Source organism: Flavobacterium hiemivividum, from assembly GCF_004349145.1.
In the GTDB taxonomy this organism is placed as follows: domain Bacteria; phylum Bacteroidota; class Bacteroidia; order Flavobacteriales; family Flavobacteriaceae; genus Flavobacterium; species Flavobacterium hiemivividum.
In genome coordinates this window covers 807,401-865,071 of record NZ_SMFO01000001.1, presented here as the reverse complement: position 1 = coordinate 865,071, position 57,671 = coordinate 807,401, and the positions used below count along the sequence as shown (strand labels likewise).

Below are 57,671 nucleotides of genomic sequence, written 5' to 3'. Positions count from 1 at the left end.
GCTGTAAACGATAGCTGAGGCTTTCTTTGTATTGATATACATCCCTAAATGGCCTAGTGTCTCATCTGAAGTGTATATTTTATAAAGTGCTAAACAGACTGCTGCTCCCAATAATTCGAAAATAATAGAAACTGTAGTAGAAGTTGGTAAACCTAATGAGTTAAAAACATCCAATAACAAAATATCAGAAATCATAACCGCTAAGAAGATAATCATGACGTCATTAAAACTAAACATGCTCGGTACAAAAATACCACTTCTTGCAATTTCCATCATTCCACTGGAAAATAAGGCTCCAATTAATACCCCAAGACTCGCTACAATCATTGTGGTTTTGAATGAAACGGCTTTAGAACCTATGGCGGAATTTAAAAAATTCACGGCATCATTACTAACTCCAACCATTAAATCGATGACGGCTAGAACTCCTAAAACCAATAACATTATTACGTAAATCTGATCCATTTTAAATTAAGGTTATATTTTCTACAAAAGTCTATTAACATTTTTATTTGTATGTTAACTTAATGTTATCAAAAGCCATAAAATGCACTTTTTTTTAAAATAGAAGCACATAATTTAATTTAAGAGTTCTTTTTGGATGTAATTGAAATTTCAGAAAATAGATTTGTGTTATAAAATGAAGGCAGTAAACCATTCTTCCGAATCGCGTACTGCCTTGTATAATCTTTTTTTATAGTCTTAATTTTCTTTTTATTCAAAAGTAGATTCTGTCGATTTCATCATCCTTTCTGTAGTCCAGGTTCCGGAAACAATCATTCGTCTTATAGTATAAAGTGGATCAATAGAATCTCTCTTAGTAGATAAAATATAAGCCATTTTATAGCCACTCTTTTTCAATTCAGGAATTGCTGCAGTATTCCACAAACCAAAAGGATAAGCAAAGTCAGTTAAAGGTTTCCCGATTATTTCTTCTAGTTTTGCTTTTGGTTTAACCAATTGGGTATTCCAGTCTTCACCAGAATATTTAGTGACCATGTGGTGGTCCCAAGTATGTGCCGCAACAACATGTCCCTCATCAGCAAGGCTTTTTATCTCCTCTTTGCTCATATATCCAGGACGATTAATAGAAACGGTCATTACAAAAAACACGCCTTTAAAACCGTATTTTTTCATTTCGGCTGCGCCAATGCTGTATTGTTCGGCACGGGTATCGTCAAAAGTAATCATGATGGGTTTAGCAGGTAGTGGAGCGTTGTGAACTAAATACTCATACAGCTGCTCTGGCAAAATACTATTATAACCTGCCTCCGACAATGCTTTCATTTGCGCTACAAAATCAACTGGTTTTACGGTGTAAACTTTTGTCATTGCACCAGCACTTGCATTAAAATCCTTAATTTGATGATAGCAAAGTATAGGCACCTCTTTTTTTGCAAGAATGGCGGCCGCATCGTTAGTCACTTTTTGTGGCTCTGTTTTATTTTCGACTTTATTTACTAAGGTTACTTTCTCAGGGTTTTCATCCTTAGAAGTTTCCTCCGCCTTAGATTGGCAACCTTGTAAAATAATAAGTCCTAAAAATAGGCCGGCGAAATATTTTTTCATTGTACTAGATATTATTGAAATTGGATATAGCTGGGTCTTGGAGTTAATTTCAGTAATTCTTCTGGTTCATATATTTTCCAATCGTTCCAATTGTCATTTTTGTAAAATAATTTAAAACCGGTAAATTGAACTGGTTCTCTCTTTATGTAGGTCAAGTAAGTCGATTTTTTTAAAACTTTGCTACCAAAACCGTCCATATGCATCACTACTTGTACCTCAGGAAGAGTTTTAATATTTTTATAATTGGTTACCATTCCTTGAGTAAAACGGTGTATCACAAAAACTTTAGGAGGCAAGTTGTTTTCGCGAACTACTTTAGCCATAATATCGATAGCATCATTCAGGTCAGCTGCGTCAAAAGTTCCAATTTTTTTTCCTGGAATTTCTCCGTTTTTCATCGAAAACTCAGGGTCGATACCTAAATGAACGTTAGGCAATTTTAAATACTCAACTAATTCGCTCACTTCTTTTTTTACAGTACTATGTCCTACTTGAATATCTAAAAACACTAAAGCATCAATAGGTTTTGCCCATTTAATTACCGTATCGATCTGTTTAAACGGCATACGCATGCGGTGCATGTTATCTTTTCCTGGTGCACCTTGAGCCGTTACTGCAATATAATGGAAAGCAGGGATTGCCTTCACGGTAGGATCTGCAGCATTCCATTTAGCCACTTCGCCTTTTAATTTTTCGATCATTACCGCTCTAGGATATTCTCCTAAAACGCCCATTCTTGTAGAATATAAGTTTCCATAAAAAGCGATGATTCTATTGTACGGCAATATCGCGCCAGGTAAAGGATAAGGCGTTTTTACCGGCCATCTTCCCGTAGTGTCGTTGCTTAAAGCGATCATTCTTTTATTGTAGTCCACAGTATCGATGGTCGAAACTGCTTTTTTCTTAACTGTGTCAACAGACGCCGTTTTTACTTTTTCAATTTCTACTTTTTCATCCGCGGCTTTGCCTTGGTTGCAACTACTAAGAAGAGTTAAAACGGAAAGTGAAAGGACTACTACAATGTGCTTTTTCATAAAAAATATTTCTAAGAGATTCAAAACAAAGGTAAACCTAAATATAGGCTATTTATTATAATTTAGTCACAAGGTTTTCTAATATATTCACAATCGAATGCGCTGGCTATTCCTGTTTGATTCCATAATAGAAAAAACTAACTTTATCAAAGTTTTATTTACATCTAAAGAGAATCCGTTGTTCAAAATCAGCCCTAATTTCCCAGCCCTATTGTTATCGTTATTTTGCTGTGTTTCTAGCTACAGCCAAGTGCGAAAAGACACCACAGCCCTTTCTGAAATAGTGATTGCTTCGCCTATTGCTACCACTCTTCAAAAAACGGCTGCCGCCCTTGCTGTGATTCGGACCAAAGATCTGGAGCGAACTGACGGCGTGATTCTTACTTCTGTTTTAAATGCAGTTCCAGGAATTTATATGCAGCAAGGTGCCTTGAATACGAACCGAATCACAATTCGTGGCATTGGATCCCGAACTCAATATGGAACAAACAAAGTAAAAGCCTATTTTGAAGGCATTCCATTGACAACGGCCGAAGGCGAAACCAGCATTGAAGACATCGATTTAGAAACCATTAGCCGAATCGAAATTATCAAAGGACCTAATTCCACGAGTTTTGGATCTGGTTTAGGTGGAGTTATCCAATTATTTTCGAAAGATATTCTTAGTAATCAATCATTTGCGAAATCGAAAACTACCGTGGGTAGTTATGGATTATTGCAGCAATCTTTTTCTGGTGGATATGGTACTGAAAAATCTACACTTTTTTCTAATTATTCCCATTTGCAAAGCGACGGCTTTAGAGCTAACAGTGCCTACGATAGAAAAGCGTTTACTTTGCACGGAAAACAATCAATAAGCGACAATGGGAGTCTTTCTTTTATAGGGAACTATACCCGATTAAAAGCGTTTATCGCTAGTTCGATAAACGAAACTGATTTTAAAAACATGCCCGAAAAAGCGGCGGCTAACTGGGCTGCGGCCCAAGGTTATGAATCCTATGACAAAGTACTTTTAGGATTGGGTTACCAACATCAATTGTCGGAGAAATGGAGTTTTAAAACCAATGTATTTTCTAATTTTAAAGATGCTTATGAACCGCGACCTTTTGATATTTTGGACGATAAAATTACTTCTATTGGTTTGCGCTCCACCTTAAACTTTCGATCTAAATTATTCTCCATTCCCTTTGAAGCAAGCATAGGAACCGAAATGGCGACAGAGCGATATGCTTTTTCTCTTTTCGAAAATAAATACCAGTCGCAACCCAATCAAGGAAGTATCCAGGGCGTCGAGTTCAGTAGTATGAAGCAAAATAGAAATTATCGAAATTATTTCCTGCAAATGGATTTCGAGCTGACTCAAAAGCTTCATCTTGAAACGGGAGTAGCGTTGAACACAACTCAATATTCGATCGAAAATACTTTTGAAACAAACACTGCTATCGAAAAAAAATCATATACTTTTGGGAATGTATGGTCGCCGCGATTAGGGATTTCGTATGCCGTTGCAGCTTCCAAGAACATTTATGCCTCCGTAAGCAAAGGTTTTTCTGTTCCTTCGGTTGCTGAAACACTGACACCAGATGGCGAAATCAACACGAATCTAAAACCAGAAATGGGCTATAATTACGAATTGGGGTTTAAAGGAAACTGGTTGCAAAAACGATTGTACACTGATGTTGCTTTTTTCAGTACTCAAATCACTAATTTATTAGTCGCTCGCCGCACCGCCGAAGATCAGTTTGTAGGAATCAATGCAGGAGAAAGTTCGCATCGAGGAGTAGAACTGGGGCTAAATTATCAGCTGGTAAATACAGATCGCTTCCAACTTACACCTTATTTTTCGGGTACTTTTAATGATTTTAAATTCAAAGATTTTGTTGATGGTGATAAAGATTATTCCGGTAACGCACTTACGGGAGTTCCAAATAAGCAATGGAATGTAGGTGTCGATGCCAAAACGGCTTCGGGTTTTACAGCGAATGCGTCTTATTTACATGTAGGTGCTATTCCTATGAATGATTCAAGTACCAAGTATAGCCAGGCGTACGGTCTTGTAAATGTAAAATTCGGCTACAGCCTTACAATTTTAAAATTCTTAAAAACCGAGTTTACCACTGGAATCAACAACTTAGCAAATACTAAGTATGCCGCAAGTATTCTGCCAAATGCTGTTGGTTTTGGTAAAGCGTTACCGCGCTATTATTATCCCGGGAATCCAAGAAATTATTACGCAGGTTTTTCAGTTTCTTATATTTTCAGTGGCCTCAAATAAAGTTTAAAACTAAGTGCTTTCAGTGCAGCTCGCTTTAGCTACTAAAAACTATCAGACCGCAAATTCGCAAATTTAAAAATAATTATAATTTGCAAATTTGCGGTCAATATTTATAACACAATTATTTAGACTTTCAGTTCATTTTGGTTTATTTCATTCGATAAAAATTAAAACACATAGTTGTGTTAAAAGTTACAATCACTTTTTAATCGCTTCGACTTCGCCAATAGTAACCATTTTAGATTGCTTGTTGCTCCAGGAATTCATGATGTAATTCATCACATCAGCTACTTCTTGATTAGAAAGTCCCATTGCCGGCATATTGCCATTATATTTCTTTTTATTGACAAGAATTTCGCCTTTTTGACCAAATTTTACCGCATGAATACTCTCGGCTCTTTTGCTGGTAAGCCAGTCAGAGCCATCAAGAGGAGGAAAATTAGTCGCATCGCCTTTTCCGTTGCCTGCATGACATTGAATACAAAAATCAGCATAGACTTCTTTTCCATTTTCGATGCTTTTTTGCAATGGTGTTTTTTCTTGAACTACCGTTTTCAATGGCAGGTAATCATTTTGAGATTGTGTATTTAAAAGCGGACTTGGATTGAAAACACAAAATCCTCCCGAAACGAAAAGGGCAATCCCTAAAGTTATCTTTGTAATCATTTTATTTGTTGGGTATTATTTTTACAATTCCTTTTCCTTCCACTCCCATATAGATGTAACCGTCTGGGCCTTGAGCCACATTACGCAAACGCCCAATATCTGTTGCAATTTTTTGTCGGCCAATGACTGTATTGCCTTTTAGTTTTACCAATTCCAGATATTGGAATTTTAAAGAACCTACCAGCAAATGTCCTTTCCATGCAGGATAAAGGTCGCCCGTTACAAATGTCATTCCGCTTGGAGCGATAGAGGGAACCCAATAATAAATGGGATCTTCGATACCTGGTTTTTGATTTTCTTTACTGATGGTCGTGCCGTCATAACCGATGCCGTAGGTAACAACGGGCCAGCCATAATTAGCTCCTTTTTTTACAATATTGATTTCGTCGCCACCTTTTGGTCCGTGTTCGTGCAACCATATTTCGCCGGTAGCAGGATTTTTAACCATTCCTTGTGGATTTCTATTTCCGTAGGTATAAATAGCTTCTTTGGCACCAGCTTTTCCCACAAAGGGATTGTCTTTTGGGATACTGCCGTCGTCATTCAGGCGGTATATTTTTCCGTTGTCTTTCGTGATATCTTGTGGATTGACAAATTCTTCGCCACGTTCTCCTGCTGAGAAATACACATAGCCGTCGTTGTCAAAAGCAATACGGGAACCAAAATGCTGTCCCTTTGTCGTATTAGGCATGGCTTTGTACAAAGATTCAATTTGCACTAGGCTTTCATTCTCTAGCTTAGCTCGAATCAATTTCGTGTTTCCGCCTTCGCCGCCGCCTTCAGTGGAAGAAAAAGTGATGTAAATCCAGCCGTTTGTTGCATACTTGGGATGTACAGCAATATCGAGTAAACCTCCCTGACCACGATTATAGACTTCGGGAACGTTTTTAACTTCCGTTTTTTGGTTGTTTTTGATGTGGTATAGGATGCCGCTTTTTTCAGTAACTAGCATAGAACCGTCTGGTAGCCAAGTCATACCCCATGGATTTGCAATTTCGCCACCAACGTTTTCAAACGTATAGGTTTTTACCTCGTCCTGTAAGGTAACATCAGTAGGATTTTTTTGTGCCTGACAGCTGAGTATGAAAAGCGGGAAAATAAGCAGAATGATTTTGTTCATGTTTTCTAATTTTAAAAGCGATTTTAAAGGTAATAAAAAGAATTACAGCGGATTAGTTAATTATGGAAATTTTAGTTTTTGGCAGTGAAGGTTTCTGATTAAAGCGATTGATTTATACAATGCTGCCTATATTTTCCTGTCATTGCGAGGAACGAAGCAATCACAACTTGTTATGCGATTTCAAGTAGTGTTTTTCAAGAATGATATATATATTATAGTGATGTTTTAATAATTAAATAATTTTTAAGTGATTTGGAAAATATAACTTTATTAAGTTCTTTAAGTTCTGCTTTTACATTCCAATCTTTAATCATTTCTTCATCTTCTTCACAGACATGTTCACCATTTAGCTTTCTGTTTAGAATATCACTTAATAAAATGTCACTACAAGAATAATATTTCGGATAGTATTTTTCTATAAATGTCCAGTAAGAGTAGTCATTATTTTCCCAAATTACCATGAATATTTTTTATTTTAAATGTTGTACGTCTCAATGTTAAAATACTTTTCTGAAAAGAAAAATCGGATGAGTTTTATTATTGATATATCTCACAGACAATTGATAAGTTTAATAGTTCGAATTAATTTATCTAAATATATATTTATATCATAAATTAATTGGTCAGTAATGATGTCGTCTTTTTATTGCCTCAATAGCATTGTATTTAGCAACAAATTCGGAGTCGTTAATCATCTCTCCTAATTGCGACGCAATTATAAATTTTTTAATAGCATCAATTTCATCTTTTCCTTTTTCGTTTCCAAGGTGTGTCCCGTTTTTATAAATTGCAAATATTTTAATGGTGTGATTCATAATTTATTAAAAATAGTATCTAAATGAAATTCCAAAAATTCGATACTGGGTAAATACTTAATCGGTGATATAATTTTAAGATTTTCGACAGGAACGAAGTGACTTTGATAATAATCTGTATGTTTTTTCTTTTTTAGAGAATCTGAGAGTATTATTTGGTAATTTGTATTTATTCCAATTATTCCTTTATCGAATGCTTTGTCATATAAAGCGGATAGACAAATGCCGTTCTCTGGATTTAAACGATGTTCTTCATTTTGAGACCATGGCATAATATGACTTGCTAACAAAAGTTCAGGAATGTCAATTCCTGTAATGGCACATTTTGTTGAATAATTTGCTAAAACCATTTGTCTAAAAACTGATTGGTTCACTCTTGTTTTTACTTCACGAATAACAGTTTCTCCTTTTAAATCTTTTAGGTCAAAAAGTAAGTCTTGGTATTTATTTTCTATGGTTGAGTTTTCTTTCTCTGCTAAAATTTGCTCACTAAGGAAAATTAGTTCTTCTTGGTTGTCAAAGAATTCATCCCAAATTGGTCTTACTTGGTTCATTCCACCTTTTAAACCACCAACCCCTCTTTTTTGATGGAAAGGGTCAACGCTGGCAAAATTACCTAATCTCATACCAATAGAACTAGGTGTTCGTCCTATTAGATTTGCTAGCTCAATTACTTGTGGATTGCCTTTATGGGTTTTTCCAAACTCAATTTTTAAGTAGAGATTGAATGCTAGTATTAGTTCTTCGCGTGTCCAAAGATTTATTTTAGGCATTGTTATTATTGTATTTTAATATATGTGTCCAATTTTTAAAATGTCGAATAAGTAAAATGTCATTTAAATTGAAAACTTTCTTTTTATTTAGTAAATGAAACGAAAAAGTTGTCATAAAACATTGTCTAAAGTATAGATTATTTTTCAATTAAATTTATGAATTTGAATTCTGTTTTGAGAAGTGGATTTAATTCTTAAAATTTACTCCTTATAAACGCAAATCCTCCATCCCTAACAGAAGCAAAACTCCTTTTGCAAGGGCCTTGCGCGTTTTTCTTTGGGTAAAAGCGACCGTCCTAAGGTTTCGGGGGAAGCTCCTTTTTTGGCCATATAAAAAAAACAAGAACATTAATAATAATGGAATGTAGGGCATGCCCCGATAGCTGTCGGAAAGCTTACTAAGTATTAAAAATAGGAGAGAAAGTAGTGAAAACAACAAAGGCTATCGTTCCCGATAGCCTTTCCTTAGCTTTACATATCCACAAAACCTTCAAGAATAATGAATTGTGCAAAGCAATTTTGTATTTTATCTAAGACAAAGGTAAGTGGCTGCTTTGGGTTTTCTTTGCGGTTTCCCGTAACGGCGTGATTTTTTTTTGAAAACGGTGTGGGAGTTTTTATTTTCGATAAAAAAAGAGGATGTCACTTATGATTAATCCGCTATTGGTTCAAATAAAATTGACAATAGTAGTTTTAAAATTTAACCAGCCATTTATAGTTGATCATAGCCCAGCCTTCAAAATTTTCATTTTTATTTACCACTGGATATTCATGTTTCCAACCGTCAATAAGTAAGCTTCCGTCCTTTTCGATTACATAAGTTTGAATTGCTTTCTCCTCACTATTGCTTTTTATAAATTGAATATTTTCCTTTGTTAGACCGCGTTTTGGAAAAACAAAGACGCTTCCATCATTAAAATAGGCACGTAAACCTATACTAGAATAGTACAAGAATCTTAGTTTTCGGTTTCCCTGTTTTTCTTCTGTATTTGTGGATGGGCTTTCGGCTTCTTGATCATCTGTTTGTTGATCTACGGTAAATTGGGCTGTATCGACTTCCGCATTTGGAAATTCTTTTGCTCTTAATTCGAGTTCTTTTTCTTTCAGTAACAGTTCCTTAGCCTCAAGTGTTAATTCCTGTTGCTTTGCAGTATCATTCTTGCAGCTAAATATAGCTAACGAAAGCACCATTATGAGTATAAATCTGGTCATCTTACTTTTGTATTTAATCTAATAGTTCTTAAAAGTATTGCTATTTGTTTATATCGTTGTGGAAAAGGAGGATAAATTAGCTAACAATTGCTGTTTTTTGCACAAGCAAACTTAATTTAATATCTAGCAAGATATTTATTTAATCACGAATAGCAACAGGAAAACCGGCTTTGCCCTTGTTTTATTTTATTGATTGTTGGTTCTTTTTATAGATTGGATATTTGTTTGGATTGAAAATATATAGGTTTTTTTCTATTGCTCGATTAAGGTCTGTTTTGTTGTATATATAATTTCCTTTTTTAAATAAATCCTTAAATAGACTTTAAATAAATTTGTTTAACTTTACGGCCAAAACATTAAACAATTAAATAATTCTGGGTTTGATAGATCATTCGTTGAATTCAATAAAATATAAATAAAATGAAAAGTAAAAGACCGGATAACGTTGTGTATTCAGATGAAGAGGGATTTAATGCAAGTATATTGCCATATGCTACAAATGTGGGTGCACCAGCGATTAGAATGGATGATGTAGTGTCTTGGAAAAGTAGAGGGATTAGCAATGTTAACAAAGAGTTTGAAAGTAAGTTTAACGAACTCAAAAAGCAATATCAAAACTTAATGGAAGAATATGAGTGGAACGAATTAGTTTATAATTCTAAATTTTCATTTGAGCCTGTCGTGGGCGAAATTTATCATTTGTATCGCGATGCTGCAGGGGTAAACTTTCTTTCGTTGATAGGGCCGCAAGAATGGAATAAGGAGCACATTGGTACTTTTAAACTAAATAGTGATAAGAAATGGATAGTGCTGTAAGAAAAAAAAAATTTAACTTTTCTTGGTGCATGTTTCCAATTGATTTTGACTTAAACAATTGGCATTACAATTCGGAGATTTTAAAATGGGTACCGCAATGGGTACCTTTTTTTCCTAAAATAAGTTGGCAAGTTGTCAAATGACAAAACCCACTATTCTCAGTATAACATTGTGAAGTATTGGTTTAATTTCAGTTTTAAGCAAAAAAAAACCTGACATTGCTGTCAGGCTTTTAAAAAGCTCCCTCTCTTGGGCTCGAACCAAGGAGTGTGACTAGCAGTAAAACCAAGACTTTACGTTGTTTTACTTTTTTATGTTACCGAATTGTATGCCGATGATATTAATTTTTAATTTTTCTGTCCGTTGAATGTTACTTGGACAAATTTATTTTTGCAGTTTCAAAAATACAAATTATTTTAGAATTCCTTCTTTTGATACGGATATAAAATTAGGTTTAGGACTACTATTCTTGTCATTAAATATTGGGTATCTTCCATGTTTTTTAATGTAGTCAATCCAAAATATATATTCAGCCTTAGCTACTTCACCCATGGCAATTAAGTCATCTGTGTTGGACTTATTATTACCACATTCGAAAGGACAAATAGAAACATATAATTTATCTTTTACTTCTTCATAGTTCCAATATTTACCAATAAATCGATGTGCTCCACCATGATGAAGCCTTATTCTTTTAATAGTACTATCAAACTGACTCAAACGGCTTCTTAAACCACCATTTGAATTTGTCATTCCAATGTATTCAATTTCATTAATCATTTCAAATTGCCGACCTTCAATATTTTCATCTGTAACTGCTATTGAATAAATCCCAGGATATTTAATGTTTTCAATCTTACTTCTATTCTCCCATTTTACCCAATTTGTATTCCTGTAATTTTCCATTAATTCTACTTATTTCATTGCATTGTTTCTCATTCCATTGCTGATTAGTTCTTTTACTACACCAAACATCATTGCTGAAAAGTCTTCTTTAAACTCTTTATTGTCTGAGTAGAGTTTGTATAAGTCAAAGTTAGTAGTGATGTGTTTTAATAATTCTTCTCCAACCACTTTATCACTTGTAATCTTAGCATTTTGATCGTCTGAGTATTTTAATGAGTTTATGAGTTCATTATTTTTAGCGACACTATTTGCAATATTTTCAGCCATCTGTCGGACCTTGTCAGCGTCTTCAAATTGTGTTCCGTATCGATCATTAAAGGTTTGAAGGATGTTGGACAGTCTGTCTACTTCAGTATCGTTTGTACTGCCTCTCATTTCGGTTGGAATGGGTTTTAAATCTTCACCTTGCTCTAGAACCATATTAGTGGTTGATTCTAATTGTAAGCGGTAACTATCCATATCAATATTGTCTAAAATTCCTTTTGCCAAATCAATAGGAGCTTCTCCTCCTAACTTGTTTTGTAAGTGGTTCAGAAAAATATACAGCCTTTCTAAATAAGCATTTTCAAAATCTACAATTTGAGATAGAAAAATATACAGTCGGACATACGTTTTAACCTTTGCTCTAAAATCAGCCTGTTCTTCTTCCTTTAATTGATTTTTGAATAATTCGGATGAACTATTGAGCATCTTATGCAATTCGTCTATAGGAACATTAGCTAGTATTTTATTTGAGAATTCCTCAACTTGTTCTCTGCTATAAATCTGATAATTATCTAATGCATCTTGTAAATCAAACAACTTGTTTGGATCTGTAGCTTCACCTAGAATAGTGCTTTCAAAATAAGGAGTAAAAGCTTTTTCAATTTCCTCAGCAGAATTTGCAAAATCTAATACAAAAGTTTCTTTCTTTAAGGGATGACTTCGATTTAATCTTGATAAAGTTTGGACAGCATTGACACCGCCTAGTTTTTTATCTACATACATCGTGTGTAATAAAGGTTGGTCAAATCCTGTTTGAAATTTATTAGCCACAATAAGGAAACGATACTCCATTTTCTCAAATTCAGTTGGAATAGCATTGCTTGAAAAACCGTTTAAATTAGCTTCTGTTTGTCCGTCAATTTCTCCTGAAAACGCAACAATGGCTTTATAGGGGCTGTTTACTTTTTTTAAGTAATTATCAAAGGCGGTTTTATATTTAACTGCATTAGCTCTGGAACTGGTTACTAACATAGCTTTTGCCAAGCCTCCCATTCTTTTTTTACGAATAATGTTTTCTATAAAATGTTCTACCATAAGAATGGTTTTCTTTTTTATAGCATGCTCATTACTTTCTACATACGCTTTTAATTTCTTTTGAGCTCGATTCTTATCGTATTCTGGATCGTCTTCAATTTTCTTCAGTAAAGCATAATAACTTTGGTATGTTGAATAATTTTGAAGTACATCCATTATAAACCCTTCTTCTATGGCTTGTTTCATAGAATACAAGTGAAAGGCTTTGTGTTTTGTCTTTTCCCCGTCTTGATAAGGTACTCCAAACAATTCTAATGTTTTGTTTTTAGGCGTTGCTGTAAAGGCAAAATAACTGGCATTAGGCAACATTTTCCTTGACTTTACTAATGCACGTATTAAATCCTCACCCGTTACTTCATCATTTTCGTCTTCATCATAATCCTCTAGATTCGTTTTTAACTCTTCTTCATCTGTAATTTTAGACAAAGTTTCATTCAGTTTTCTTGCCATCTGACCACTTAAACTACTGTGTGCTTCATCTATAATTATGGCAAAATTATTTCCTGGCAAATCACCTATGTCTTCAACGATGTGCGGAAATTTTTGAATGGTTGTGATGATGATCTTTTTTCCTTCTTCAAGTGCTTGTTTGAGTTGTTTACTGCCTTCGGTGATGGCTTCAACCACTCCGTTAACTTGTTGAAACTGCTTGATATTGTTTCTAATCTGAGCATCCAAAACTCTACGGTCTGTCACTACAATAATAGTGTCAAAGATGTTTTTACTTCCGGATTTATCGTGCAACCCAGCCAGTTGATGCGCTAACCATGAAATAGAATTTGATTTTCCTGACCCGGCAGAGTGTTGAACTAAATATTTCTGACCGGAACCTTTTTCCTGTGCATCTTGAAGCATCTCCCTAACAGCGATCATTTGATGGTAGCGAGGGAAAATGAGTTTCTTTTCTTTCTTGGTTTTTATTTTTCCTTTGTCGTCTAAATACTCTTTCTCTTCTGTAATCAATTGACAGTAGTTCTGAATAATATCAGTCAAACTGGATTTAGTGAGTATTTCTTTCCATAAATAATCCGTTTTTATGCCTTCATTCAGTGGGTTTCCAGCACCATTATTGTTTCCTTTATTGAAAGGTAGGAAGTAAGTCCTTTCTGCTTTCAATTGAGTACACATCCAAGCTTCCTCTGTATCTACTGCAAAATTCACAATTAATCTCCCTAAACGAAAAAGCTCTTCATTTGGATCTCTGTCAACTTTGTATTGTTTGATAGCGTGTGCTACATTTTGCTTGGTCAATTCGTTTTTGAGTTCAAATGAGATAACTGGCATGCCATTGACAAACACCATCATATCAAGCGATTTTTTATTTTTTGGCGAAAAATAAACCTGACGCATTACTGAAAAAATATTGGCTTTATACAATGCATCGGCATTTGTATTATAACTGGAAACGGGTTTGTCATAAAACAAGTTCAGTTTTGTGTCTGTAAAACCATCTGTTATTCCTTTACGCAATACTTCAATAATTCCTTTAGCCTGAATTTGATCGTTTAGACGTTTGATGATTTTTTGTTCATACAAATCTTTGTGGTATTGTTTGAGTTTTGCTACCGCTTTGGGTTGTGTTGTCTCCAAAAATTGAAAGAACAATTCCGTATCCAAGCAATTACTATTGTCGTAGACTTTATTTTCACGAAGGATGTAGTTATTCTCCTCAACCAAATACTGGGTGATGTGTGCTTCTAATCCTTCTTCGGTAGTGTTTGTACTCATTATACTTTTTATCTTATTACAAAATGTCTAAAAAATGTCTAAAAAACAGCTGAAAAATGTCTAATTATTAGGTCTTAGACATTTTCCAATTCTTACCCTCGGGATAGATTAACCCTTGTTTTCTAAGGCTTTGCAGATTATTTTTTATTTTATTGTATTTCTGTTGTTCGTCTAAAACGTCTGGAAGTTTAGCTAAAAGGATATCTTCAAAATCGGATTTTTTACCTTCTCCAAACTTTCTGATATAATCAAGAATAATCTTCTGGCAATACTCATCATCAATTCCTCTTTGCTTGATATAATCCCCTTTTTCCCCTGTAGCCTTTGCCAGATTAAGGGAAATGTGAAAGTTAGGTTTTCTTCCCTCAATTAGTTTTTTAGCCTTTAATCGTTTAATTTCTTCGTCCTTCAACGATTTGTTTTTTGAAACTTTATCAAGAGCCATAATGTCTTCTAAACTCAAATCTGGAACAGTTGCTAATTTACGGGCGTAATTAATATCCATTACTTTACCGGTGATAGTTACATTAACTTTGTCATTAACTAATTCGTAATCGGGTAAAGGGAAAAATTTTCTTCTTTGAATTAAATACATTTTTTTAATACCGCTGCCTATAGTATCTATCATATTCAGATTTACCATGGCTTCCGTTAAAAATTTATTTCGGTAGCGGAACTCAGGAGCATCAGCTACCACAACTTCTTCTACACTTTTTGGAATAAACTTTCCGGCATTACTAAAAGTTAAACGACCGTCTTCATTTTCCACTACAATAATTTTTCCGCCAATAGTGTAATCTTGATGCGCAATACAGTTGTTCAACGCTTCTCTAATGATATACGGATCGTATTGGTCTACTTCTTCAGGAAATAATGTTCCATCAGTAATGTATCGGTATTTCAAATTTCTTATTTTTTGGTACACCAGTTCTGTACTCAATAAAAGCGGACAAGTAAAATGAGCATAATCTTTTTCTAAATTATCTCGGTCTTTAAGAATCCAAGTAATTTTTGAAGTAGCAGGATTGATAAAGTGTTCTGATTCTGGTTTACCAAGCAAAAGAATAGCCGTTCTGGTAATTTGACCTTTGATACATACCTTGGCTTTATTTAAGAAAGTCATATCATCCCATTCTGCAATTTGATCTGCTAAATGAGGGTTTTTAGTTTTGTAAGAAGCTCTGGCTTTTAGTATTGCTTCGGGCGATAAATCTTCTAATCCTGCCTCTTCAACAAGAACTGCGCTCCAGTCTTCTGTCGTGGCTTGTTCCCTGATACGCTCGTATTCTTCAGTATTCAATGCGTTTATTTCTTCGCCGTCTCTACCGTAATAATGTCCTTTCCAAGCTATTGGAAACCCTTTTGGAGCGGCAGGAATTTCAAATAATATTACTCTCCCATGAGGTGTAATAACGTCGTAAATTTCTATAAAAGTGATGCGCCCTGTGGTATGGTTGGCAATCTCAGCTTTAAGACTGTGTAAGTCTGCGGGACTATTCCTGAATTGACTACCTACAATGCTTTTATCTTTGTCCTTCACGCCAAAGACTAACCAAGCAGATGACTGGTTTTTGAGATTGGCTTCATTGCAAAGTGCCGAAAAATACTTGCCCAGTTTATCAAAATCATACTGGTTTTTAGCTTCCTTAAACTCTACGATTTCACTCTCGTAGTCGTGAGAAAGGAGCTCTTGCAATTTGGCTTGTATTTGGGAGTTATTTTTCATTATTGGCAGTAATTATTCGTTTTCATAGCTTTCTGTATCCTCTGCAACCATATCTAATTCCTCTTCTATTTCCTCATACAATTCTTCTTGTTGGGAAACAGTAGGAATTACAAACGCTCTCACATCTATTTTTCCCGTTACTGCTTCTGCGATTAGAGCGGTACGGTATTCTTGTGTTAAGGCAATTTCTTTTTCTATGGTTTGGATTAGTTGGTTCAGTTGCGACGTTTCTTTTTCTATGTAAGCAACAATCTCAGTTTGTTCATTTTCAGTTGGCAATGCAATTTTAAAGTGCATTATTTGACTAGCATTTATAGCAGGATAACTTACACCATAAGAGTTTGAACATATGGTTTCAATAAAATAATTCGACCTTACAGCAAAATTTAAAAAATCACTAATAATTAACTTTCGTGGTCTTAAGACAGCAAATCCTGTTGAAACAATTAAATTATCAGTATCGTTCTTTATTTGTGTAATTGCTTTTAGGTAAGTTCGAACAGTCGAAATAATTACATCCCCATTCTTAACTATTCTTTTTGCTCTCGATGGAGCATCTTTAAATTTGTAATTTACTATTTCAGCTACTACACCATCACTATTAACATTGCCAATATCTATATATCTAATTTCATAATCGGGACTTGTCTTTTCAGATAATGTCTCATCGTTAAGAGAGACTAAATTTCTTAAAGGCTTCACCCCCCAATGTTCTGGAATGTTACCTAACCATTCAATACTGCTATCTTTCATTGTAGCAATAGGATCTAAACCTTTGGTAACGGCATGGTTTATTATTCCTGCTTTTTGCTCATTAAGGAGTTTTATGAGTTGCTTTTTCTTGCGTATAAAGCGGTCTATCTTGGCAGTTTTGTAGTCAAGAAATTTAGCTATGGCAGTTTGTTCTTCTAAAGAAGGAATTACGGTTTTAATATTAAAAAATTTATCTGTGTATAAGCGCAATCGGCTGTCTATTATGCCTGTTGATTGTTTTTTAAATTCTTGTTGTGCATTTTTAGTTCTAAATAAATAGCCAAAATATTTTTCGCCGCCTATTAAAGATTTGTATACGCAATAGGCTGGACTAGTGATACCATCAAATTTTGATATTCCTAAACTTCCATTCCAAGCCAGCATAATATTAATTACTAAATCTCCTTTTTCTACTATTTTGTAACCAACTAACGTTTTTGCATTTGTCATAAAGTCACCATTCATAACTTTATCTGACTTTCTGGTCACACCTGTGTAATGAGAAACTGAAAGTAGATCTTCTAGCCCTATTTCACTTCTTTTATCTTGTTCCTTAAATACATATTTAATTCGTTTAATACTCCAATGTTCCGGGACATCACCTAACCATGAAATTCCAGAAGACTTGTATTTGGTGTATGGTTTTATGTTTTCCATTACGCAATAATTTCTTTTAATAAACCATCGGTTTCTTGTTCTAAAATAAGAATATCAGCCGCAATATCTTTTAGAGTACGTAAACCTTCGTATTGATAAAAATATTTATTAAAAGCTATTTCATAGCCTACTTTCATCTTTGTTTTGTCGTACCAAGCATCAGGAGCAAAAGGCAGTACTTCTCGTTTAAAGTAGTTGTCAATAGGCTCCTTCATTGGCACGTTTTCAATATCTTTTAAACTACTATCTGCTTTAGGTTTTCCTTTGCTGTCTTTAATGATGTTACCTTTGTCGTCTTTTTCTGGTTGTTGTACCGTGATTTGGTAAAACCCAAAATCTTCGTTGTCAAATATCTTACTGTATTCGTTTTCTTCAAAGTCAAAATACAAATCTTGAATGGTTTCAATATGTTCTGCTACCAACTCATTTCGTTTGCTACCTAATGGCTTCCTCATTTTACGGTAAAAGGCATCCGAAGAAGCATTGATTAATTGCACTTTTCCTTTGCGTTTTTTCTCTTTTACATTGGTTACAAACCATACATAAGTAGCAATACCGGTGTTATAGAAAATGTCATTTGGTAATTGCACAATGCATTCTAATAAATCATTTTCTATAATGTATTGGCGTATGCCACTTTCACCACTTCCTGCATCACCAGTAAATAAGGCAGAACCATTGTGAATAGAAGCAATACGGCTACCACCATCTTTTGGGTCTTTCATTTTAGAAAGCATGTGGAGCATAAACATCAACTGTCCGTCGTTACTTCTTGAGGTTAAACAAGTAGTTTCTAGTTCTCCTTTAAAGTTTTTAATGGGCAAATTAAAACGTTTGTCAACAATACTTATTTTCTTTTCTGTACCTACGTTTAGGTTTTCTTGGTCTTGCTTCCAAGTAGTTCCGTAAGGTGGATTTGTCAACATGAAGTTAAACTTTAAATCCGGGTCAAAACCATATTCGCTCAAAGTAGAGCCATACTTAATTTTATCGGGATCTTCTCCTTTCAACAGCATATCCGATTTACAAGTGGCGTACATTTCGCCTGTATTCTCTTGTCCGTATAAGTGAAAAGTGGCTTTTGATTTGATTTCACCTTCAGGATTAGTAGCAAATAATTTAGATTGTGTGAGCATCGCTCCTGAACCTACACAAGGATCATAAACTAAATACGTTCCCTGTTGTATTTTGTCTTTTACCGGTAAGTACACTAAATGTGTCATTAACTCAATGATTTCTCTAGGCGTAAAGTGTCGCCCAGCTGCTGCATTGGTTTTTTCATTGAATCTTCTAATCAAATCCTCAAACATATATCCCATTGCCATAGGAGAAATTTTGTCTGGACTTAATTCTAATTTTGGATTACAGAATTTCTCTAAAAGAGAGAAAGTAATGCCTGTGTTTTCAAAAGTTTCTAATTGGTTGCGAAACTTAAATTTACTAATTATGTCTTGTACGTTTTCTGAAAATCCGTTGAGATAATCCAGAAAGTTAGTGTTGATGTTCTTTGGATCAGCCAGTAACTTTTTCATAGTGTACTGAGAGGTGTTGTAAAAAGCTAAACCTGTACCGTGTTGCTCACTAGTCAATAAACCAGAAAGATTATCAATTTTACCTTTGAAATCCTCATAGGTTTTAAAAACTTTTTCTTTAGAAGGCTCTAAAGCCAAATCCAACCGTCTTAAAACAGTCATTGGAAGAATTACGTCTTGGTATTGGTTTTCGAGGTATTTGTTGATTAAAACATCATCGGCAACTGACCAGATAAAGTTGATTATGGGTTGAAGGCTTTGTGTATTTAAGCTCATGAATTTTCAGGTATATTTTTAACGAAGGCTAAGGTATAGAATTTTTTACGAATGCTATTGAGTGAAAGCGTAAAGGATAGCATTTTTACTGATTTCTAAACCATAAGTTGGTTTATCTTAGTGAGAATGCAAATTCCAGTGATATTGAAAATTTGGTTGTAAGGATAAATTATTGAGAGGGTAGGGAAAAGAATAGAGATTTTGCTACCAAGCAGTTTAGTACGCCTATATTCATTAAACTGATTTGGTTTAAAATGAAAAAAGACAGCTGTTACACTGTCTCTCTCTTATTAATCTTGATATTTCCAAAGAAATCCTGACGAACTCCTTCTTTCTCCTCTGCAACAACGTGAGATACAGGTTTTGGATATTCCAGTTTCTCTTGATGCTTCTGCAACGGAATTATAACGAGCTAAAATTTCACCATTTAAAGAGTACTGGAAAACTTTCTTTTTCCTACTATCTATAGCCGGTATAAAGGTCTTGTTTAGGGAATAGGACCAATAACTTCCTTTCCAAAGAGTAGCGGTTGTACATGCGTTAGAAACCCTTCGTTTATCATAATTCAAGGTTGTTTCTATCTCCTTTAAGCTACTGAAGGAATTTATTAAAATTCCATCTTCATTGAACTGATAGACTATTTTTTTGAATCCTCCCCCAGAATCAGAATTGTATCCTTGTTCTTTACTATTGTATTGCAAGATGTATTGCCTTTCCTTTTCGGCAAGTTCATTTGTTGAGTTCGCAGAATCAATTTGCTCCCATTTAAATGCATCAGCTCCATATGTAGCTATAGATTCCTGAAAACAACTGCCAACTTTTTTTCGAGATTTTTGTAGGTGGTCTGCTTTTCTCTCTTCAATACTTTTAGTGGTCGCACCTATGTATACCTCGTCCGTAATTGTGTTTACCACTTTGTAGATTATATTATGCTGCATTTTGAACTGAATTAGAGATTAAAATAAAAGTATACTTCCCGCCTGAAGATTCTGTTGAAAAAGTCGCTCCTTTTTTTGCGGCATATATTTTTAACCATTTGGCAATTTGATGAGGAGTTGTTTCTTTCATCTCAGGATAAAAATGTTTGAAACCACTTTCAAATTCTCTCTTATCTATTGAAGTGTCATTTTGAACATGTGCGTCGGCATAAGCTACAAATTTGTCATTTAATCCATCTAAGAATTTGTTTTGAGATAAATTAATGTGGGGCACTTTATACAACCCATGTTGAAGGTATGACTGACAACAACCCATCATAAAATGATAAAATTTATTCCATTCATTTTCGTCCCATTGCGAACCAAAAAATCGATTTCCAAATTCTCTTTCTGGGGTAAAGTCTTGATTATAATGATTGTTTATTTCAAACTCAAATCTGCGTCTTTCATCAGAAGAACCGCCGGGCCCAGAAACATAGTAATTTGAAGTAATTAATAATTTTGGAGAATTGTTGAAGTCGATGTAAAATGCTTTTTCCCTTTTTTTTTCTACTTCTAGTCCAGAAGTAATCATTGGAAAGAATCCTTCAAAACTGTAGTGCTTTTTCAAATCATCAAAAACCAGAACGTCTGTTGTTAACTCAATTCGTTGATTCTTAAACCAACTACCTTCTTTTATTTCCTTTGCATCAAAAATCTCTACTTCTCTACATTGTTTCAATGCCATCGACAAAAGTGTTTTACCCGTACCTCCATGCGCTTGGTTGTTTTGCCCCATTCCTACATCGTAGAGAATAATTGCCATAGGTTCTCCTACTTCCTTGTTTCTATGTAATAAGTATCCTAAAATAGTTCTTAAGGCTAATAACCTTTCTGAGTTTTGTCCTGTGATATTTTCACAGAATATCTCAAACTGACCTTTTCCTGAAGGATTCGTGAATGATTTCTGTATGATTCTCTTTTCCCAAATTGGATTTTGGAGGGTTGAATAATCATAGGAGGTAATTGCATTTTTATCTACTTCGCAATAGCAATTATTAAAATAAAATCTTGAACTCATTCTCGTGTCTCGATCATTTATGTTTTCAATCGAGGTAAGCATATCTAATTTTCTAGTTGTAATATAACCTCCAACCCCCTTAACAAAAACTTCTAAAACTTCTGGTTTATTGTTTTTTATCAGGTAGTCCTTAACGTCATTTGCCATTTGTCCTTCTGTAACTTGACTTAACCTATTGTTCGTTATTTTAGCGAATACATAATTGTTTTCTCCAATTTCAACCTTAACATAACCATTAGATTCGAGGAAGTTTAATAACCCTACATGTAAAATTTTTGGAGCTCCGTTTTCTGTCCAAAATACGTTTTCATCTTGTCCTTGTTCTCCTTGTTCTTCTTGTTCTTTTTGTTTTTTTTGTTTTTTTTGTTCTTCTTTTTTCATTTAATTAATTTTTTAAACCTACTGTTATTTCGGTAGGCTGATGCAAAGATTGGAAGAATAAAGGCTGTAAAGTACCACCGTAGTATAAGAGTAGTATAGTTTTAATTAGATACCTATAAGTTCTATGTAATATATGAAAAACAATATTTTTAAATACTTTTAAAGGCGTAGTATATGGGTAGTATAAAATTTGCTAAAAAGGGTTTTTAAGCTTTGAAAACAATGTTTTTTAGATTTATTTCCGAAAGGACTTTACGATTAAAGAGTCTAGTTTAGTAATTGTCGCCGGAGTAATTTTGTAAGTTCTTAAGTTTTTGAAATCAACTTTTTCAATAGACCTTTTTTTAACTTTGATGAAGCAATTTACGGCAACTCGCCATTTTTCATCTCCGTTATCTTCAAAACCATAATCAGGAGTATTGATTATTTTTATAAAATATTTGAGTTCACTTGTGGTACCTGTCCAACGAATTAATTTTTTAATGGTTTCGTTTTTAAAAACAAGTTCGAAATCATTGAGTTTTGTTTCTTTTTCAATTAAATCATTCTCCATTAAAACTTTGTAGAGAAGCTGTATTTTAGTAAAACTATTATTATCTCTACCGGTAATGTATTTGAAAGAATTGTTCTTAGTGGTCTTGTTTAGGTGTGTTGAATATTCAATAGATAATTCTTCAATTGCCAATTTTAATTCTGTATGGTAATCCTTGAATTCAGAACCCTTACTGAAGTTGTTAGATATTAGTTTAAGTACTGATATCAGCGATTCACAGTAATAATTTTTTTCTATCTTAGATAGGATTTCAAACTCATTGTGGATTGTTTTTATTTTCGCTTTGAACTTTTGCAATTTAAAACTTTCAAAAGTTACTAAAACTTCATTATCAACCACTTCTTCATTTATTACAACAGGAGCATTGTAAGTGAACTGATCAAATTTATCGTTAGGAGTGCAAATCTCAAATTCGTTTATTTTACTAAATAAGTCACGAAATCCTTTTTCTAACCAATCAGTTTTTTTAAATTCCTTAAGATCGTCGATTAATTTATCAAGTTGCATAGTGCTTGTAGCATTAAAGTTTTAGTCCTACAATATTAATTGTTTTTTAATGAGATAAAAAATGGAGAGACAGAATCTCTCCGTTTTCAATTTGTACAAAAAGCTTTTTCAGTGGTTTTATTGATAAAGGAGAAACCGTCTCAAAAGTTGGTTATCGAAATTCAGCATAACTCCTTGTTTTATAATAACTACTCTGTAAATTCCTCAATAAGGATTTCAAAAGAGTGGTAATGGTAAGCGTTCCCGTTTATTATAAAAATTGTTTTTAATTCTGTTGTTACTTTAACCTCACTAACCCAAACTAATTGCCCTTTCCTTAGAAGTCCAACGTTGGATAAGACCTTGACTCTGAAAGGGCAAAAAAGTAATTTGAGCACATTGTAATACGTTATTACATAAAGTTCTTTAGGCGAGCTGTATTGTAGCACATCTGCTAATTCATGGTCTTCCATAATTTCTTCTTTCTCTACCTCCCGTAAAGTGTTCTTTACCTAACAAAAGAGCTATGATTAATAATGCAGGAACCAATTGGGAATGTTGTTTTGGATGGATTTACCTAGGTTGTTGATTAGTTCGTATGCGTTGACATTACGTTCTAGGTTATTATCGATGTAAGAGGATTTGTTCGCTTCCGTAAATAAGTTGTACAGATTCCAGAAACTTATCGAACCATCGTGACTTCTTGAGAAGTTTGGACACTGGTAATAGTCTTTCACAATATTGTTTATCTGACTGTCATTCAATGAAATTGGGAAGATTGATTTCTGTGTGTGCTTGTCTAAGTGCGTAAACATTCTGAATTTTCCAATTAGATGCGCAAATTGCGTTTCAGACAACTTGTGTTCAATCATTCGCTCCATCATTTTAAGGTGATTGTCTCTCTTGTAATTAGAGAAAAGCTCAATCATTTTGTCTTCTAACTCATGTATAGAAGATATCCTTATTTCATTGGAAAAGCCATCTGTACTAATACATAAGTTAGTACACACCTTATTCTTGAAGCCAATAAAAACTTTGAATTTTTCCATTGATTTCTTACTATAAAGGTTCTCCTGATTATACGCTCGTACTCCGCCAATGCTCAATGTAAGCTCATTTCCGTTAACAATTTGCTTTGTCGAGGGTAAATCTATAATGAAGGCACATCGTTCGTAATAAATGGTTTTTTCGTGTTCTTCAAGATCCTTTGCGGGTTTTCCTATTGCTGATGGAATTCTTCCTTTTACTACGTGGCTTACTCTAATATCAGGTGTTTTCTGAAGTACCCCAGGCAGTAATTTTTGAATTATTTGTTGGCATTTATCTACAAACTGGAAATGGCTAATTGTTGACTCGTTATCCTTTGAGAATACAGGGATTATACAATCTTTTTCCAAATGTTCTAAACTGACTATTTCAGTATTGGCTTCAATAAAACTACTTGATGGTTTGTTTATTATCTCGTTCTCATCTACTAGATGCTCGTTGATGCTACTATTAAGTACTAATTCCATGGTTCTCTTCAATTAATGGTTTTACAATTTCTTTTTCGTCGACTAGGTGACTAGCGATGTTTTCTATCTGGTTTTTCCTGTTCATAATGGCATTGTGAATCTGCTTTTGAAGCGAAGGATATTTTGAATACACATGCTTCAATCCCTCAAGATTCTCACAAGCATTGATTTCAGACATAGCAATTTCAACCGAAATTCCTAAATTGCACCATTCAATAAGCTTCTTTCCTGTGGATGAATTAATGACGAATTCAGGTTTCCCAGAAAATAAACCAGTTCTATCCTTAGAAGCGGTCACAAGATGATTGTCATTTATAAGCTCAAAATTGACTGTCAGCTCATATTCGAAGCCGTCTCTTGTAATTTCCTTAGTTCCTAGCTTCATTACTTTAGTCTTACCGTTGCCGTCTTTATCAAGACTGTAATCCGTTTTGCGTCGTACAGTAGTAATCACATGACAGTTTGAATTAAGAATTTTATCGATAAAGGCTTGATGACGCGGAGTTATTTTAGCCCAATCTTGGAATCTTCCTCCAAGTTGTTCATGTAGTTCCAAGCATCCACCTTTGCCAGACCATTCGTGTGTAATGCTGTCAATTATAACTACTTCGATTTCTTCTTTTTCACAAACCTCAATGGCTTGAATATAACGCTCTGGAGCGTATGGCTCATTCAACGACAATACGTTAAAATCTCCTAAGTGGGAGTAGAGGCTGGCACTGTTATTTTCAGTGTCAATTATAGCTATTTTAGTCCAATCGTTAGTGATTCCGTAAGCTAATAGTAATGCTGAATAAGATTTACCAAAGCCACTTGCGCCACTTAAACCCAGTCTTAATTTCACTTGGTTCCTTTGTGCTTTTTGTAGTTTCATACTGATGTTATTTGATGTTGTTATTGGTCGTTATTCGACATAATAAATTATTGTTATAAAAAAAAAGGAACCCCTTTTGGAGTTCCTTAATTACTTATAGAGAGGTGTTTTAGTACACCATTTCATTTTTTAGCACGTTGCTCTCAACGATGCTTTCTTCTTCTGAAAGGTATTCGTATCGGTGGGACATTTTGATGATTTCACCTGTTTCCCGAATGGTAAATTCATAAGGGTCTACTGTTACCTTTTTTATAGTTCCGGGCATTTGAGTTCCTAGTAGTGCCTTACAGGTTGGCTCATTAAAAGTACATGGTACTTTAGTTGTTCGCACTGTAAAGTAAGTCTTTCCGGTTTCTTTACTTTTTACAGATTCGATTCCTCCTTGTACTTCAAGAGCATAGAAGCTTTCCCCATTCTCTCTTTGATATTTTTTGTAATCTACAATTGTAACCATAGTTTTTATAATTTTAAGATTAAACATTGACGGGCATATCCCAAATTATAAAATGAGTAGGGGGTGACGTGTGGTTTAGTAAGCGTGTGACTTTAAAAAAATTAAATTTTTAAAAATTGCTATTATAAATACTATCTTTTCTTAAGTTTTCCTTTTCAAGTTTCCGGCGTTCAATATTCTGTCTCGCTGTCTCTTTTTTTTCTGAAAGTTTTAAAGCTCTGTGTCTTCTTCTCCAATCTGATAGTTCTTGATAAATAATGTATGTTTGAATCAATTCCCCAGAATGGTTACTAATTGAACTATCAAGAGTATTAAACTCATCCAATGTAATTTTTATACCGTCTTTAATCCAAGATGCTCCATTAGATTTACTAAGACTTAAAGAATTAAATTTTTCATTATCGATATCCTCGTAGCTACAAATGGGGCTTCCATATTTTTCTTGTAGAATCTTGTTATAGAATTCATAATAAGTTTTCGGATTGTAAAAACTGGAATTTCTATTGAATTTCCATGAATAAGTAAGGTGCATTATTTTTAATTTGTTGTCTACTATTGAATTAGTAATCTTAAAATTACAGCCTTTTTCTAAATTTAGATAAAGGGTATCTTTGTAGATTTTCATGATGCCTTCTTTAATGTTTTTTTTTGTAACACTATCAAATTCAGCTTCTGTCATATTTAAATGATAATTCATAAAAAGTATTTGATTTTTCTTTGGGGTAGATTTACTCTTTAAAAATGCTTCGTCAGTCTTATCACAATAATCAACAAAGGAGAGTATGGTTTTTTCTTTATTTTCATTTTGTTTACAGCATGTTAGAGTTATTGTCAGAAAAAGCAAGATTATATTTTTCATTTTGATGTGATTTAAAATTTTAAAAGGGCATTGATTGTTGTTTTCTTAACTTCTATTGAAGCGTGTAATAGGTTCTTAATATAATTTTGCAATAAATTCGTCTACATCTTTATTACATTCAAGAAAGTACATTGTATGGCTTTTAAATTCTGTAATAACGAATACTGATTGGTTTGACTTAAAATTAGTTGAATCAAAATAAATAATTTCGAGCCCTTCTTTTTTTGTCATGAATGTTATGTATGGTATTTCAGCTAACACGGTGTATTTTGTAGTTGCCATTCCTCCTATTACCAAGTCAGATTTGATGTAAACTTCCTCATCAGTTGAATTTCCACCAACAAAAAAAGTTATTGATTCGTCTTCAAAATTGATATACGCTTTTCTATTAAAATCTAAGCCTCCATTGATTTCAACTCTTTTCCAGCTTTCTTTGTCTCCCATAAAATAAGAGCTTTTATTATAAACGGCAACTTCACCTTCAATTATTTGCGCATTTAGACTATTGATTAAAAAGAAAGCAATTAGTAAATGATAATATTTTTTCATAGTTATTAATGTTGAATTTTATTATTGAGATAACGAAGCATTTGATCGGAAGATATTTTTATTGTTGTTTGCTTATATCCGATAGTGGTAAATAAAACCACAATCAAAAAAGTAGGCCTATTATAATTTACTGACATTATTGTAGCAGGCTATTTAAATCCGCAGATCACATAATCCGCAATTACTTATTAAACGTCTTAAATATTCCATAGCCAACCGCACCAACCACAATTAAAACAATCCAAGCGCCAATAGTCTCTCCAATACCTCCCATAAAGCTCTCGCCATGCATCATTCCAGACAAGCCCCATAGTGGTAATAAGAATAGTAATATGATTGCTATAACACCAATCTTTGCGCATCTGCTATTGTCTTTTTTTTCTTCTGCCATAATTTTTTTAAGTGTTTATAATGTAGTTCTTATGTTTTAGTTTTATCAAAGTGACTTTAATTTATCTTAAAAGGGCATTACGTCTAAATAGATTAGATTGTTGTTTTCTTTAACTTCGATTGAAAGGAGGGGATATTTATGGGCATTGTCATAAAAGTTATAATTGTGCACTTCTGTATCTGTGTCCAAAGTTGGCTGTTCTATTTTCAATAGAAGTTCTCCTTCTGAACTTCCATGAGCATGATTAAGCATTCCTTTAAAAAATTGATAGAAATCCTTTTTATTAGGCGCTTCTGTCTCTACCTCCGCTGACATTAGAATAGGTAAAAATGATTCTGGAGCGTTATTGATGCATGATAAAATCAATTGAGCCTTAATTTTTTCCATTGATATCGTCTTATTTTCTGGTTTTTGATTAAAACCTTAATTCATTTCTGAAGATGTAATTGTTTTCCGGTACTAAGTATAAATATAGCTGTCACAATACCCACTTTTAGTGATTTGTTAGCAAAGTAATTGGTTTTCAAATCATTCCATTACGGGTTTCCTCATTCTTTAAAATAAACCGCAATTCTTTCAGATTAGTGTATTACATCACTAATGGATTTTATATCAATCCACAAATCTAATTTAATTTTCGACTTATAAGTCGATAGGTGAAGAGGTTTTTGATTTAACCGTTTATTTTCTTTGCTCAATGCAGAAGCATCTAGAACAGATAGAACTTGAATTAGTCAAAAGGATATACAAAGAGTTCCTTGTAAAATTCAATGGCAATAAATCTGAGTTTGCCAGAGCTGCACTATGTTCAGAAACTACCGTAAGAAGAGTATTTAGAAATGAACAAAGAATGACTGTTGATTTACTATTGAGATTCTGTTTTGCTTTGGGTATAGATGTAAATGAAATTTTTGAAGGAATAAATATTTTAAATGAAAAATGAGCCTAAAACGCATTAAATACGTTAGACTCATTTTGTACTATTTCAATTTATCTTTTAGATTAGCCATTGCCTCACTAACTTTCTTCTGCACTACCTTCCCGTAACTTTCCTGTGTAATAACCATGTTAGAATGACCCAGTAGTTCTGATACAATTTCCATTGGAACATCATTGTACAGTAAAACTGTAGAAGCAAATGTTTTTCTTGCAATGTGGTGCGTCAATCTTTTTTCAATTCCAGTTATAGCTGAAATTTCCTTGAGATACGAATTGAATTTTTGATTGCTTATTGATGGGAATATGCGGTTACTATCAGTTGAGTATTTCTCAATAATTTCTTGAGCCTTTGGTAGAATTGGAATTGAGATTTGACGCTGTGTTTTCTCTCTCTTCATCTGAATCCAGTTAATGTTATCAAACCCTATTTGGATGTTCTGCTTCTCAAGATTTGCCATTTCATTATAGGCTAGTCCTGTGTAGCAACAAAAAATAAATAAGTCTTGAATGGTGCTTAATCTCTTTTGTTGTAATACTGCTTCTTCAAGGGTTTTGAGTTCTTTTGTAGTAAGGAAGATAACGGTTTTACGGACTGTTTTGGACTTGTGAAGTATAAACGGATCTCTATCTAAATAACCTTCTGAAATGGCTTGTTTTATTGGGGTTCTAAGCCTTTGAATGGTTTTGTTGATAGTAATTTGTTCTTGTTTCTTCTCTGTCTTTAAATAGTAATCAAAATCATCTAAAAACTGTAGACTCAATTCTTCTAAAGGAAAATCTGTTTTTTTAAATTTCCATTTCAGGAATGCTTCCAGATGATTTCCAACGTAAACGAATTTGTTATAGGTGTTGTCTTTGATTTCTAATCCTACGAGTTTTTTGATTTTGGCTAGATACTGTTTGTAGTAGGAAAGGACAAATTCACTTTTCTTTATTTCTTTGCCTAAGTATTTATCGTGAATGTCCTCAACAGAAAAAGGATTTTCCTGTAATCTTAAAATCATGTAGATGCTATTGACCTTTGATTTTATTGTGTCAAGTTGAGAGTTGTATAGAATTGCAGATTTATGGGATTTTAGAACTACTTGGTTTTTGGTGTCCCAATAGTCAGCTTCAATATGAATGCCTGTGCTAAGCTGTTTTCTGTTCCCATTTAGTGTAATTCTGCAATACAATGGAGATTGATTCTTCTTGTTTGTTCTGCTCTTTGCTTGAACAAATAGAATTTTAAAATTTTCTGTTGTCATAACTTTTGGTTTAAGTCAGACATGCAATTAGTTACAATAAAAAAAGTGTTACCTATTGAAAAAAAAGTGTTACCTAATATGTTACCTTTTTTTTCAAAATAAGTTGGCAAGTTGGCAGAAGTCAAAAATTCTCCTTTCTCTACTAAACCACCGTGAAGTCCCGCTTTCACTACCGCCTTAAAACAAAAAAGACCTTACATTGCTGTAAAGTCTTTTTAAAAAGCTCCCTCTCTTGGGCTCGAACCAAGGACCCTCTGATTAACAGTCAGATGCTCTAACCAACTGAGCTAAGAAGGAAACTGTATGTTTTTATATCTAAGAACTTTTTAATCTTTATTTGTTGCTTTATTGTGATGTGCGTTTCAGTTGTAAAGCGGTGCAAAGATAGGCTATCATTTGGTTTGTGCAAATAAAAATCAAACTTTTTTTATTTTTTTTTATCTCCCTACAATTGATTTGTAAATATCGTTTCCGTTAGCAAATAATAGTAGCGTTATAAGTAAAACAAAACCAACCATTTGTGCGTTTTCAAGGAATTTATCGCTTGGTTTTTTACCGCTGATAATTTCATATAATAAAAACATTACATGACCTCCATCGAGTGCCGGAATAGGTAATAAGTTCATTACTCCAAGCATAATTGATAATAAAGCCGTGATAGTCCAGAAAGTTTCCCAGCTCCATGTACTTGGAAAAATATCAAATATGGCTTTAAAACCACCTACTTGTTTGTAAGCACCCGTGCTTGGACTGAAAATCATCTTTAGTTGTTTTCCGTATCCTACTAATTGATCTTTTCCTTTTGTAATTCCTACTGGAATCGATTCAAAGAAACCGTACTCTTGTTTACTTACTTTGTAGAAACCTAGTTTTTCTAAGTTTGCCATGGCTAATCCGCCACGTTGAACTCCTAATTTTCCGTCGGCATTTACAGCAACTTGAACTTGTTCTTCTTTTTGATCACGCAATACCGTTGCTGCAATCGTTTTACCTTTGTTATTTTCTAAAATAGTTTGAGCTTGATCAAAGTACTTTGCAGCTTCTCCGTTAAGTGTTAGTACAACGTCCTTCGCTTTTAATTCTGTATTGCTAGATTCGTCACTAACAGCTCCAATCACAAACGGCATTCTGATTCCTACAATACTGCTTTTTTCAAATTTAGACAATTGGTCGACAAAATCATTAGGCATTTTTATGGTTTGCTGAGCTCCGTTTCTTTCGATAAGAACCTCTTTACCCAAAACGATTTTCATATTGATGTCATTGTCAAATTTTTCGATTTTTGTACCATCAACCGAAATGATTTTATCACCCGTTTGGAATCCTGCATTCAACATCGCTTGATTTTCGATCAATATCCCGTCTTTCATATCTGCATTAGCAATATAAGTATCGCCATAAACAAAGGCCATCCCGATGTAAATGATAAAAGCCAAAATGAAGTTGACTGTAACTCCACCTAACATTATAATTAAACGTTGGTAAGCTGGTTTAGATCGAAATTCCCAAGGTTGTGGTGGCAAAGCCATTTGTTCCTTGTCCATGCTCTCGTCAATCATACCTGAGATTTTAACGTATCCGCCCAGTGGCAACCAACCGATACCGTATTCTGTATCGCCAAATTTCTTTTTGATAAGGGAATATTTAACGTCAAAAAACAAATAGAATTTTTCAACTCTGGTTTTAAACAATTTAGCAGGAATGAAATGTCCTAGTTCGTGTAATATTATTAATAATGACAAACTCATTAAAAATTGCGAAAGCTTGATAAATAAATCCATTTTTTATATTAGGTTCTTAATTGAATTCCACAAAAGTAGGGTTTTCTATTTTATTTTGAAAGCCCTACAATTTGGCTAGAGAACAATTGGGTAGTCAACAATTATGCCATTAGGTTTTTTACTTCGAAGGATGTCATGTAACTTTACAGTATCGTATTTAAAGCGATAAAAATTCCAACTCAAATTTTATAAAATCATCCTTATGTCAGTATTATTATATTCTCCTTTACAAATTAAAAACCTTACCCTTAAAAACAGAATTGTTATTTCTCCAATGTGCCAATATTCTTCCGTTGATGGCTTTGCCAGTGATTGGCATTTGGTGCACTTGGGCAGCCGTGCCTCGGGTGGAGCAGGTTTAATCATTCAGGAAGCGACCGCAGTTTCTCCAGAAGCAAGAATTTCTCCAGACGATATGGGAATCTGGAAAGACGAACACATCGAGAAATTAGCATCGATAAACGAGTTTATTATCAGTCAAAATTCGGTTCCAGGAATCCAATTGGCGCATGCAGGTAGAAAAGCAAGTTGCTCCTCGCCATGGAACGGACATAAAAAACTAGATGCAACACAAGGCGGCTGGGAAACTGTGGCGCCAAGCGCAATTCGGTTTCAAGATGCAGACACTTTGCCACTTGCTTTAGATAAGGCGGGTATTGACAAAGTAATTGCAGATTTTAAAGCAGCGACCAAAAGAGCGGTAAAAGCAGGATTTCAAGTTATGGAGATTCATGCAGCTCATGGGTATTTATTGCATTCATTTCTTTCGCCTTTATCGAATAAAAGAACGGATGATTACGGCGGAAGTTTTGACAACCGCATAAGATTGACTCTCGAAGTTGTGGAAGCCGTAAAGTCTGAATGGCCAAAAGATTTGCCGTTATTCGTAAGGATTTCTGCAAGCGACTGGGCCGAAGGCGGATGGGATATCGAAGAATCAGTATTACTTTCGAAAACTTTAAAAGATAAAGGTGTCGACTTAATCGACGTTTCTTCGGGAGCATTAGTGCCTTATCAAAAAATTCCAGTAGAACAAGGATACCAAGTTCCCTTTGCCGAAAAGATTAAAAAAGCAAGCGGAATCATGACTGGAGCGGTAGGTTTAATTACGGATGCAACCCAAGCCGAAGAAATTTTGTTAATGGGAAAAGCCGATTTAATTCTATTTGGACGAGAATCATTGAGAAACCCAAACCTGGGATTGACTTTCGCTGCCGATTTAGATGTTGAGGTGCAATGGCCAAAACAGTACGAAAGAGCTAAGAAGTAATTAAAGAGCTAAGATTATGCACTGAGTTTTTTTAATCGCAACAAAATTTAAAGCTTGCTAAAGGAGCTGTAGCACTGCATGATTAAAAAAAGGTTAACCACATAGAGACATACATTTTATAAACGTTACGAGGCGTTTCACTTTTTTTAAGGATAGCATAGCTATGTTACTCGAAAAAGAAAAATTTAAAAAGACGAAGTAATACAATCTTGACTTATAAAAGCTGCAAGTTTTTAAAAGGAACTTATATGGGCTTATATGTTTTTGAAAAAAAAAGAAGGTAGAGATTTCTCTGTTAAAGCGAAGCTTTCTCAACCCAATCTAATTAACCTATGTTTCTATGTGGTAAAAAAAGGAAGTAGTTAGAACACCATTCTTAAAATTGTCCACATAGTTAAAAGAACTTAGATGACTTATATGTTTAAAAAGAAAGTTCAAATATATGTACTCTATGTCAAAGCGAAGCTTTCTCAGCCCAATAAAAATAACCTATGTTTCTATGTGGTAAAAAACCATACCTCAATAAAATAATAAATATGCAAAAAATAAAAACTGCCCTACTTTCCTACGGCATGTCTGGAAAAGTATTCCATGCACCATTTCTAGATTTTCACCCCGGATTTGAATTACTAGGATCTTGGGAACGAAGTAAAAAATTAATTCAACAGGATTATCCTAGTGTAAAGAGTTATGCTACGTTAAAAGAAGTATTGGAATCTGATGCTGATCTAATTATCGTCAACACACCAGTGGGAACCCATTTTGAATATGCCAAAGAAGTATTATTGGCAGGAAAACATGCCGTAGTCGAAAAAGCTTTTACCACCACGGCGGCCGAAGCGCAAGAATTGGTGGATCTAGCCACTGAAAAGGGAGTTAAACTATCCGTTTTCCAAAACAGAAGATGGGACAGTGATCTCAAAACAGTGCGCCAAGTTCTTTTAGACGGCGTTTTGGGTGATATTGTCGAAGCTGAATTTCACTTTGACCGCTATAATCCGCTGTTGAGCCCCAAGCAACACAAAGAAACTGCCAATGCTGGCGCCGGAATTTTGAAAGATCTTGGACCGCATTTAATTGATCAGGCTTTGTATCTATTTGGATTTCCTCAAGCGGTTTTCGCTGATATTAGAACCACCCGCGAACACTCTTTGGTAGATGATTGGTTTGATATTTTATTATATTATCCCAATTTTAGAGTGCGGTTAAAAGCTAGTTTTTTTGTTCGCGAAGCCAATCCCGCCTACACTATTCATGGTAAGAAAGGATCTTTTTTAAAGCCTCGTGGCGATGTTCAAGAAGACGAATTGAAATTAGGCGCCAAACCAAACGTGGAAAACTGGGGGACAGAGTCAATTGAAAAAGAAGGTTTGCTACATACCGAGATAGATGGTAAAGTCGCGCTTGAAAAAATCCCAACGCTGCAAGGGAATTACTACGACTTTTTTGATGGAGTGTATAATTCCATTTCAAATAATAAAGAAGAGCCGGTTACAGGGCAAGACGGACTGAGAGTTATGCAAATTATCGAAGCGGCGATTCAAAGTAGTGCTCAGAGAAAAGCGATTGCTATTTAAGAAAGCAAAGCTTCTCGATACTTTTTTGGCTAATTACATATTGTTCAATTAAATATCAATCTAAAAGCCAAAAACACTCAAAGAGACGTTCGGGGGAAAGCAATATGATTTTAGCCACGAATTTCACTATTTAATTTGTGAAATTCGTGGCTAAATTTCAGACTTCCGGCAAAATAGTTAATGGTTGTAGCAAACAAAGCTGTGAATGTTACAAACAATAACGTTGTAAATTCATTGCATTGCTTTTTTGTCAAATTCATCGTCTAGCTTTTTTGTAATTTTGCATCTTTCAATTAGTAAAAAATATCGTTTTGATAGAATTAAATTTTATAGACCGCTTTAAAACCGAAGGCAAACTCAAGAAATCATATAAAAAAGCAAAGCTTTCTTATTTAAGAAGAATTCGTTGGGCTGTTGCGGCGTTTTATTTTGGGATGGGATTGTGTTTTGCAACTTGGGCAAGTAGAATTCCAGATATTAAAATGGCATTAGATTTAAGCGCAGCCGATCTAGGAACGATTTTATTTGCACTTCCTTTAGGGCAGTTGGCGATGATGCCTTTTTCAGGGAAATTAGTTACTCGCTTTGGTAGTCATCGCGTCGGGGTGTTTTCACTAATAATGTATGCGATTAGCCTTTCAAATATGGGCTTAGCCACATCATCTTGGCAATTAGCACTCGGCTTATTTCTATTTGGAATATTCGGAAATATGAATAGTATTTCCATCAATACACAAGGCGTTTACACCGAAAAATTATATCAAAAAACGATCATGGCTTCTTTTCATGGCGTTTGGAGTTTTGCGGGATTTACGGGTGCTTTAATCGGTTTAGGGATGCTTTCATTAGAGCTATCGCCGTTTTATCATTTTTTAATCGTGGGACTTTTTGTTATAACATTGGTTGCATTTAATTATCGATATCTGATAAAAGCCAAAAAAACTCCAGTAACCGTCGAAAGGAAAAAGTTATTTACAAAGCCAGACAGTGCGCTAATTTGGCTAGGTATAATTGGTTTTGGTTGCATGGCGAGCGAAGGAATTATGTTTGACTGGAGCGGAATCTATTTTAAAGATGTTGTCAACGCACCAGGTCCTTTAATTATTTTAGGATACACCTCCTTTATGATTATGATGGCAACAGGACGTTTTCTGGGAGACGGTCTAATTGTTCGTTTTGGAAGAAAAAAAGTAATACAAACCAGCGGTTTATTAATCTCCGCAGGACTTTTTACAGCCGTAGCTTTTCCGTATTTAATTCCATCAACAATTGGTTTTATGCTTGTTGGGCTCGGGGTTTCCTCGATTGTTCCCACCTTATATAGTCTGGCTGGAAAAAATACGACGGTTCCGCCCGGAGAAGCGCTAACGATTGTCACCAGTGTGAGTTTTCTAGGGTTTTTAATGGGGCCACCCGTTATTGGCTACATTGCAGAATTGATGGGCTTGCGATTTTCCTTTGCCTTTATTGGTATTTTCGGAATATTAATTGCACTTATGGTTAGCCGAATCAAAGCTATTCAGTAATTTTTTAGGAGCAATACTTTTTGTTTTTTTAATGACGTATCACCTGCTCTTCGCTATATCCACGCTATAAAAGCGTGGGATACCGCTGCGATCAGGGCTATTTTATAGCGTTTTGTGGTTTTAATTACGGCAACAAAATTCACACAAAAAGCAGGTCAGTTTTGGACATGGAATCCGTCTACAATGATTTTTTTTATTTGGTGAAAATAAAAATCTCTAATGTATTTAGCGCTTAACTTTCTGATATATAAATTATTACATTAGAAATTATCATTTATGTTAAATATTTAAGTATATTTATACTGTTAAACTACAGGTTTTAAATGTTTTACAGCTTTTTTAATACCACTCTTAAAAACTGCTTTCAACTTTATTTTTCTTGGTTTTAGACTAAATTTCCAAAAACATCTTTTTTTATCGCCGAAGCGGTATCCAATTATGGATATTTTTATGTGCTCGGAAGTAAAACCAATCCTATTTATATAAAATTATAAGTTCCCAAATCAGTTTTGGGAATCCATTGCTGCACTATAAAACAAATGGGATTATGAAAAAAGCTTTACTGACTGTTTTTCTTGTTTTTCAATTAGGATTTACTTTCGCGCAAAATAAAACGGGAATTCTGGGAATTGTGTTGGATGCCAAAACACAGCTGCCTTTAGCTTTTGTGACGGTTTCAATTCAGAATACAAATGCCATGCAGCTCACTGCAGCTGATGGAAAATTCAGTTTTGAGGAGAATTCCGGTGGAGACCAACTGCTGCTTTTTCGCAGTCAAGGTTATAAAGACGCCTTAATTCCGGTAACAATCGAAGCAGGAGAACTTCTCGATCTAGGTACTATAATGCTAGAAGAAGATGAAATTTCAGACCAGCAACTAAGCTTAATTCGACTTTTTGAAAATGATTTAACAGATGATAATAGCGGTTCCGAGAGCACCTCGGGATTGCTGCAGTCTTCAAAAGATGCCTTTCAACAAGCCGCAGCTTTTAATTGGGGACAGGCACGTTTCCGAATTCGGGGATTAGACAGTGAGAATGCGACTACCATGATTAATGGAGTTTCTATGAACAAAGTGTATGATGGGAGACCACAATGGAGCAATTGGGGCGGACTAAATGATGCCACCCGAAATCAGGAATTTACCATAGGCACTGCTCCATCTGATTATGCTTTTGGCGGGATTTTAGGAACTCAAGAAATTAACACCCGTGCTTCCATTTATAGGACAGGAACCAGAATCACCATTTCTGGGACAAACACAAATTATAGAGGACGCGTCATGGGAACCTTTGCTTCAGGAATGAGTAGCAGCGGCTGGGCCTTCGTAGTGTCAGCTGGAAAAAGATACGCGCAAGAAGGGCATTTTGAAGGAACAACCTACGATGCGAATTCACTGTTTCTGAGTGTCGAGAAGAGGTTAACCGACAGTCATTCCCTAAATTTCACCGGTTTTTATACGCCAAACAGTCGTGGTAAGAATTCACCAAATACCGCTGAGGTTACTGAACTAACCAGCAAAAACTACAATTCTTATTGGGGATACCAAAACGGCAAGCAAAGAAACGCCAGAGAAAAAAACATCGAAGAACCCATCTTGATGCTCAATCATTATTTTAAAATAAACGATCACAGCAATCTGAACTCTAGTGTGATGTATCAGTTTGGGAAAATAGGGAACAGTAACCTCGATTATCAAAATGCGAACAGTCCCGACCCTACTTATTTTAGAAAATTACCTAGTTATTACAGTTCGATGTACGGCAGTGACGAAGGAGAATATTCGGGTGCTTTTACACCTGATTTTGAAAATGCGGAGAAAAGCCGAATCCAGTTTTTGGCAAATCCGCAAATTGATTGGGATGCCATGTATAAAGCCAATCAAATTCCAATTTTAGATTTGAATGGAAATGTTACGGGCTATGAAGCGGCCAAAAGTCACTATGTTTTATACGAAGACCGCACAGATGATAAAACCATGGTAGCTTCTTCTAATTTCAATACACAGCTAAATGAAAATCTGATTTTGAACGTGGGCGGATCTTTTAAGGATTTGAAATCACACAATTACCAGAAGCTTTTGGACCTGCTAGGTGGTGCCTATTTTGAAGATATTGATGGTTTCTATGGCGGCGATCAAGCACAATCGGATTTAAATAATCCAAACAGACAGGTAGTTGTAGGAGATGCTTACGGTTATAATTACAAGTACACAGCGACTATTTTTGAGGCTTTTAGCCAGTTTAAATTTGCCTATGACCGCGTCGATTTTTATTTGGCGCAGGCGTTCTCCGCTACGAATTATCAAAGAGAGGGCTTGTACAAAAACGGAATTTATGAATCGATTTCCTTTGGCAAAAGCCAGAAAGTGGGCTTTGAGAATTTTGGCTTTAAAGGCGGTGTTCTTTATAAAATATCAGGCAAGCAATCAGTGAATTTCAACGGAGCGCATTTGACAAAAGCACCTACAATTAGAAATACATTTCCCAATTCTCGCTTGAACAATTCTATTACAGACGGATTACAAAGCGAAACTATAAATAGCCTTGATGCGACTTATGTTTTTCGTTTACCAAAGTTAAAAGCGCGGTTGACCGCTTATTATTCGACCATAAAAAATGCTACTAAAACTTCCTTTTTCTATGCAGAGGGTATTTTTGATAATGGTGCGGGATACACGAATACCAATGCTTTTGTAAGTCAAACGCTAACGCATTTCGATCGGAAAAACATTGGTGGGGAATTTAGTTTTGAATACCAATTGACCAGTACCATTAAAACAAGTGTTTCTGCTGGTTATGGTGAGTTTACTTATGATAGTAATCCGAATGTGAGTATCAATAATGATGCATTAGCGTCAGTAGAAAACACTAAGCCCACATTCGATTTTGGAAAGGCACTTTTAAAAAACTACAAACAAGCCGGCAATCCACAACAGGCATACGGATTTGGTATTGATTACCGTGACCCTAAATATTGGTGGATAGGAATTAATATTAACTATCTGGCTGATAATTATATTGACGTTTCACCAATAGCAAGAACAAATGGTTTTTATATCAATCCCGCTAGTGGGTTTCCTTTTCCAGAAGCTACAGAAGAGCGAGCAAGGGAGTTGTTGAAGCAGGAAAGATTTGATCCGGTGGTGCTGCTCAACCTTATTGGAGGAAAATCATGGCGAATCAACGGGAAAAATTTAGGACTTTTTGTGAGTGCCAATAATCTACTCGATACTACCTATAAAACGGGCGGTTATGAACAAGCAAGAAACGCCAACTTTAGACAACTCGATCAGGATGTTTCTAGTGGAACTCCCTCTTTTGGTAATAAATATTTCTACGGCTACGGCAGAACGTATTTCGTCAATCTCAATTTTAATTTTTAACGATAAAAACACGTATTATGAAATCTACTTTCTATAGTTTCCTTTTTATGTTTGTAAGTATTGCTATTTTTTCGAGCTGTGCAAATGATGTAGTAGAGATACCAAAACTGCAATGTACGCAGCCTGATTTTACGACTAGTAAAACGGTAGCGGAAGTTCATGCTAATGCCGGTGCCATCGTTTCACAATATACATTTGACGATATTATTGAAGCCTACGTGGTTTCCAGTGATGAAAACGGCAATTTTTTTAAAACTATTTCTTTTCAAACTCTAGCAACCGAAACTATTCCAGCAATAGGATTTAGTGTTCCTGTAGATGTTAGTAATACCTATGTTGATTTTAGAGTGGGAAACAAAGTGTATGTAAAACTAAAAAACCAACATACCGATATTAATTATGGAAGTCTGCGCATCGGAGGTATTTATGTCAATTCCTATAACGAAGGTGCTGTGGGTCGGCTCTCGCAAAACGATTATAAAAACGTGCTAAACGCTTCCTGTACAACTTTAGCTGAAAGTTTTTTGGTTCGGTCGCTTTCGATTCCAGAATTAGTTTCTGATTCTAATTTAAATACCTTGGTCGAATTGTCTGATGTTCAGTTTACGGAGTCAGCTCTTGGTAGACATTATTTTGAAGAAACAAATAATGTGGGTGGCGCGACGAATTGGAGTTTAATAGATAAGTTTGGGAATCAGGTACTTTTTAGAACCAGTAGTTATGCTGACTTTGCCCAAAGCATGGTTCCCGGCGGAAGCGGAAAAGTGCGTGGGGTTTTGACTAAATTTGGTACAGACTATCAGTTACTCGCTCGTTCTGAAAAAGATGTAGCGATGACAGACGCAAGAAAATCTCCTTTCTTCGCGCAAGATTTCCAAACCGTAGTCGATAAAACGAATTTAAGTCTGCCCGGTTGGGCAAATATCGTTCAGAGTGGTACGATTTTCTGGAAAGGAACCGTCTATTCTGGCAATGGTTATGCCGAGTTTAATACTACAGGAGCTAAAGTTCTGTCAAATATCGCTTGGTTGATTTCGCCTAAAATTGATATGGATGCACATACTAATGAAATACTGACTTTTAGAACAGCCCAACATCATCTAGATGTAGATTCTCCGTTGAATTCATTGGAAGTTTTTGTCTCCAATAATTTTGATGGCTTAAACGTGACTAAGGCAACTTGGATTCCACTAAAAGTAATCTTGCCAAAACAGGCTACACCTTGGTATCAATTTGTGGGTTCTGGGGGCGTGGACTTGTCTTCTTATACTGGAAAAATTAATATCGCTTTCAGATATACGGGCTCTGGAAGGAATCTGGCTTTAGACGGAGCTTTTCAGGTGGATGATGTGCAGGTTTATGGAGATAAATAATTTTTATAAATCGTAATTGTTGAATTTCATTATATTTGCGGCTAAATAAATTAAATTATGAAATCTATTTTTTTAGCAGTTGTTTCTTTATTGTTCGTTTCATGTTTTCCAGATATGAATACAGATGTAGAAACTCAACCCGTTGATTATACAGTTCAAAATGAAAAAGATATTACGGCATATATTGCCAAAAATAATCTGACCGCTATAAAAAGCGATTCTGGTTTGTATTATGTGGTTGATGTAGCCGGTGAAGGTGCGAAACCAACAGCAAAATCAAATGTAACGGTAGCTTACAAAGGATATTATACAAATGGTAATGTATTTGATCAAAGTGATGCAAACGGAATTACTTTTGGTTTGCAACAAGTAATTAGAGGATGGACAGAAGGAATTCCTTATTTTAAAGAAGGTGGTAGCGGTATTCTTTTAGTACCTTCTCACTTAGGATATGGAAGTTTTAATTACAAAGGAATTCCAGGAGGTTCAGTACTTGTTTTTGATGTTAAATTGATCAAAGTAAACTAGTTTAAGGTTATATTTTAAAATAGAAAAGGCTGTCTAAATTCTTAGACAGCCTTTCTGTTTTTATAAAGTAAGTATTATTTGCGTTCAATAATACTAATGGCATAACCTCCGCCTGGAACACTCAATTGAGATAGTTTAGACTTACTAGTTACTGTAACTGTGCGAATAGTATAGGCTTGCGGATTCGTTTTATAATGCGCATCTTTTGCATCAGCATAGATTGTAGCAGTATATTTCTTTCCTTTTTCCAAGAAATCAAATTTGATATTCGAAGTACGAGACGTTTCACCATTTACATTCCCTACAAACCAGTTGTTGGTTCCTTTTGCTTTACGAGCCACGGTGATATATTGTCCAGGCTCCGCTTCTAGATATTTGCTGTCGCTCCAATCGATCGCTACATCTTTGATGAATTGGAAAGCATCTAGAAAGCGATTGTAATTCTCCGGTAAATCAGCCGCCATTTGTAACGGACTGTACATAGTAACATACAAAGCCAACTGGTTTGCAATCGTACTATTTACATGTGATCCATTGTCAGGATTTAATTTACTTAGATCCATTTCGAAAATTCCAGGCGTATAATCCATTGGCCCACCAATTAATCTTGTAAAAGGCAATAAGGTAACGTGGTTGGGTTTAGAACCACCAAAAGATTGGTATTCCGTTCCTCTAGCTGATTCATTCCCAATTAAGTTGGGATAAGTTCTTGAAATTCCAGTAGGACGCACAGCCTCGTGCGCATTAACCATAATTTTATAGTCGGCAGCCTTTTCTATTGCATACTGATAATGGTTTACAACCCATTGATTGTAATGATTTTCACCTTGTGGTAAAATATTCCCTACATATCCACTTTTTACTGACGTGTAGCCATTGTCATTCATGAATTGGTAGGCTTTGTCCATGTGGCGTTCGTAGTTGCGTATTGACCCAGAAGTCTCATGGTGCATCATCATTTTAACCCCTTTAGATTTAGCATATTCCTGAATACCTTTTACATCAAAATCAGGATAGGGAGTTACAAAGTCAAAAACATAATCTTTAGAATGACCAAACCAGTCTTCCCAACCTTGATTCCAACCCTCTACTAAGACAGCGTCAAAACCATGTAGAGCAGCAAAATCAATATATTTTTTGACATTAGCAGTTGTCGCTCCATGTGTGCCATTTGGTTTTGCTTTCGAATAATCAGTTATTCCAAGTTGTACAGATGGATATTCATTAGTGTACGACCAAGAACTTTTACCAGTAATCATTTCCCACCAAACACCAATATATTTAACCGGTTTTATCCAAGAAGTGTCTTCAATTTTTGAAGGTTCGTTTAAGTTCAATGTCATTTTTGAAGCCAAAATATCTCTAGCATCGTCGCTTACCATAATAGTACGCCAAGGAGAACTATTTGGCGCTTGCATGTAACCTTTGTCTCCAATTGCATCTGGAGTTAACCAAGATTCGAAGATCATATTTTTGTCATCTAGATTCAAGTGCATGCAGGAATAATCGATTAATGCCGCTTCATGAAGATTGATGTACAATCCGTCAGTAGATTTCATCATCAAAGAAGTTTGAACTCCCGTTGTAGAAAACGAAGTTTGAGATACATTAGCTGTTCTAGCTTTCTCATTTAAGCCTCTAATTTCAGATAATTTTGAAGTCGTAAAATCATATTCTTGAGTATCGTAATCTCCAGGAATCCAAAATGCGGTATGATCACCTGTCATCGCAAATTGCGTTCTTTCTTCTTTGATTACAAAATAAGTCAGGTTCTTTTGAGTTGGAAATTCATAACGGAAACCAAGACCTTCGTCAAATAAACGAAAACGAATTACGATCTGTCTGTCTGTTCCTTTTTGGTTTAAAGTAACAGCAAGTTCATTATAATGGTTGCGTATTTCGGCTACTTCACCCCAAACAGGTTTCCAATTTTCGTCGAAAGTGGCGGTTTTTGTATCTACTATCGTGAAATCATTTAATAGTGATTTTTGGTCATTTTTAAGTACTAAACCAAGCTTACTGGTTTTAATCACTTCTTTGTTTTTGTATTTTAAAGCATAGGTAGGAGTTCCGTCATTTTGCAACGAAAAGTCCATTGTAAAAGCTTTATTTGGCGACTTTAATTGTTGTGCTTGGGCACCGCTAAATAAAGTAAGACAGAAAAAGCACGTTAAAATTAAATGTTTCATTTTTCGAATAAATTAATTATTAATGTTTTTTGTAGTTCATAGGGAACTTCGATATCGTAAATATATATCCTTTGTCGCTTGAAAGTTTTTGTAATTTTTAAAAAGTAGATTCTGTACGTATTTTAAAAGTGTAATATACTGATTATGAATTAATTATAGTTATTTTAGAATAAAAAAAAGTAGGGTGTTTTTATTCGAAAAACAGATCTATTAATCAGTTTTAGATGCTAAATGTACGTTTGCAATTAAGGTCTCGTTACTTAATTCCAGTTCCTATTCGCATCACATTTGCCTCAAATTCCTCGCGGGGTCCTGCGGATTTATTTTTAATTTGGGATCTATAATTATAAATAGTGGAAACAGAATAGCGAAGAAAAACTGCTATTTTAGCACTGTCCTTAATCCCCAAACGAATTAGTGCTACGATTCTTAATTCGGTGTTGAGGAGTTCTCCTTCTTTCAGCTGAGTTAATTCGGTATCAATCAGCAAAGATTCAAATTCAGTGATGAAGTTAGGAAAGAGCAGTAAAAAAGTAGTGTCAAAATTGGTGTAAAACTCTTTTAATTCGGCTTCTATAAACTGTTTTGATTTAATGGCACTGATGAGGTTATTCATTTTGCCAGCGGTTGCCATCACATTCAATTTTCGGCGATAGCCTTCTAATTTTCCAATATAATCAGAACATTGATCCATGTATTTACCAATGTAGATTTCTTTTACGAGGTTGGTTTCTGTAAGTGAACTATTCGTCTCCTTAAGTTGTAAATTGATGGTTTGTAAAACAACATTAAGCTCAGTCAATTGTGAATTTGCGTAGTTTAAATCCTTTTGGGCAATCTTTAATTTTTTCATTTGCTTAAAAAGCAAAATCAGTACAATTAATAAGATTATAGTCAATAAACTTAAGCTTATAAGAAATAACCAAAGTTGTTTTTGGTTCTTGTGATTCTGATGTTCATAAGCTTCACTGATGATAGGCATCATTTTAGAAATTTCGTAGGTCCTTAACCGTGCATTGCAAAAGAGCGCGTCTTCTAAGGAGCGTTGCAAGTATTTGTAAGCTCTGTCGATATCACCTTCTTCATATAGTAAAAAAGCTAGGTTTCGCAGCGAAATATTTTCTTTTTTGGCCAACTTCAAATCAGAAATTGCAGAAATGGCTAACCATTTTTTTTCTTCTTCGCGGTCTTTTTTCTCATGATAGATGTTAGAAATGATGTAAGCAAAAACGGCTCGATCCGGATCAGAAAGAGAAATAGTAGGGAAAATGCTAAGAAGTTGACGCAACGATTGATCCTCTTGCTTATTTTTAATTAATTGCTCCGCCTGAATGATAATATGCTGTCTAGCATTTTTAGGCATATACGAAAGCGTGGAGTCACGGTACTTTTGAGTTAAGGCAGCATATTTTTCTTTTTCATAGGCAGAGGTTGCATAATCATACATGTAACTATAAAGCATTCGATTAACAGCGTAATACGAACCTCTTAAATCTGGAGAGCTATTGCCTTGGTTTTTTGCTAGAATGTCAGTTGCTTCTTTGTACATGCCTAAAGTTCCCATTATCGAAGCAAGCTTAAGCGCGGCTTGATCGCTCCTTTTGGAATCCTTTAGTCTCACAGCGATTTGCATACTTTTTCGAGCAAAAACTAAAGCAGAATCAGATTTATAAACTCGGTATTCTTCGTATAGCTGGTCATACAATTCCTGTTTTTGAAGATCACTCGATGTGGGTTTTAAAAGCTGTTTTAGGGAATCAATTGTATGCTCTTTTTGGTTCGAATAGAATTGGTGATTCTCAATCGTTTGATCTATTTCCTTCAGTAAAGCCGCTGAATTTTCTTGAGCCAAAAGCAGCGCTGGAAAAAACAGAATGAAGAAGAATGGTAAAAATCGAATCATTAAAAGAGAATTATAGTCGCGTAAAATTAAATAAAAATACATAGGAATTACTACTTCCTATTACTAAATAAAGAATGCTGTTTTTTGGTTATAACCAATAACAACCAATAGTTTTCAAAACTTTTAGTAGCTAAAAAAAAATCGATTACTGGTTTTAAGCTGTAAAAAACTATCATTTTTCACGGCTTTTGGTTTTTATAAAGACATAAATTCCATAAGTAGCGTGCAAATCATTAAATTTGTAGCTTATACAAAGATATGTTAGAAAAAGAAGTAATAAATTTCGAAAAAACAGCCATTGTTGGGATTGTAACTCAAAATCAAAGTGAAGAGAAACTTAATGAATATCTTGACGAATTAGAGTTTCTAACTTTTACAGCAGGTGGTGAAGTGGTGAAGCGTTTTACACAAAAAATGGAACGACCTAATCCAAAAACTTTTGTAGGAACAGGTAAAATAGAAGAAATTCACTCATATGTAAAAGAGAATGAGATTTCAACATTGATTTTTGATGATGAATTGACTCCTTCACAGCAAAAGAATATTTCCAAAATTATAGTAGAATGTAAAATTCTGGACAGGACACACCTTATCCTGGATATATTTGCACAAAGAGCCGAGACTTCCTATGCCAGAACGCAAGTAGAATTAGCACAATGCCAATACTTATTGCCTAGACTTTCTGGAATGTGGACTCACTTAGAACGTCAAAAAGGGGGAATTGGAATGCGTGGACCTGGAGAGACAGAAATCGAAACAGACAGACGTATTGTGCGTGATAGAATTGCCTTATTGAAAGATAAAATCAAAGCAATTGACAAGCAAATGGGCACGCAACGTGGTAATCGCGGCGCTATGGTTCGTGTAGCTTTGGTGGGTTATACTAACGTGGGAAAATCAACTTTGATGAATGCTGTCGGTAAAAGTGATGTTTTTGTCGAAAACAAGCTTTTTGCTACTTTGGACACTACAGTTCGAAAAGTAGTTATTAAAAACCTGCCTTTCTTGCTTTCAGATACAGTAGGTTTCATTCGAAAATTACCTACACAATTAGTAGATTCTTTTAAGAGTACGCTGGATGAGGTTCGTGAAGCTGATCTGTTATTACATGTTGTTGATATTTCGCATCCGGAATTTGAAGACCATATTGCGTCAGTGAATCAAACATTAATGGATATAAAAGCAAATGACAAACCAGTTATTATGGTCTTTAATAAAATTGATGCCTACAAGCATTTGACCATTGATGAGGACGATTTAATGACGGAGAAAACTCCAAGACACAATACGCTTGAAGAGTGGAAGTCCACATGGATGAGCCGAGTAGGTGAGGATAATGCCTTGTTCATTTCGGCTACAAACAAAGAAAATTTTGAAGAGTTTAGAGAACGCGTTTACGAAGCGGTAAGACACATACACATTACTCGTTTTCCTTATAATAAGTTTTTATATCCTGATTATAAAGATGCCGTGGAGAAAGAAGATAAAGAAGAAAACGAATAAGTTTTGTTTTTAGTTTAAAATAAGAAATCCCTTTTGAATAATTTTCAAAAGGGATTTTTCGTATACTGAAATTTTATTTAGAAACCGTAATTCACTCCTATTCCAAATATTTCTCTTACCTGAACAGCTTTTACTGAATTGTCATCATAAATAGCTTGTACAGCTACATTTGCCGATAGATACTTGTTTATTTTCATCACCAGATTCATTTGGTAGTCGATATCGACATTTTGCGGATTATCTAGATAGTTAGAATATAAATTCAGTCGATTCTCAATGGATACATTTGCCATCACATTAAATTTATAGTATCCAGAAATGCTGGCGCCAAATTCAAATCGAGAATTATCGCCTTGTAAAACACCAAATGACGGACCAAGATCAGTAAAGTGATTGTGCACCAAAATCAATTTTGCAGTAGCAGGAGAAAAATTCACACTCAGATTATTGCTTTTTTTCCATAACATTCCAGGTCCAAATTGGGTATAGGCTGGAGAGAAAAAATGAGAAATCTTCTGGTTGTCTTTATCATAACCAGAATCCATCTGCGTTTTGAAATTGAAAAATATAGAGTAGTACCAGTCACCGCGAGCTTTTTTTCCCCAAAGAGAATTCAATTCCAAACGATCATCGGTTTTTGCTGACATCTCAGCTCCTTTTATTTTAGTTAAACCATAAGCCAAGATAAATTTATTATCCCAAACGACATCACCTTTTTTATAGTTGAAGTCATAGTTTATGCCAAAATTTCCAGCTATGTTCGAAGTTCCGCCGCCTAGCCACTGCTTATTATACGCTGATTGGTTGAAAAGCAAAGAGATATTTCCGTTTTTTGTCCAAACTTTAGTAGTGTCTATTGGAGTTTCCTGAGCATTTCCAAAAAACACAGCTAAAATAAATACGATAGAAAGTATTGATTTTTTCATGATCCAATATTTTAATTGATACTATTTTTTTGCTTTGTATAAGGGAACTGCTGAACAAGCTTCGCCATACATAATGCTACGTGCGAAGGGTTGTAAATTTTGAGCAGCTAGTACATAAGCACGCATTGGTACTGGTTTTTGAGAACAGCCTTTTATAATAATTGATTTATTGGCATAAGCCGAATAGTCAATTTTAGCTAGTAACTCTTCATACAAAGCGGCATTTAAATCGTCAATGTTTCCATTTACCACTTTCTTAGCGAAAGGAGCCAGTTGGATTGTAACTAAGATAGAAGCCCATGCCGGAACAATGGCGTCTGTGCTGCAGTTGATGGCCACAAACTGATCTTGGTACTGCGTCCAATCGTAATTTTTAAGATGTTCCCTAAAGTCTTTTTCCTTCAATAAAAATCCTTCCAAGAGCCATTGTGAAATGTCAAGCTGAGAGCGAATGCCTTTTGGATAGTAATCTTCTAAATCGAATACTTCTAGTGCACTATTTGCTACTTTATTAATTATTTCTTCCATTATGTTAGTGTTCAGTTATCAGTGTTCAGTTTTTTAGTGTTCAGCTAATAACCGAATACTAAAAAACTGACTACTGCATACTATCATTAAAGCATTCCTAATTCTAATTTAGCTTCTTCGCTCATTAAGTCTTTACTCCAAGGTGGATCGAAAGTAATTTCCACTTCAGCGTCCTTTACATGCTCGATGGATTTTACTTTTTCTTCTACTTCTCTAGGTAAACTTTCTGCAACGGGGCAGTTAGGAGAGGTAAGTGTCATCAAGATTTTAACTTCATAATCAGTATTCACCATTACATCGTAGATTAATCCTAATTCATAAATATCTACAGGGATTTCAGGGTCGTAAATTGTTTTTAATTTTTTTACGATTGCTTCTCCTAATTCGTTTGTGTCTATTTCTTGTGTCATAATTTTTAGTTTTATTTTAATCTTTGAACCATATAAGTGATATAAGTTCATTTAAGTTAAATATTAATTAATCTTCGTCTAGGCATCTATAATAATCACCGACGTATGTTTTTTGACCTTCGTGAAAAATGTTTGTCACGTTAAAGTTTATCATTAATCCCATTGGAGCTTCTAAAAGATTCATATAAGTCATCAATTTGGCGACATGAATTGGAGCTATTTTATCTAAGGCTTTAAGTTCAAGAACCAAACAGTCTTCAATAAATAAATCACATCTTAAATCAGATTCTAATTCTAAACCCTTGTACTCAATAGGGATGGTTAATTCTGATTGGAATTTAATATTCCGTAACGATAACTCTTTAATCATGCATTTATGATAAATGCTTTCTAAAAGACCAGGCCCCAAGTGTTTGTGTACTTCAATCGCTGCACCATTTACTCTGTAAACTATATCTTTCAACTCTTTTTTCGTAATCATACTAGTAGTTCATTGATAGGTTTTATTTTAAATAAAATTCTACTTAAATGTACTTCAATTACTTATATGGTAAAAAAAAAATATTTTTAGTTTTGCGAGTTGAATGCCAAAGCATACATTTTAATATTCTTGATCATTGATACTAGCCCGTTTGCGCGAGTGGGGGATAAATGTTCTTTTAGCCCTATTTCGTCGATAAAATCCATATTAGATTCTAGGATATCTGATGCTGTTTGATTTGAAAAAGTCCGGATCAATATGGCGATAATTCCTTTGGTCAAAATTGCGTCGCTGTCGGCAGTGAAGACTACTTTATCATCGTTTTGCTGTCCCTGCAACCACACTTTCGATTGGCAGCCTTTTATCAAATTGTTTTCGGTCTTGAATTCTTCTTTAATTAATGGAAGTTTTTTTCCTAATTCGATGATGTATTCATATCGCTCCATCCAGTCATCAAACATGGAGAATTCGTCTACTATTTCGTCTTGTATTTCTTTAATTTTCATCGTTTTGTTTTGCAAATGAATTTATTTTATTTACGAATTTTTTAATCTCTTTTGGTGGAAAACCATGATCAAAACTAGTCGTTTCATAAGTTATGTCTTTATAAATGATTTTAAAATTAGCAATTGCCGCACCATCATAAAAGCGTTTTTCGGTTGGTGCTTTCAGTTTTGACAAGCTATCCAATTCCACTTTTTTGAAACAATTTACTAATTGTTCCCAATCTTGCTCTTCTATTTTTGTAGTCAAGACTTTGTCATTTCCGCTCCTATCTTTTGAAATTGTGACCATTTGATTTTGAACCGTTATTTTTTGGTAAAAACCTCTTGAATTTACGGTGTACTCAATAACTGCCGATTCTAAGTCCTGCTTGTTTTGACTTGCACAGCTTTTTCCAAGAAAAATAGTCAATAATATTAAAGATAGTATTCTCATCGTTTATAAACTTAAGATAACATTAGAGTGGCTCTTTTTACAGCTTCAACCATTACGTCAATTTCTTCTTTGGTATTGTAAAAAGAAAATGATGCTCGTATTGTTCCTGGAATTTCGAAATAATTCATAATCGGTTGCGCGCAATGATGCCCAGTTCTAACCGCTATTCCTAATTTGTCAATTATGGTGCCAATGTCGTACGGATGAATGCCTTTGATATTAAACGAAATTACGGAAGTTTTTTCTTGTGATGTACCAAAAATTTTCAAACCTTCAATTTCCAATAATCGCTTGGTTCCGTACTTCAATAATTCCAACTCTTGTTTTTGAATATTTTCAAAACCAACCCCATTCATATAATCTATTGCAGTTCCTAAAACGATTCCGCCGGCAATATTTGGCGTTCCCGCTTCAAATTTATGAGGTAGTTCCGCATAAGTTGTTTTTTCGAAAGTCACCTCTTTGATCATTTCGCCACCACCTTGATAAGGAGGAAGTTTATTCAACCAATCCTCTTTTCCGTATAAAATTCCCACTCCAGTTGGTCCGCACATTTTATGTCCTGAAAAAACATAAAAGTCACAATCTAAATCTTGAACGTCTGGCTTTAAATGGGGAACTGCTTGGGCTCCATCAATTAAAATAGCAGCTCCCACAGCATGCGCTTGATCAATCATGTACTTGATTGGGTTGATAGTCCCTAACGCATTCGAAATATGATTTGTGGTAACGATTTTAGTCTTTTTCGAAAGTAATTTATCGAATTCTGCCATGATTAATTCCCCTTTTTCATTCATGGGAATGACTTTAAGAACGGCTCCGGTTTTCTCACACAGCATTTGCCAAGGCACAATGTTACTATGGTGTTCTAATGCCGAAACCAACACTTCGTCACCTGGTTTTAAAATAGCAGCAAATCCGTTCGCAACTAAATTGATTCCGAAAGTAGTTCCTGAAGTAAATAGTACTTCATGAGAATGTTTGGCGTTAATATGATTTTGAATTTTCCCACGAGAAATTTCATACGCATCAGTCGCTAACTGGCTCAAAGTATGTACTCCGCGATGTATATTGGCATTGATTTTCTGATAGTATTTTGAAATCGCATCAATCACAACTTGCGGTTTCTGTGATGTGGCTCCGTTGTCGAAATAAATTAAAGGTTTTCCGTTCACTTTTTGTGAAAGTATAGGAAAATCGGCTCTTATTTTTTGAATATCTAGCATAATTATTTAGAAAAGTTCTAAATACAAAAGTACTAAAATCCAAATTGTTTCTGCTGCTAATTTGCTGTTTTTTATGTTTGTTTCTTATGCTAGCATCAAAATATAATATCGGTCTAGTGATTAGATATTTTGTTAAATTGCAGTAAATATTTGTCAAATGAAAAAATTCTTCAAACTCATAGGTTTTGCCGCTTTAATAGGAATCATTTATTACGGATCTATTACTTATACTAAGTTAGACTTGATTTCCGGTTTTTCGGCCAAAAGTATGGCCTCGGGACATTTCATCGATCATCGTTCGATGGAGGCGATTGAAAAAGGCGATAACGATATTAAGATGATTGATTTGGCTACAAATAAAATTGACGAAAACGGTCAATTTGCGACGGCTTCGGTTTATGGATTGAAAGAACGAAAAGCGATTTATCGAGAAGGACTCGGTGTTACTTTGATAGACTCTGATTTTGATACATCCGTAGCATATGAGGTTCCTACTAGAACCAAATTCATTTCTGATTTGCCTTTCCCTTATGGTAAGCTAGATCAGAAAGATACTGTTTTGAGTTCAGTTGACTATTCGAAATTAAATGCGGCTGTGGCCAATGCTTTTGATAAAGCAGGAAAAAAAGACAAAAGAACACGTTCTGTAATAGTCATACACAAGGACCAAATTATTGCCGAGAAATATGATACTGGTTTTAACAAAGACAGCAAAATTCTGGGCTGGTCCATGACTAAAAGTATTACAGCGACAATGTTTGGAGTTCTTGAAAAACAAGGAAAGTATGATATTTATAAGTCGGCGCCAATAGTAGAGTGGCGGAATGATAAGCGCAAAAGGATTACCACTAATGATCTGCTTCATATGAATTCTGGACTCGAGTGGGAAGAGAATTACAGTACAATTTGTGATGCTACAAAAATGCTTTTTCAATCAAATAATATGGGAAGAGTGCAACTGGAAAAGCCGTCAATATTTGTATCTAATACGCATTGGAACTATTCTTCTGGAACGACTAACTTATTGTCGTACATTTTGAGAAATCAGTTTAAAACGCATCAAGAGTATCTTGATTTTTGGTATTCTGCATTGATTGATAAAATAGGGATGCATTCGATGATCCTCGAAACGGATATGGCTGGTAATTATGTAGGATCGTCCTACGGCTGGGCAACGACGCGCGATTGGTCCAAATTTGGGTTGTTGTACTTGCACAAAGGGAATTGGAATGGGCAGCAAATTTTGGATGAAAGTTGGGTGAAGTATGTGGCAACTCCTACTGCTACTTCAAACGGTGGTTACGGCGCTCATTTTTGGTTAAATGCTGGCGGAAAATTCCCAGACGTTCCACGCGATATGTATTATTGTAGTGGGTTTCAAGGACAGATGGTAGCTATTATTCCATCGTTAGATTTGGTCATTGTACGCATGGGTTTAAAAGAAAGTCCTGATTTCGATTTCAACGCATTTTTAAAAGGAATTATCGAAAGTGTAAAGTGATAGTTTTAGAATTACCATCAAAGGAAATAATAGTATTTGATATTTGATTGAAAATATATCAAAGCGAGAGTTAAGCAGTGATTTGTAAAATCTTAGTATCGAAATTATTGTGATATTTCCATGCCTATAATCTAAGATTTAGTTTGTCATTTCGTCAGAGGAGGAATCTCAATAAACTACTCAAGTAATTAGAATTGCTATCTCGTTCCAAAAATGAGAAAGAATGAAAAGTTTGTAGTTATTATTTATTGTCGTTTTTTCAAAAAGTCAAATAGGTATTATTAAGATGCGATATTTATAGAAACCTATCTATATGAAACCTGAATTATTGTAAAGACAAAGATATAAGCCGAAACTAAAACGAACAAATTAGCTTATTTTACAATAATGAAACTAGTTATAAAAAGAATGAGCCCGATACAATATCGGGCTCATTTTATATAAAGCATTTATTAAATTTTCCAAACCTTTATGGAAGTTCAATATTCCATTTTAGGCTTTTATATAATTTAAAAATAAATTATTTGATTGTGTAAGTTACTTTTCTAACTAATTTTCTAGCCATTTCAGAATCTTTTTGAACTGAATTGTCCTCACCAGCTGCTACAATATTTAATCTGTTAGCGTCAATGTTAGCTTTCATTAAGATCTTTTTCACATTGTTAGCTCTTGCATTAGACAATTTGTCATTGTATGCAGAGTTTCCTAATTCGTCAGCATGACCTGTAATTTCAACAGATGCAGAAGGATTAGCTCTTAAGTAAGTTACGATAAAATCGATACCTTCTGTAGAAACGTTAGATGGAGTTGATTTGTCAAAATCAAAATAAGTAGCTACATAACCACCATTGATTAAACCTTTAACTACTTCATTGTCGTTGAAAGAACCAGATTTGTCATTTTTGTTAACGTAGTTAGCCATTAAATAGCTTTCTAATTCGTCAGGAACGTTATTGTTGTTTAAGTCAATCGCTCTTCCTTTAGTATCAACCATTACACCAGAAACTGTATTTTTTTCTAAGTCTAAGTAATCAGCAACACCATCTTGATCAGTATCGATCAACATAGTTTCAAGATTATCAACTCTACCAGTTAAAGCGATTACATCTTTGTCTACTAAAGTTACCCAGTCAGCATGTTTTTCATTTTTACCTAAGTAAACTGTTAAACCTACAGTTCCGTTAAAAAGTACTCCTGCAAATCCAGGTGTTCCAACAGTGCTTGCACCATCAAAAGTACGATTTTGTTTAGCATTAAGGATTGTTGTGAAATCTCCAGTTAATGCAATTCTGTTAGATAATTTAATTTGACCTGTTACACCAGCCATAAAGTTACCCATTTTATCTGTTCCTGTGCTATTTTCAGCTTCACCAAAACCTAAACCAAAACCAGCATGACCTAATAATCCAAGTGTGTTAGTCCAAGTTTCAAAATTCATGATTCTTCCTAAGTTAGCAACTGCTTGTAAATCTGCTCTGTAATATTTAGAGTCAAATCCGATTGAGTTTTCTCCTTCTTTAAAACTGTTGTATCCGAAGTCAGCTTTTAAACCAAACTTGTTGTTAAACATGTATCTAACTCCTAGATCAGCTACATAAGCACTTGTTACTGCAGTTCTGTATCCAGCAGTCATAGGTCTCATAGGTTTGTTTAAACCTCCAGCTAATTCAACAGACCATTTGTTAAATTCAGGATTAATTGTTTGTACTGGCTCTGTTTGAGCTGAAAGTGTAGAGAATGCCGCAGCAAAAACCAACGTAAGTATACCTTTTTTCATTTTTTCTTTAAATTTAGAATTTAGGCAAAAGTAACACATTTTGTTTAATAAGAAATTTCGAACAGTAAATTATGTAAAAAATATAGATAATTACATAAAAAAAAGGGAATAACCCTTGTTTAGTGGGGCGAGATTGTGTTTTTCATAAAATTTTATCTGATTTTGACAGAATTTTGTATTCTATTTTAATAGATATGTAGTTAAATCACAGTTTTTTAGTAAGAAAAAAGGTTTTATTTTAGCTTTTTTAGAACCTCAATTATTTTTTCATGAGCCATAAAATTTTCATGCACTATTTTGTGGTCAATTTTTTCGTGTTCCCAAGTAGTATGAAACGGAATATGAGCAGCATAACCTCCAATAGCCAGAACTGGTAAAACATCCGATTTTAATGAGTTGCCAATCATGAAAAATTCAGAAGGTTCAATTTCTAAACGTTTTATCAAATCACAGTAATCAATTTCCTGTTTGTCTGACATCACCTCGATGTGGTGAAAATATTTCCCTAGTCCAGAATTGTGCAGTTTTCTTCGTTGGTCTAATAAGTCGCCTTTGGTGGCAACAACTAACTTATATTTTCCATGCAATGCTTGTAGTGTTTCTTCGACACCTTCTAATAATACGATAGGTTTTTCTGTTAACTCTTTTCCGTACTGTATAATACGTTCAATTACTTCGATTGAGATAGTGTTGTTTGAGATTTTCATCGCCGCTTCAATCATCGAAAGAATATAGCCTTTGATGCCATAACCATACAATTTTAAATTGTCAATTTCGATTTTAAAAAGCTCTTTTGAAATTCCTTGATGTGATAGGTAATCACTCATTAAACTGCAAAATTTTTCTTCTGTTTCAGCAAAATAGGTTTCGTTTATGAATAAGGTGTCATCTGCGTCGAAAGCTATTACTTTTAAATTTTTCATATTATTTTCTAGGGCTAAAGTGGAATTTATTTAATGTTTTTTATCGAAAGCGTCTTGGTGTAAAAGGTGATTCGGATTCCGACAAGTAAAATAAGACCACCAATAATCATATGCAATGTGATCTTTTCGTCTAGAAACAACCACGCCAAAATTGATGTTAATACCGCTTGACCTAGTAAACTTAGTGAAACTCGAGTGGGACGCATGTGTTGTGTAGCATAGCTTATCGAAATCCAAGCAAGTAGTTGGCATACCACGGCCTGTATCAATAGTACATACCAACCCATATCTGAAAAGCCCGAAAAAGGTTCGTTCATCCAAAGACAAACTGCGGCTAAATATACTGTCGATGACAGTAAACTGATTGTCATAAAGGAAAGTACATCCATTTGAGAAAGTACTTTTTTACTGACTAACAAATATATCGAATACAAAACTCCTGATAATACGGCCAAAAGGAAAGCAGTGTCAAAATCCAATTCCAAGAAAAATTTAAAACCTACTAACATCGCCATCCCAAATAATGCGACAGCGGTTCCTATCCAAAAGTTGGTAGCCGGCTTGGTTTTCAGGAATACATATGAAATAATACCCACCCAAAGCGGAGATAAATTAGTTAATAGAGATGCCTGTGTGGCACTCGATGTCTGTATAGCAATGTTCCAAACAGCAACGTCAGAGGCAAATAGTACTCCACATAGAATAGCAAGGAGTAAAACATTTGTTTTTGGTAGTGTAAATTTTTTTGTAATAAGTACAAAGGGTAATAGCAATGCTACTGCGAATGCCATTCTGTAAAATGCAGAAATCAGCCCAGGAGTAAGTGAGAGTTTAACCAATATTGGAAAAATAGAAATACAAAGTATTCCAAAAGCTAATGCTAATCTAGGTTTTGCATTGGTCATTTTTGTTTTTATTAAAAACACGAATTTCACTAATTACCACAAATTCATTCGTGTAAATTAGTGAAATTCATGTTGAATTTTATTTCTTAATTTATTGTCTCGCCATTGGCAGCATCAGTATCTGGATTTACAAAAACCAGTTTTTCTTCTGCATTTGTGGTCATTAAGATCATGCCTTGACTTTCTACTCCGCGAAGGTTCCTTGGTGCTAAGTTCACCAAAACAGTCACTTTCTTACCAATGATATCTTCGGGTTTGAAGCTCTCTGCAATTCCCGAAACAATAGTACGAACGTCAATTCCAGTATCTACTTTCAAAATCAAAAGCTTGTTTGCTTTTGGCATTTTAGTGGCTTCTAGGATGGTTCCAACACGCAAATCCATTTTGGAAAAATCATCAAACTGAATCGCTTCTTTTTGAGGCTCTACGACTTTATTTTCGGCTTTGTTGGCTGTTTTTGTAGCTTCTAGTTTGTCTATTTGTTTCTGAATTTCCTCGTCTTCAATTTTGGCGAAAAGCAATTCAGCTTCCCCAATTTGGTGTCCCGGTACAATCAAATCTGAAGTTTCTGAAATGGTAGTCCAAGACAACGGAGATTCTAGTTTTAATATTCTTGATAATTTAGTCGCTGTAAAAGGCAAGAATGGTTCACATAGCGAACTCAAAGCAGCTGCGATTTGCAAAGCCACATACATTTGTGTTTGTACGCGCTCTGGATTGTCTTTAATTACTTTCCAAGGTTCTTCGTCAGCTAAATATTTATTTCCAAGACGAGCAACATTCATTAATTCACCAAGTGCTTCTCTAAATCTATATCTTTCTACAGAGCTCGAAATTACAGCTGGATAGGCTTTTAATTCGGTTAAAGTCGCTTTATCAACCTCAGATAATTCGTTTGGTTGTGGAACAACTCCGTTGTAATACTTATTGGTTAAAACCACAACACGATTAATGAAATTACCGTAAATAGCAACCAATTCATTGTTATTTCTCGCTTGAAAATCTTTCCAAGTAAAGTCGTTATCCTTAGTTTCGGGTGCATTCGATGTCAAAGCATAACGCAAAACATCTTGCTGACCTGGAAATTCTTCTAAATATTCGTGCAGCCAAACCGCCCAGTTTTTAGAGGTAGATAATTTATTTCCTTCTAAGTTTAAGAACTCGTTTGCAGGCACATTGTCTGGTAAAATGTAGCTTCCTTCGGCTTTTAACATCGCAGGGAAAATGATACAGTGAAAAACGATATTGTCTTTCCCTATAAAGTGAACCAACTTCGTGTCTTGATCTTTCCAGTATGGTTCCCACTCTTTTCCTTCGCGTGCAGCCCATTCTTTCGAAGCTGAAATGTATCCAATAGGCGCATCAAACCACACATATAATTTTTTTCCTTCGGCGCCAGGAACAGGAACATCGATTCCCCAATCTAAGTCACGCGTAACCGCACGAGGTTCTAGTCCGCCGTCAATCCAAGATTTTACTTGTCCGTAAACATTGGGTTTCCAGTCGTTTTTATGTCCAACAAGAATCCACTCTTTTAAGAAATCTTCATAACGATCCAAAGGTAAAAACCAATGTTTTGTCGATTTCATAATAGGAGTTTCTCCTGTAATAGTCGATT

The 57,671-nt window shown here is 34.7% G+C and carries 50 protein-coding genes and 1 tRNA gene (2 of these 51 running past the window's edge); 11 read left to right on the top strand and 40 right to left on the bottom strand.

All coding sequences use genetic code 11. The features are described 5' to 3' along the window. The 3 genes from E0F98_RS03825 to E0F98_RS03815 form a co-directional block, all read right to left on the bottom strand. Positions 1 to 465 carry the 5' end (the start) of an inorganic phosphate transporter gene (locus E0F98_RS03825; RefSeq protein WP_132109261.1) on the bottom strand. Its footprint begins 1,779 nt before the window's first position, so only the first 465 of its 2,244 coding nucleotides appear in the window; its start codon is at positions 463 to 465; its stop codon lies beyond the left edge, outside the window. Between the two features lie 249 nt (positions 466 to 714). Further along, a complete protein-coding gene (locus tag E0F98_RS03820) occupies positions 715 to 1,569 on the bottom strand; it encodes a polysaccharide deacetylase family protein (RefSeq protein ID WP_132109260.1) in 855 nt (284 codons plus the stop codon). A gap of 11 nt (positions 1,570 to 1,580) precedes the next feature. After that, positions 1,581 to 2,603 carry a hypothetical protein gene (locus E0F98_RS03815; RefSeq protein WP_132109259.1) on the bottom strand — a complete coding sequence of 341 codons (1,023 nt, stop codon included), beginning with the start codon at positions 2,601 to 2,603 and terminating at the stop codon, positions 1,581 to 1,583. A 97-nt stretch (positions 2,604 to 2,700) separates the two neighbouring features. Here E0F98_RS03815 and E0F98_RS03810 point away from each other — a divergent pair, with 97 nt between their 5' ends. Continuing rightward, entirely contained in the window at positions 2,701 to 4,878 is a 2,178-nt protein-coding gene (locus E0F98_RS03810) for a TonB-dependent receptor family protein (protein ID WP_132109258.1), read from the top strand. Between the two features lie 198 nt (positions 4,879 to 5,076). On the opposite strand, the gene E0F98_RS03805 is transcribed toward E0F98_RS03810, so the two are convergent. From E0F98_RS03805 to E0F98_RS03780, 6 genes are all read right to left on the bottom strand, one after another. Continuing rightward, a complete protein-coding gene (locus tag E0F98_RS03805) occupies positions 5,077 to 5,544 on the bottom strand; it encodes a c-type cytochrome (protein ID WP_132109257.1) in 468 nt (155 codons plus the stop codon). A 1-nt stretch (position 5,545) separates the two neighbouring features. After that, positions 5,546 to 6,664, bottom strand: coding sequence for a PQQ-dependent sugar dehydrogenase (locus E0F98_RS03800; RefSeq protein ID WP_132109256.1), 1,119 nt, complete (start codon positions 6,662 to 6,664; stop codon positions 5,546 to 5,548). A gap of 212 nt (positions 6,665 to 6,876) precedes the next feature. Next, the gene (locus tag E0F98_RS03795) at positions 6,877 to 7,125 is read right to left on the bottom strand and encodes a 6-phospho-beta-glucosidase (protein ID WP_132109255.1); all 249 of its coding nucleotides are present in this window, start codon (positions 7,123 to 7,125) and stop codon (positions 6,877 to 6,879) included. Between the two features lie 162 nt (positions 7,126 to 7,287). Beyond that, on the bottom strand, positions 7,288 to 7,479 hold the full coding sequence (locus tag E0F98_RS03790; RefSeq protein WP_132109254.1) for a hypothetical protein: 192 nt from the start codon (positions 7,477 to 7,479) through the stop codon (positions 7,288 to 7,290). Then, the gene (locus E0F98_RS03785) at positions 7,476 to 8,252 is read right to left on the bottom strand and encodes an HNH endonuclease (RefSeq protein WP_132109253.1); all 777 of its coding nucleotides are present in this window, start codon (positions 8,250 to 8,252) and stop codon (positions 7,476 to 7,478) included. The genes E0F98_RS03790 and E0F98_RS03785 overlap by 4 nt, the downstream gene beginning before the upstream one ends. Positions 8,253 to 8,945: 693 nt before the next feature. Next, complete coding sequence (locus tag E0F98_RS03780; protein WP_132109252.1) at positions 8,946 to 9,464, bottom strand: hypothetical protein; 519 nt, start codon at positions 9,462 to 9,464, stop codon at positions 8,946 to 8,948. A 420-nt stretch (positions 9,465 to 9,884) separates the two neighbouring features. Here E0F98_RS03780 and E0F98_RS03775 point away from each other — a divergent pair, with 420 nt between their 5' ends. Continuing rightward, entirely contained in the window at positions 9,885 to 10,280 is a 396-nt protein-coding gene (locus tag E0F98_RS03775; RefSeq protein ID WP_132109251.1) for a DUF2452 domain-containing protein, read from the top strand. A 411-nt stretch (positions 10,281 to 10,691) separates the two neighbouring features. Here E0F98_RS03775 and E0F98_RS03770 read toward each other — a convergent pair whose 3' ends face one another. The 15 genes from E0F98_RS03770 to E0F98_RS03695 all read right to left on the bottom strand — a co-directional run bounded on the left by E0F98_RS03770 (position 10,692) and on the right by E0F98_RS03695 (position 27,603). Next, positions 10,692 to 11,186 (bottom strand): hypothetical protein, encoded by a 495-nt coding sequence (locus E0F98_RS03770; RefSeq protein ID WP_132109250.1) that lies wholly within the window; start codon positions 11,184 to 11,186, stop codon positions 10,692 to 10,694. Between the two features lie 9 nt (positions 11,187 to 11,195). Further along, positions 11,196 to 14,213 (bottom strand): type I restriction endonuclease subunit R, encoded by a 3,018-nt coding sequence (locus tag E0F98_RS03765; protein ID WP_132109249.1) that lies wholly within the window; start codon positions 14,211 to 14,213, stop codon positions 11,196 to 11,198. 67 nt (positions 14,214 to 14,280) lie between these two features. Continuing rightward, positions 14,281 to 15,939, bottom strand: coding sequence for an RNA-binding domain-containing protein (locus E0F98_RS03760; protein WP_132109248.1), 1,659 nt, complete (start codon positions 15,937 to 15,939; stop codon positions 14,281 to 14,283). A 12-nt stretch (positions 15,940 to 15,951) separates the two neighbouring features. Next, entirely contained in the window at positions 15,952 to 17,349 is a 1,398-nt protein-coding gene (locus E0F98_RS03755; protein WP_132109247.1) for a restriction endonuclease subunit S, read from the bottom strand. Continuing rightward, positions 17,349 to 19,157, bottom strand: a complete 1,809-nt coding sequence (locus E0F98_RS03750; RefSeq protein WP_132109246.1) for a type I restriction-modification system subunit M — start codon at positions 19,155 to 19,157, stop codon at positions 17,349 to 17,351. Before E0F98_RS03750 ends, E0F98_RS03755 begins: the two co-directional genes overlap by 1 nt. A gap of 290 nt (positions 19,158 to 19,447) precedes the next feature. Further along, a complete protein-coding gene (locus E0F98_RS03745; RefSeq protein WP_132109245.1) occupies positions 19,448 to 20,095 on the bottom strand; it encodes an NUMOD1 domain-containing DNA-binding protein in 648 nt (215 codons plus the stop codon). After that, positions 20,085 to 21,536 (bottom strand): hypothetical protein, encoded by a 1,452-nt coding sequence (locus E0F98_RS03740; RefSeq protein WP_132109244.1) that lies wholly within the window; start codon positions 21,534 to 21,536, stop codon positions 20,085 to 20,087. The genes E0F98_RS03745 and E0F98_RS03740 overlap by 11 nt, the downstream gene beginning before the upstream one ends. A 235-nt stretch (positions 21,537 to 21,771) precedes the next feature. Then, entirely contained in the window at positions 21,772 to 22,596 is an 825-nt protein-coding gene (locus E0F98_RS03735; protein WP_132109243.1) for a hypothetical protein, read from the bottom strand. A gap of 509 nt (positions 22,597 to 23,105) precedes the next feature. Further along, positions 23,106 to 24,089, bottom strand: a complete 984-nt coding sequence (locus E0F98_RS03725) for a DUF3871 family protein (RefSeq protein ID WP_132109241.1) — start codon at positions 24,087 to 24,089, stop codon at positions 23,106 to 23,108. Further along, on the bottom strand, positions 24,073 to 24,963 hold the full coding sequence (locus E0F98_RS03720) for an AAA family ATPase (protein ID WP_073209492.1): 891 nt from the start codon (positions 24,961 to 24,963) through the stop codon (positions 24,073 to 24,075). Before E0F98_RS03720 ends, E0F98_RS03725 begins: the two co-directional genes overlap by 17 nt. Positions 24,964 to 25,072: 109 nt before the next feature. Next, positions 25,073 to 25,417 carry a hypothetical protein gene (locus tag E0F98_RS03715; RefSeq protein ID WP_243699190.1) on the bottom strand — a complete coding sequence of 115 codons (345 nt, stop codon included), beginning with the start codon at positions 25,415 to 25,417 and terminating at the stop codon, positions 25,073 to 25,075. Positions 25,418 to 25,526: 109 nt separating this feature from the next. After that, the gene (locus E0F98_RS03710; RefSeq protein WP_132109239.1) at positions 25,527 to 26,276 is read right to left on the bottom strand and encodes a hypothetical protein; all 750 of its coding nucleotides are present in this window, start codon (positions 26,274 to 26,276) and stop codon (positions 25,527 to 25,529) included. A 75-nt stretch (positions 26,277 to 26,351) separates the two neighbouring features. Beyond that, positions 26,352 to 26,825 carry a hypothetical protein gene (locus E0F98_RS03705; RefSeq protein ID WP_132109238.1) on the bottom strand — a complete coding sequence of 158 codons (474 nt, stop codon included), beginning with the start codon at positions 26,823 to 26,825 and terminating at the stop codon, positions 26,352 to 26,354. 181 nt (positions 26,826 to 27,006) lie between these two features. Next, on the bottom strand, positions 27,007 to 27,216 hold the full coding sequence (locus tag E0F98_RS03700) for a hypothetical protein (protein WP_132109237.1): 210 nt from the start codon (positions 27,214 to 27,216) through the stop codon (positions 27,007 to 27,009). A gap of 66 nt (positions 27,217 to 27,282) precedes the next feature. Continuing rightward, positions 27,283 to 27,603 (bottom strand): hypothetical protein, encoded by a 321-nt coding sequence (locus E0F98_RS03695; protein WP_132109236.1) that lies wholly within the window; start codon positions 27,601 to 27,603, stop codon positions 27,283 to 27,285. 310 nt (positions 27,604 to 27,913) lie between these two features. Between E0F98_RS03695 and E0F98_RS03690 the strand changes: the two genes are divergently transcribed. Continuing rightward, on the top strand, positions 27,914 to 28,159 hold the full coding sequence (locus tag E0F98_RS03690; protein ID WP_126739756.1) for a helix-turn-helix domain-containing protein: 246 nt from the start codon (positions 27,914 to 27,916) through the stop codon (positions 28,157 to 28,159). A gap of 37 nt (positions 28,160 to 28,196) precedes the next feature. Here the strand turns inward: E0F98_RS03690 and E0F98_RS03685 are convergent, their stop codons facing one another. From E0F98_RS03685 to rseP, 3 genes are all read right to left on the bottom strand, one after another. Next, on the bottom strand, positions 28,197 to 29,402 hold the full coding sequence (locus tag E0F98_RS03685) for a site-specific integrase (RefSeq protein WP_132109235.1): 1,206 nt from the start codon (positions 29,400 to 29,402) through the stop codon (positions 28,197 to 28,199). Positions 29,403 to 29,625: 223 nt separating this feature from the next. Continuing rightward, positions 29,626 to 29,699, bottom strand: a tRNA-Asn gene (locus E0F98_RS03680). 140 nt (positions 29,700 to 29,839) lie between these two features. Beyond that, on the bottom strand, positions 29,840 to 31,183 hold the full coding sequence (rseP, locus tag E0F98_RS03675; RefSeq protein ID WP_132109234.1) for an RIP metalloprotease RseP: 1,344 nt from the start codon (positions 31,181 to 31,183) through the stop codon (positions 29,840 to 29,842). Positions 31,184 to 31,385: 202 nt separating this feature from the next. Here rseP and E0F98_RS03670 point away from each other — a divergent pair, with 202 nt between their 5' ends. The 6 genes from E0F98_RS03670 (at position 31,386) to E0F98_RS03645 (ending at position 40,842) form a co-directional block, all read left to right on the top strand. Continuing rightward, positions 31,386 to 32,453, top strand: coding sequence for an NADH:flavin oxidoreductase/NADH oxidase (locus E0F98_RS03670; RefSeq protein ID WP_132109233.1), 1,068 nt, complete (start codon positions 31,386 to 31,388; stop codon positions 32,451 to 32,453). Between the two features lie 536 nt (positions 32,454 to 32,989). Next, entirely contained in the window at positions 32,990 to 34,030 is a 1,041-nt protein-coding gene (locus tag E0F98_RS03665) for a Gfo/Idh/MocA family oxidoreductase (protein WP_132109232.1), read from the top strand. Between the two features lie 311 nt (positions 34,031 to 34,341). After that, positions 34,342 to 35,556 (top strand): MFS transporter, encoded by a 1,215-nt coding sequence (locus E0F98_RS03660; RefSeq protein WP_132109231.1) that lies wholly within the window; start codon positions 34,342 to 34,344, stop codon positions 35,554 to 35,556. Positions 35,557 to 36,103: 547 nt separating this feature from the next. Beyond that, complete coding sequence (locus E0F98_RS03655; RefSeq protein ID WP_132109230.1) at positions 36,104 to 38,941, top strand: TonB-dependent receptor; 2,838 nt, start codon at positions 36,104 to 36,106, stop codon at positions 38,939 to 38,941. Positions 38,942 to 38,958: 17 nt separating this feature from the next. Further along, positions 38,959 to 40,314, top strand: coding sequence for a DUF5689 domain-containing protein (locus tag E0F98_RS03650; protein ID WP_132109229.1), 1,356 nt, complete (start codon positions 38,959 to 38,961; stop codon positions 40,312 to 40,314). Between the two features lie 57 nt (positions 40,315 to 40,371). Continuing rightward, a complete protein-coding gene (locus E0F98_RS03645; RefSeq protein WP_132109228.1) occupies positions 40,372 to 40,842 on the top strand; it encodes an FKBP-type peptidyl-prolyl cis-trans isomerase in 471 nt (156 codons plus the stop codon). A 74-nt stretch (positions 40,843 to 40,916) separates the two neighbouring features. Here E0F98_RS03645 and E0F98_RS03640 read toward each other — a convergent pair whose 3' ends face one another. Both E0F98_RS03640 and E0F98_RS03635 read right to left on the bottom strand, forming a co-directional pair. Beyond that, complete coding sequence (locus E0F98_RS03640; protein ID WP_132109227.1) at positions 40,917 to 43,031, bottom strand: glycoside hydrolase family 97 protein; 2,115 nt, start codon at positions 43,029 to 43,031, stop codon at positions 40,917 to 40,919. Positions 43,032 to 43,287: 256 nt separating this feature from the next. Next, entirely contained in the window at positions 43,288 to 44,934 is a 1,647-nt protein-coding gene (locus tag E0F98_RS03635) for a DUF6377 domain-containing protein (RefSeq protein WP_132109226.1), read from the bottom strand. Between the two features lie 258 nt (positions 44,935 to 45,192). On the opposite strand from E0F98_RS03635, the gene hflX reads away from it, so the two are divergent. Then, a complete protein-coding gene (gene hflX, locus E0F98_RS03630; RefSeq protein ID WP_132109225.1) occupies positions 45,193 to 46,437 on the top strand; it encodes a GTPase HflX in 1,245 nt (414 codons plus the stop codon). Between the two features lie 77 nt (positions 46,438 to 46,514). Here hflX and E0F98_RS03625 read toward each other — a convergent pair whose 3' ends face one another. The 7 genes from E0F98_RS03625 to E0F98_RS03595 form a co-directional block, all read right to left on the bottom strand. Next, complete coding sequence (locus E0F98_RS03625; RefSeq protein WP_132109224.1) at positions 46,515 to 47,363, bottom strand: DUF3078 domain-containing protein; 849 nt, start codon at positions 47,361 to 47,363, stop codon at positions 46,515 to 46,517. 21 nt (positions 47,364 to 47,384) lie between these two features. Then, the gene (locus tag E0F98_RS03620; RefSeq protein WP_132109223.1) at positions 47,385 to 47,891 is read right to left on the bottom strand and encodes a DUF2480 family protein; all 507 of its coding nucleotides are present in this window, start codon (positions 47,889 to 47,891) and stop codon (positions 47,385 to 47,387) included. An 86-nt stretch (positions 47,892 to 47,977) separates the two neighbouring features. Next, positions 47,978 to 48,301, bottom strand: coding sequence for an SUF system Fe-S cluster assembly protein (locus E0F98_RS03615; protein WP_132109222.1), 324 nt, complete (start codon positions 48,299 to 48,301; stop codon positions 47,978 to 47,980). A 67-nt stretch (positions 48,302 to 48,368) separates the two neighbouring features. Next, positions 48,369 to 48,782: a GxxExxY protein gene (locus E0F98_RS03610; protein WP_132109221.1), complete on the bottom strand. Its 414-nt coding sequence runs from the start codon at positions 48,780 to 48,782 to the stop codon at positions 48,369 to 48,371. 86 nt (positions 48,783 to 48,868) lie between these two features. Continuing rightward, positions 48,869 to 49,288 (bottom strand): SufE family protein, encoded by a 420-nt coding sequence (locus E0F98_RS03605; RefSeq protein WP_132109220.1) that lies wholly within the window; start codon positions 49,286 to 49,288, stop codon positions 48,869 to 48,871. Then, positions 49,278 to 49,721 carry a hypothetical protein gene (locus tag E0F98_RS03600; protein ID WP_132109219.1) on the bottom strand — a complete coding sequence of 148 codons (444 nt, stop codon included), beginning with the start codon at positions 49,719 to 49,721 and terminating at the stop codon, positions 49,278 to 49,280. The genes E0F98_RS03605 and E0F98_RS03600 overlap by 11 nt, the downstream gene beginning before the upstream one ends. An 11-nt stretch (positions 49,722 to 49,732) precedes the next feature. Beyond that, positions 49,733 to 50,947, bottom strand: coding sequence for an aminotransferase class V-fold PLP-dependent enzyme (locus E0F98_RS03595; protein ID WP_132109218.1), 1,215 nt, complete (start codon positions 50,945 to 50,947; stop codon positions 49,733 to 49,735). Between the two features lie 157 nt (positions 50,948 to 51,104). Here E0F98_RS03595 and E0F98_RS03590 point away from each other — a divergent pair, with 157 nt between their 5' ends. Further along, positions 51,105 to 52,448 (top strand): serine hydrolase domain-containing protein, encoded by a 1,344-nt coding sequence (locus tag E0F98_RS03590; protein WP_132109217.1) that lies wholly within the window; start codon positions 51,105 to 51,107, stop codon positions 52,446 to 52,448. Positions 52,449 to 52,968: 520 nt separating this feature from the next. Here the strand turns inward: E0F98_RS03590 and E0F98_RS03585 are convergent. The 4 genes from E0F98_RS03585 to metG all read right to left on the bottom strand — a co-directional run. After that, positions 52,969 to 54,225: an OmpA family protein gene (locus E0F98_RS03585; protein WP_132109216.1), complete on the bottom strand. Its 1,257-nt coding sequence runs from the start codon at positions 54,223 to 54,225 to the stop codon at positions 52,969 to 52,971. Positions 54,226 to 54,458: 233 nt separating this feature from the next. Beyond that, positions 54,459 to 55,148 (bottom strand): HAD family hydrolase, encoded by a 690-nt coding sequence (locus tag E0F98_RS03580; protein ID WP_132109215.1) that lies wholly within the window; start codon positions 55,146 to 55,148, stop codon positions 54,459 to 54,461. A gap of 26 nt (positions 55,149 to 55,174) precedes the next feature. Further along, on the bottom strand, positions 55,175 to 56,053 hold the full coding sequence (locus tag E0F98_RS03575; protein ID WP_132109214.1) for a DMT family transporter: 879 nt from the start codon (positions 56,051 to 56,053) through the stop codon (positions 55,175 to 55,177). 86 nt (positions 56,054 to 56,139) lie between these two features. Next, on the bottom strand, positions 56,140 to 57,671 hold the 3' portion of the coding sequence (gene metG, locus E0F98_RS03570) for a methionine--tRNA ligase (protein ID WP_132109213.1). 526 nt of this gene lie beyond the right edge of the window; 1,532 of the gene's 2,058 nt are visible here — the last part of the coding sequence; its start codon lies off the right edge, out of view; its stop codon occupies positions 56,140 to 56,142.

Excerpts from the sequence above, each read along its gene's own strand:
- E0F98_RS03820 (WP_132109260.1), bottom strand. The coding sequence starts at position 1,569 with ATGAAAAAATATTTCGCCGGCCTATTTTTAGGACTTATTATTTTACAA.
- E0F98_RS03815 (WP_132109259.1), bottom strand. The coding sequence starts at position 2,603 with ATGAAAAAGCACATTGTAGTAGTCCTTTCACTTTCCGTTTTAACTCTT.
- E0F98_RS03810 (WP_132109258.1), top strand. The coding sequence starts at position 2,701 with ATGCGCTGGCTATTCCTGTTTGATTCCATAATAGAAAAAACTAACTTT.
- E0F98_RS03805 (WP_132109257.1), bottom strand. The coding sequence starts at position 5,544 with ATGATTACAAAGATAACTTTAGGGATTGCCCTTTTCGTTTCGGGAGGA.
- E0F98_RS03800 (WP_132109256.1), bottom strand. The coding sequence starts at position 6,664 with ATGAACAAAATCATTCTGCTTATTTTCCCGCTTTTCATACTCAGCTGT.
- E0F98_RS03795 (WP_132109255.1), bottom strand. The coding sequence starts at position 7,125 with ATGGTAATTTGGGAAAATAATGACTACTCTTACTGGACATTTATAGAA.
- E0F98_RS03790 (WP_132109254.1), bottom strand. The coding sequence starts at position 7,479 with ATGAATCACACCATTAAAATATTTGCAATTTATAAAAACGGGACACAC.
- E0F98_RS03785 (WP_132109253.1), bottom strand. The coding sequence starts at position 8,252 with ATGCCTAAAATAAATCTTTGGACACGCGAAGAACTAATACTAGCATTC.
- E0F98_RS03780 (WP_132109252.1), bottom strand. The coding sequence starts at position 9,464 with ATGACCAGATTTATACTCATAATGGTGCTTTCGTTAGCTATATTTAGC.
- E0F98_RS03775 (WP_132109251.1), top strand. The coding sequence starts at position 9,885 with ATGAAAAGTAAAAGACCGGATAACGTTGTGTATTCAGATGAAGAGGGA.
- E0F98_RS03770 (WP_132109250.1), bottom strand. The coding sequence starts at position 11,186 with ATGGAAAATTACAGGAATACAAATTGGGTAAAATGGGAGAATAGAAGT.
- E0F98_RS03765 (WP_132109249.1), bottom strand. The coding sequence starts at position 14,213 with ATGAGTACAAACACTACCGAAGAAGGATTAGAAGCACACATCACCCAG.
- E0F98_RS03760 (WP_132109248.1), bottom strand. The coding sequence starts at position 15,939 with ATGAAAAATAACTCCCAAATACAAGCCAAATTGCAAGAGCTCCTTTCT.
- E0F98_RS03755 (WP_132109247.1), bottom strand. The coding sequence starts at position 17,349 with ATGGAAAACATAAAACCATACACCAAATACAAGTCTTCTGGAATTTCA.
- E0F98_RS03750 (WP_132109246.1), bottom strand. The coding sequence starts at position 19,157 with ATGAGCTTAAATACACAAAGCCTTCAACCCATAATCAACTTTATCTGG.
- E0F98_RS03745 (WP_132109245.1), bottom strand. The coding sequence starts at position 20,095 with ATGCAGCATAATATAATCTACAAAGTGGTAAACACAATTACGGACGAG.
- E0F98_RS03740 (WP_132109244.1), bottom strand. The coding sequence starts at position 21,536 with ATGAAAAAAGAAGAACAAAAAAAACAAAAAAAACAAAAAGAACAAGAA.
- E0F98_RS03735 (WP_132109243.1), bottom strand. The coding sequence starts at position 22,596 with ATGCAACTTGATAAATTAATCGACGATCTTAAGGAATTTAAAAAAACT.
- E0F98_RS03725 (WP_132109241.1), bottom strand. The coding sequence starts at position 24,089 with ATGGAATTAGTACTTAATAGTAGCATCAACGAGCATCTAGTAGATGAG.
- E0F98_RS03720 (WP_073209492.1), bottom strand. The coding sequence starts at position 24,963 with ATGAAACTACAAAAAGCACAAAGGAACCAAGTGAAATTAAGACTGGGT.
- E0F98_RS03715 (WP_243699190.1), bottom strand. The coding sequence starts at position 25,417 with ATGGTTACAATTGTAGATTACAAAAAATATCAAAGAGAGAATGGGGAA.
- E0F98_RS03710 (WP_132109239.1), bottom strand. The coding sequence starts at position 26,276 with ATGAAAAATATAATCTTGCTTTTTCTGACAATAACTCTAACATGCTGT.
- E0F98_RS03705 (WP_132109238.1), bottom strand. The coding sequence starts at position 26,825 with ATGAAAAAATATTATCATTTACTAATTGCTTTCTTTTTAATCAATAGT.
- E0F98_RS03700 (WP_132109237.1), bottom strand. The coding sequence starts at position 27,216 with ATGGCAGAAGAAAAAAAAGACAATAGCAGATGCGCAAAGATTGGTGTT.
- E0F98_RS03695 (WP_132109236.1), bottom strand. The coding sequence starts at position 27,603 with ATGGAAAAAATTAAGGCTCAATTGATTTTATCATGCATCAATAACGCT.
- E0F98_RS03690 (WP_126739756.1), top strand. The coding sequence starts at position 27,914 with ATGCAGAAGCATCTAGAACAGATAGAACTTGAATTAGTCAAAAGGATA.
- E0F98_RS03685 (WP_132109235.1), bottom strand. The coding sequence starts at position 29,402 with ATGACAACAGAAAATTTTAAAATTCTATTTGTTCAAGCAAAGAGCAGA.
- rseP (WP_132109234.1), bottom strand. The coding sequence starts at position 31,183 with ATGGATTTATTTATCAAGCTTTCGCAATTTTTAATGAGTTTGTCATTA.
- E0F98_RS03670 (WP_132109233.1), top strand. The coding sequence starts at position 31,386 with ATGTCAGTATTATTATATTCTCCTTTACAAATTAAAAACCTTACCCTT.
- E0F98_RS03665 (WP_132109232.1), top strand. The coding sequence starts at position 32,990 with ATGCAAAAAATAAAAACTGCCCTACTTTCCTACGGCATGTCTGGAAAA.
- E0F98_RS03655 (WP_132109230.1), top strand. The coding sequence starts at position 36,104 with ATGAAAAAAGCTTTACTGACTGTTTTTCTTGTTTTTCAATTAGGATTT.
- E0F98_RS03650 (WP_132109229.1), top strand. The coding sequence starts at position 38,959 with ATGAAATCTACTTTCTATAGTTTCCTTTTTATGTTTGTAAGTATTGCT.
- E0F98_RS03645 (WP_132109228.1), top strand. The coding sequence starts at position 40,372 with ATGAAATCTATTTTTTTAGCAGTTGTTTCTTTATTGTTCGTTTCATGT.
- E0F98_RS03640 (WP_132109227.1), bottom strand. The coding sequence starts at position 43,031 with ATGAAACATTTAATTTTAACGTGCTTTTTCTGTCTTACTTTATTTAGC.
- E0F98_RS03635 (WP_132109226.1), bottom strand. The coding sequence starts at position 44,934 with ATGATTCGATTTTTACCATTCTTCTTCATTCTGTTTTTTCCAGCGCTG.
- hflX (WP_132109225.1), top strand. The coding sequence starts at position 45,193 with ATGTTAGAAAAAGAAGTAATAAATTTCGAAAAAACAGCCATTGTTGGG.
- E0F98_RS03625 (WP_132109224.1), bottom strand. The coding sequence starts at position 47,363 with ATGAAAAAATCAATACTTTCTATCGTATTTATTTTAGCTGTGTTTTTT.
- E0F98_RS03620 (WP_132109223.1), bottom strand. The coding sequence starts at position 47,891 with ATGGAAGAAATAATTAATAAAGTAGCAAATAGTGCACTAGAAGTATTC.
- E0F98_RS03615 (WP_132109222.1), bottom strand. The coding sequence starts at position 48,301 with ATGACACAAGAAATAGACACAAACGAATTAGGAGAAGCAATCGTAAAA.
- E0F98_RS03610 (WP_132109221.1), bottom strand. The coding sequence starts at position 48,782 with ATGATTACGAAAAAAGAGTTGAAAGATATAGTTTACAGAGTAAATGGT.
- E0F98_RS03605 (WP_132109220.1), bottom strand. The coding sequence starts at position 49,288 with ATGAAAATTAAAGAAATACAAGACGAAATAGTAGACGAATTCTCCATG.
- E0F98_RS03600 (WP_132109219.1), bottom strand. The coding sequence starts at position 49,721 with ATGAGAATACTATCTTTAATATTATTGACTATTTTTCTTGGAAAAAGC.
- E0F98_RS03595 (WP_132109218.1), bottom strand. The coding sequence starts at position 50,947 with ATGCTAGATATTCAAAAAATAAGAGCCGATTTTCCTATACTTTCACAA.
- E0F98_RS03590 (WP_132109217.1), top strand. The coding sequence starts at position 51,105 with ATGAAAAAATTCTTCAAACTCATAGGTTTTGCCGCTTTAATAGGAATC.
- E0F98_RS03585 (WP_132109216.1), bottom strand. The coding sequence starts at position 54,225 with ATGAAAAAAGGTATACTTACGTTGGTTTTTGCTGCGGCATTCTCTACA.
- E0F98_RS03580 (WP_132109215.1), bottom strand. The coding sequence starts at position 55,148 with ATGAAAAATTTAAAAGTAATAGCTTTCGACGCAGATGACACCTTATTC.
- E0F98_RS03575 (WP_132109214.1), bottom strand. The coding sequence starts at position 56,053 with ATGACCAATGCAAAACCTAGATTAGCATTAGCTTTTGGAATACTTTGT.